The 57,671-nt window shown below is 35.2% G+C and carries 58 protein-coding genes, 1 tRNA gene and 4 pseudogenes (1 of these 63 running past the window's edge); 33 read left to right on the top strand and 30 right to left on the bottom strand.

Annotated features, from left to right (window positions below):
* The 4 genes from LC454_RS13710 to LC454_RS13695 form a co-directional block, all read right to left on the bottom strand.
* Positions 1–963, bottom strand: partial view of a carboxypeptidase-like regulatory domain-containing protein gene (locus LC454_RS13710; RefSeq protein WP_223583059.1) — the 5' portion only. It extends 1,812 nt beyond the left edge of the window; the window shows 963 of its 2,775 coding nt (coding positions 1–963); it begins with the start codon at positions 961–963; its stop codon lies off the left edge, out of view.
* Between the two features lie 23 nt (positions 964–986).
* A complete protein-coding gene (locus tag LC454_RS13705) occupies positions 987–2,171 on the bottom strand; it encodes a 6-bladed beta-propeller (RefSeq protein WP_223583058.1) in 1,185 nt (394 codons plus the stop codon).
* A 490-nt stretch (positions 2,172–2,661) separates the two neighbouring features.
* The gene (locus LC454_RS13700; RefSeq protein WP_223583057.1) at positions 2,662–3,783 is read right to left on the bottom strand and encodes a 6-bladed beta-propeller; all 1,122 of its coding nucleotides are present in this window, start codon (positions 3,781–3,783) and stop codon (positions 2,662–2,664) included.
* A gap of 67 nt (positions 3,784–3,850) precedes the next feature.
* Positions 3,851–4,339: a hypothetical protein gene (locus LC454_RS13695; protein ID WP_223583056.1), complete on the bottom strand. Its 489-nt coding sequence runs from the start codon at positions 4,337–4,339 to the stop codon at positions 3,851–3,853.
* Positions 4,340–4,770: 431 nt separating this feature from the next.
* On the opposite strand from LC454_RS13695, the gene LC454_RS13690 reads away from it, so the two are divergent.
* Positions 4,771–5,169, top strand: a complete 399-nt coding sequence (locus tag LC454_RS13690) for a GtrA family protein (RefSeq protein WP_223583055.1) — start codon at positions 4,771–4,773, stop codon at positions 5,167–5,169.
* A gap of 876 nt (positions 5,170–6,045) precedes the next feature.
* Here LC454_RS13690 and LC454_RS13685 read toward each other — a convergent pair.
* The 8 genes from LC454_RS13685 to LC454_RS13650 form a co-directional block, all read right to left on the bottom strand.
* Entirely contained in the window at positions 6,046–7,965 is a 1,920-nt protein-coding gene (locus LC454_RS13685) for a hypothetical protein (RefSeq protein ID WP_223583054.1), read from the bottom strand.
* Positions 7,966–8,082: 117 nt separating this feature from the next.
* Positions 8,083–9,294 (bottom strand): glycosyltransferase, encoded by a 1,212-nt coding sequence (locus LC454_RS13680; RefSeq protein WP_223583053.1) that lies wholly within the window; start codon positions 9,292–9,294, stop codon positions 8,083–8,085.
* Between the two features lie 268 nt (positions 9,295–9,562).
* Positions 9,563–10,420: a hypothetical protein gene (locus LC454_RS13675; RefSeq protein ID WP_223583052.1), complete on the bottom strand. Its 858-nt coding sequence runs from the start codon at positions 10,418–10,420 to the stop codon at positions 9,563–9,565.
* An 11-nt stretch (positions 10,421–10,431) separates the two neighbouring features.
* Positions 10,432–11,838, bottom strand: coding sequence for a hypothetical protein (locus LC454_RS13670; protein ID WP_223583051.1), 1,407 nt, complete (start codon positions 11,836–11,838; stop codon positions 10,432–10,434).
* Between the two features lie 89 nt (positions 11,839–11,927).
* On the bottom strand, positions 11,928–13,433 hold the full coding sequence (locus LC454_RS13665; protein ID WP_223583050.1) for a TlpA family protein disulfide reductase: 1,506 nt from the start codon (positions 13,431–13,433) through the stop codon (positions 11,928–11,930).
* 129 nt (positions 13,434–13,562) lie between these two features.
* A complete protein-coding gene (locus LC454_RS13660; RefSeq protein WP_223583049.1) occupies positions 13,563–13,835 on the bottom strand; it encodes a hypothetical protein in 273 nt (90 codons plus the stop codon).
* A gap of 117 nt (positions 13,836–13,952) precedes the next feature.
* Positions 13,953–15,593, bottom strand: coding sequence for a vitamin K epoxide reductase family protein (locus LC454_RS13655; RefSeq protein WP_223583048.1), 1,641 nt, complete (start codon positions 15,591–15,593; stop codon positions 13,953–13,955).
* A 953-nt stretch (positions 15,594–16,546) separates the two neighbouring features.
* Complete coding sequence (locus tag LC454_RS13650; RefSeq protein ID WP_223583047.1) at positions 16,547–16,720, bottom strand: hypothetical protein; 174 nt, start codon at positions 16,718–16,720, stop codon at positions 16,547–16,549.
* Between the two features lie 203 nt (positions 16,721–16,923).
* On the opposite strand from LC454_RS13650, the gene LC454_RS13645 reads away from it, so the two are divergent.
* Positions 16,924–17,367, top strand: a complete 444-nt coding sequence (locus tag LC454_RS13645; protein WP_223583046.1) for a hypothetical protein — start codon at positions 16,924–16,926, stop codon at positions 17,365–17,367.
* Positions 17,368–17,404: 37 nt separating this feature from the next.
* Here the strand turns inward: LC454_RS13645 and LC454_RS13640 are convergent, their stop codons facing one another.
* The 4 genes from LC454_RS13640 to LC454_RS13625 form a co-directional block, all read right to left on the bottom strand.
* Entirely contained in the window at positions 17,405–17,791 is a 387-nt protein-coding gene (locus tag LC454_RS13640) for a hypothetical protein (RefSeq protein WP_223583045.1), read from the bottom strand.
* 503 nt (positions 17,792–18,294) lie between these two features.
* Positions 18,295–18,924 (bottom strand): hypothetical protein, encoded by a 630-nt coding sequence (locus tag LC454_RS13635; protein WP_223583044.1) that lies wholly within the window; start codon positions 18,922–18,924, stop codon positions 18,295–18,297.
* Between the two features lie 543 nt (positions 18,925–19,467).
* On the bottom strand, positions 19,468–19,914 hold the full coding sequence (locus LC454_RS13630) for a tetratricopeptide repeat protein (protein ID WP_223583043.1): 447 nt from the start codon (positions 19,912–19,914) through the stop codon (positions 19,468–19,470).
* Between the two features lie 263 nt (positions 19,915–20,177).
* Complete coding sequence (locus LC454_RS13625) at positions 20,178–20,921, bottom strand: penicillin-binding transpeptidase domain-containing protein (protein ID WP_410528660.1); 744 nt, start codon at positions 20,919–20,921, stop codon at positions 20,178–20,180.
* Positions 20,922–21,143: 222 nt separating this feature from the next.
* On the opposite strand from LC454_RS13625, the gene LC454_RS13620 reads away from it, so the two are divergent.
* The 3 genes from LC454_RS13620 (at position 21,144) to LC454_RS13610 (ending at position 23,505) form a co-directional block, all read left to right on the top strand.
* The gene (locus tag LC454_RS13620) at positions 21,144–21,437 is read left to right on the top strand and encodes a (deoxy)nucleoside triphosphate pyrophosphohydrolase (RefSeq protein ID WP_223583041.1); all 294 of its coding nucleotides are present in this window, start codon (positions 21,144–21,146) and stop codon (positions 21,435–21,437) included.
* A gap of 248 nt (positions 21,438–21,685) precedes the next feature.
* Positions 21,686–22,996, top strand: coding sequence for a hypothetical protein (locus LC454_RS13615; protein ID WP_223583040.1), 1,311 nt, complete (start codon positions 21,686–21,688; stop codon positions 22,994–22,996).
* An 11-nt stretch (positions 22,997–23,007) separates the two neighbouring features.
* Positions 23,008–23,505 (top strand): hypothetical protein, encoded by a 498-nt coding sequence (locus LC454_RS13610; protein WP_223583039.1) that lies wholly within the window; start codon positions 23,008–23,010, stop codon positions 23,503–23,505.
* A gap of 172 nt (positions 23,506–23,677) precedes the next feature.
* Here LC454_RS13610 and LC454_RS13605 read toward each other — a convergent pair whose 3' ends face one another.
* The 4 genes and pseudogenes from LC454_RS13605 to LC454_RS26645 all read right to left on the bottom strand — a co-directional run.
* A complete protein-coding gene (locus tag LC454_RS13605; RefSeq protein ID WP_223583038.1) occupies positions 23,678–24,124 on the bottom strand; it encodes a hypothetical protein in 447 nt (148 codons plus the stop codon).
* Positions 24,125–24,126: 2 nt separating this feature from the next.
* Positions 24,127–24,792 (bottom strand): annotated as a pseudogene (xth, locus tag LC454_RS13600) (exodeoxyribonuclease III); the annotation flags it as partial.
* Between the two features lie 144 nt (positions 24,793–24,936).
* On the bottom strand, positions 24,937–25,167 hold the full coding sequence (locus tag LC454_RS13595; protein ID WP_223583037.1) for a hypothetical protein: 231 nt from the start codon (positions 25,165–25,167) through the stop codon (positions 24,937–24,939).
* 27 nt (positions 25,168–25,194) lie between these two features.
* Positions 25,195–25,329, bottom strand: a pseudogene (locus tag LC454_RS26645) (DUF3606 domain-containing protein); the annotation flags it as partial.
* 499 nt (positions 25,330–25,828) lie between these two features.
* Between LC454_RS26645 and LC454_RS13585 the strand changes: the two are divergent.
* The 3 genes from LC454_RS13585 (at position 25,829) to LC454_RS13575 (ending at position 30,147) form a co-directional block, all read left to right on the top strand.
* Positions 25,829–26,059, top strand: a complete 231-nt coding sequence (locus LC454_RS13585) for a DUF6904 family protein (protein WP_410528659.1) — start codon at positions 25,829–25,831, stop codon at positions 26,057–26,059.
* Between the two features lie 560 nt (positions 26,060–26,619).
* The gene (locus LC454_RS13580) at positions 26,620–29,439 is read left to right on the top strand and encodes a hypothetical protein (RefSeq protein ID WP_223583035.1); all 2,820 of its coding nucleotides are present in this window, start codon (positions 26,620–26,622) and stop codon (positions 29,437–29,439) included.
* A 27-nt stretch (positions 29,440–29,466) separates the two neighbouring features.
* A complete protein-coding gene (locus tag LC454_RS13575; protein WP_223583034.1) occupies positions 29,467–30,147 on the top strand; it encodes a hypothetical protein in 681 nt (226 codons plus the stop codon).
* 153 nt (positions 30,148–30,300) lie between these two features.
* On the opposite strand, the gene LC454_RS13570 is transcribed toward LC454_RS13575, so the two are convergent.
* Complete coding sequence (locus LC454_RS13570) at positions 30,301–30,852, bottom strand: tetratricopeptide repeat protein (protein WP_223583033.1); 552 nt, start codon at positions 30,850–30,852, stop codon at positions 30,301–30,303.
* A gap of 301 nt (positions 30,853–31,153) precedes the next feature.
* Between LC454_RS13570 and LC454_RS13565 the strand changes: the two genes are divergently transcribed.
* Positions 31,154–32,419 (top strand): hypothetical protein, encoded by a 1,266-nt coding sequence (locus LC454_RS13565; protein ID WP_223583032.1) that lies wholly within the window; start codon positions 31,154–31,156, stop codon positions 32,417–32,419.
* A 115-nt stretch (positions 32,420–32,534) separates the two neighbouring features.
* A complete protein-coding gene (locus LC454_RS13560; RefSeq protein ID WP_223583031.1) occupies positions 32,535–33,338 on the top strand; it encodes a hypothetical protein in 804 nt (267 codons plus the stop codon).
* Between the two features lie 253 nt (positions 33,339–33,591).
* Here the strand turns inward: LC454_RS13560 and LC454_RS13555 are convergent, their stop codons facing one another.
* The 3 genes from LC454_RS13555 to istA form a co-directional block, all read right to left on the bottom strand.
* Entirely contained in the window at positions 33,592–34,080 is a 489-nt protein-coding gene (locus LC454_RS13555; RefSeq protein ID WP_223583030.1) for a hypothetical protein, read from the bottom strand.
* 165 nt (positions 34,081–34,245) lie between these two features.
* Entirely contained in the window at positions 34,246–34,974 is a 729-nt protein-coding gene (istB, locus tag LC454_RS13550; RefSeq protein WP_223583029.1) for an IS21-like element helper ATPase IstB, read from the bottom strand.
* A 13-nt stretch (positions 34,975–34,987) separates the two neighbouring features.
* Positions 34,988–36,511, bottom strand: a complete 1,524-nt coding sequence (gene istA, locus LC454_RS13545) for an IS21 family transposase (RefSeq protein WP_223583389.1) — start codon at positions 36,509–36,511, stop codon at positions 34,988–34,990.
* A 534-nt stretch (positions 36,512–37,045) separates the two neighbouring features.
* Between istA and LC454_RS13540 the strand changes: the two genes are divergently transcribed.
* From LC454_RS13540 to LC454_RS13490, 11 genes are all read left to right on the top strand, one after another.
* The gene (locus tag LC454_RS13540) at positions 37,046–38,434 is read left to right on the top strand and encodes a hypothetical protein (RefSeq protein WP_223583028.1); all 1,389 of its coding nucleotides are present in this window, start codon (positions 37,046–37,048) and stop codon (positions 38,432–38,434) included.
* A gap of 5 nt (positions 38,435–38,439) precedes the next feature.
* Complete coding sequence (locus LC454_RS13535) at positions 38,440–38,988, top strand: hypothetical protein (protein WP_223583027.1); 549 nt, start codon at positions 38,440–38,442, stop codon at positions 38,986–38,988.
* A gap of 9 nt (positions 38,989–38,997) precedes the next feature.
* Positions 38,998–39,603, top strand: coding sequence for a hypothetical protein (locus LC454_RS13530; protein WP_223583026.1), 606 nt, complete (start codon positions 38,998–39,000; stop codon positions 39,601–39,603).
* 80 nt (positions 39,604–39,683) lie between these two features.
* Positions 39,684–40,232 carry a hypothetical protein gene (locus LC454_RS13525; protein ID WP_223583025.1) on the top strand — a complete coding sequence of 183 codons (549 nt, stop codon included), beginning with the start codon at positions 39,684–39,686 and terminating at the stop codon, positions 40,230–40,232.
* Between the two features lie 80 nt (positions 40,233–40,312).
* Complete coding sequence (locus LC454_RS13520; protein WP_223583024.1) at positions 40,313–40,657, top strand: hypothetical protein; 345 nt, start codon at positions 40,313–40,315, stop codon at positions 40,655–40,657.
* A 427-nt stretch (positions 40,658–41,084) separates the two neighbouring features.
* Entirely contained in the window at positions 41,085–41,489 is a 405-nt protein-coding gene (locus LC454_RS13515) for a hypothetical protein (protein ID WP_223583023.1), read from the top strand.
* A gap of 80 nt (positions 41,490–41,569) precedes the next feature.
* Entirely contained in the window at positions 41,570–42,118 is a 549-nt protein-coding gene (locus LC454_RS13510) for a hypothetical protein (protein ID WP_223583022.1), read from the top strand.
* Between the two features lie 221 nt (positions 42,119–42,339).
* Positions 42,340–42,747, top strand: coding sequence for a hypothetical protein (locus LC454_RS13505; RefSeq protein ID WP_223583021.1), 408 nt, complete (start codon positions 42,340–42,342; stop codon positions 42,745–42,747).
* 34 nt (positions 42,748–42,781) lie between these two features.
* Positions 42,782–43,048, top strand: coding sequence for a hypothetical protein (locus LC454_RS13500; RefSeq protein ID WP_223583020.1), 267 nt, complete (start codon positions 42,782–42,784; stop codon positions 43,046–43,048).
* 32 nt (positions 43,049–43,080) lie between these two features.
* The gene (locus LC454_RS13495; protein ID WP_223583019.1) at positions 43,081–44,037 is read left to right on the top strand and encodes a hypothetical protein; all 957 of its coding nucleotides are present in this window, start codon (positions 43,081–43,083) and stop codon (positions 44,035–44,037) included.
* Complete coding sequence (locus LC454_RS13490; protein ID WP_223583018.1) at positions 44,018–44,962, top strand: hypothetical protein; 945 nt, start codon at positions 44,018–44,020, stop codon at positions 44,960–44,962. Before LC454_RS13495 ends, LC454_RS13490 begins: the two co-directional genes overlap by 20 nt.
* A 109-nt stretch (positions 44,963–45,071) precedes the next feature.
* Here the strand turns inward: LC454_RS13490 and LC454_RS13485 are convergent, their stop codons facing one another.
* Complete coding sequence (locus LC454_RS13485; protein ID WP_223583017.1) at positions 45,072–45,713, bottom strand: hypothetical protein; 642 nt, start codon at positions 45,711–45,713, stop codon at positions 45,072–45,074.
* A 104-nt stretch (positions 45,714–45,817) separates the two neighbouring features.
* Between LC454_RS13485 and LC454_RS13480 the strand changes: the two genes are divergently transcribed.
* A tRNA-Ser gene (locus LC454_RS13480) sits at positions 45,818–45,904 on the top strand.
* Between the two features lie 689 nt (positions 45,905–46,593).
* Here LC454_RS13480 and LC454_RS13475 read toward each other — a convergent pair.
* Positions 46,594–47,886, bottom strand: coding sequence for a M12 family metallopeptidase (locus LC454_RS13475; protein WP_223583016.1), 1,293 nt, complete (start codon positions 47,884–47,886; stop codon positions 46,594–46,596).
* Positions 47,887–48,092: 206 nt separating this feature from the next.
* Between LC454_RS13475 and LC454_RS13470 the strand changes: the two genes are divergently transcribed.
* From LC454_RS13470 to LC454_RS13460, 3 genes are all read left to right on the top strand, one after another.
* Positions 48,093–48,344: a hypothetical protein gene (locus LC454_RS13470; RefSeq protein ID WP_223583015.1), complete on the top strand. Its 252-nt coding sequence runs from the start codon at positions 48,093–48,095 to the stop codon at positions 48,342–48,344.
* Entirely contained in the window at positions 48,341–48,832 is a 492-nt protein-coding gene (locus tag LC454_RS13465) for a hypothetical protein (RefSeq protein ID WP_223583014.1), read from the top strand. Before LC454_RS13470 ends, LC454_RS13465 begins: the two co-directional genes overlap by 4 nt.
* A 170-nt stretch (positions 48,833–49,002) precedes the next feature.
* Entirely contained in the window at positions 49,003–49,407 is a 405-nt protein-coding gene (locus LC454_RS13460) for a hypothetical protein (protein ID WP_223583013.1), read from the top strand.
* Here LC454_RS13460 and LC454_RS13455 read toward each other — a convergent pair.
* Positions 49,404–50,180 carry a hypothetical protein gene (locus LC454_RS13455; RefSeq protein ID WP_223583012.1) on the bottom strand — a complete coding sequence of 259 codons (777 nt, stop codon included), beginning with the start codon at positions 50,178–50,180 and terminating at the stop codon, positions 49,404–49,406. The genes LC454_RS13460 and LC454_RS13455 overlap by 4 nt on opposite strands.
* 285 nt (positions 50,181–50,465) lie before the next feature.
* Between LC454_RS13455 and LC454_RS13450 the strand changes: the two genes are divergently transcribed.
* A complete protein-coding gene (locus tag LC454_RS13450) occupies positions 50,466–50,849 on the top strand; it encodes a hypothetical protein (protein WP_223583011.1) in 384 nt (127 codons plus the stop codon).
* Positions 50,850–51,006: 157 nt separating this feature from the next.
* Here the strand turns inward: LC454_RS13450 and LC454_RS13445 are convergent, their stop codons facing one another.
* Positions 51,007–51,861, bottom strand: coding sequence for a hypothetical protein (locus tag LC454_RS13445; protein ID WP_223583010.1), 855 nt, complete (start codon positions 51,859–51,861; stop codon positions 51,007–51,009).
* Positions 51,862–52,127: 266 nt separating this feature from the next.
* On the opposite strand from LC454_RS13445, the gene LC454_RS13440 reads away from it, so the two are divergent.
* The 3 genes and pseudogenes from LC454_RS13440 to tnpB all read left to right on the top strand — a co-directional run.
* A complete protein-coding gene (locus LC454_RS13440) occupies positions 52,128–52,469 on the top strand; it encodes a hypothetical protein (protein WP_223583009.1) in 342 nt (113 codons plus the stop codon).
* A gap of 412 nt (positions 52,470–52,881) precedes the next feature.
* The gene (gene tnpA, locus LC454_RS26640; RefSeq protein ID WP_410528657.1) at positions 52,882–52,980 is read left to right on the top strand and encodes an IS66 family insertion sequence element accessory protein TnpA; all 99 of its coding nucleotides are present in this window, start codon (positions 52,882–52,884) and stop codon (positions 52,978–52,980) included.
* Positions 52,946–53,209: pseudogene (gene tnpB / locus LC454_RS26545) on the top strand (IS66 family insertion sequence element accessory protein TnpB); the annotation flags it as partial. The gene tnpA and the pseudogene tnpB, both read left to right, overlap by 35 nt.
* A gap of 50 nt (positions 53,210–53,259) precedes the next feature.
* Here the strand turns inward: tnpB and LC454_RS13430 are convergent.
* A pseudogene (locus LC454_RS13430) lies at positions 53,260–53,442 on the bottom strand (transposase); the annotation flags it as partial.
* A 429-nt stretch (positions 53,443–53,871) separates the two neighbouring features.
* Between LC454_RS13430 and LC454_RS13425 the strand changes: the two are divergent.
* The 4 genes from LC454_RS13425 to LC454_RS13410 all read left to right on the top strand — a co-directional run bounded on the left by LC454_RS13425 (position 53,872) and on the right by LC454_RS13410 (position 57,083).
* Complete coding sequence (locus LC454_RS13425) at positions 53,872–54,699, top strand: class I SAM-dependent methyltransferase (RefSeq protein ID WP_223583008.1); 828 nt, start codon at positions 53,872–53,874, stop codon at positions 54,697–54,699.
* A gap of 2 nt (positions 54,700–54,701) precedes the next feature.
* The gene (locus tag LC454_RS13420) at positions 54,702–54,914 is read left to right on the top strand and encodes a hypothetical protein (RefSeq protein ID WP_223583007.1); all 213 of its coding nucleotides are present in this window, start codon (positions 54,702–54,704) and stop codon (positions 54,912–54,914) included.
* Between the two features lie 469 nt (positions 54,915–55,383).
* Positions 55,384–56,178, top strand: coding sequence for a helix-turn-helix domain-containing protein (locus tag LC454_RS13415; protein ID WP_223583006.1), 795 nt, complete (start codon positions 55,384–55,386; stop codon positions 56,176–56,178).
* A gap of 65 nt (positions 56,179–56,243) precedes the next feature.
* On the top strand, positions 56,244–57,083 hold the full coding sequence (locus LC454_RS13410; protein WP_223583005.1) for a hypothetical protein: 840 nt from the start codon (positions 56,244–56,246) through the stop codon (positions 57,081–57,083).
* 116 nt (positions 57,084–57,199) lie between these two features.
* Here the strand turns inward: LC454_RS13410 and LC454_RS13405 are convergent, their stop codons facing one another.
* Positions 57,200–57,523, bottom strand: a complete 324-nt coding sequence (locus LC454_RS13405; RefSeq protein WP_223583004.1) for a hypothetical protein — start codon at positions 57,521–57,523, stop codon at positions 57,200–57,202.
* Positions 57,524–57,671: the final 148 nt, after the last annotated feature.

Genomic DNA, 57,671 nt, shown 5'->3' with positions numbered 1-57,671 from the left:
ATATTTAAAGTCATGCTGAAGAAAAACTCCGCCCATCGCAGATCGATTGACCCCATCTTGATTGAAGTCTGATTGCAGCAAGCGCTCTATCAAGTTCCCTTTAAATGTCGAGTTTTTAAGCAAGGCATCCATAGATGCGGGCTGAAAATTCACGTTGTTTCTATTACCTCCAATAGACAATTGGGTCTTTAGATTATAATAATTGACATTACCCAACTGTTCATTCTTTTTATCTGTGCCTGCGCCCAACATGGCTTTTCCAAATACTCCCGCCGACTTACCCTTTTTTAACACTAGATTCATATGATAGGAAGAATCCTGCGTATGATTTTTGGATTCTTCCGTCTGATAGACTTGGACCTTCTCAACAATGTTCTTAGCAAGATTTTGTGTGGCAATTTTTGCGTCGCCAGTAAAGAATTTCTTGCCATTCACAAACACATTCTTAACCTTCTTACCATTCACTGTAATCTCTCCGTCCCCCCACACGATTACTCCGGGTAATTTGCGTAGCAGATCTTCAACAACCGCTTCGGGTTCCAGCTTAAATGCATCAACATTAAATTCTAAGGTGTCTTTGTTCATATAGACTGGTGGCTTTACATCAACAGAATCAATTAAAAGTTCTCTGATTTTTAGTTTAATATCCTGCAGATCTACATCTTCCGGCCCTTTTATATTTTCTATTCTATATTTTGAATAGCTTATATGAGTAATAATTAATCTTACTTTTTTTTCTATCGCGATCTTCTTTAAATCAAACATGCCATTCGGACCTGTTAAAGAATATGCTATTAATGCAGAATCAGAGGCCCCATAAGCAGCTACTGTCGCTGATTTAACGGGTTGTCCATCTTCATTCTTGACACACCCTCTGATTGTATAAGAAGACTGTTCCTGTGCTATACAGGGATATGCTACTACACTTAGTAAAAAAAACAAGACATATAAAATGTATCTCATATTAGGGTTATGTGCAATCAGATTTATTTCTTTGGTTTAAGAGCAACTATAACATAGTTAGCATTCTTGTTTCGACTAGTTAAAACCTTTAAGAGATCTTCAGGATATTCCGTCGTGAGCCCACGACTCTTATTATTTTTATATTGCTCTTTTAATACATCTGCGGGCATTATTGTATAGATATACTCCTCATCAGCGACCAAAAAGTTTTTGTTGACAAATTCAGAAGGCATCAAAATATTAAGAACATTAAGATAATATGACTTTTCATCCGCTTTTACTTGATCTACTCGGAATAGCCTTTCCTCATCTAAACGATACAAGTAAGAATCTGAAATGACCCCAGATGGTTGAAGTTTAAAAAAAAGATTGCTACCGATTGAATAAGGAAAGGTTATGGATTGAATATGGTTAGGATGATCCTTAAAATAGCTGGATTTAGAACCAGCGGGATAACGCTTGTTATTATTCAATTCTTCCTCATTGAGCGACAACTCATACGGCAAGACAATCTGAAATAAACTGTCAACTCCCGAGCTTCTCGCATTGTAAATGGTATAATGATAGGGTCTCGTAAACAAAGCTTCTGTACCATTACCAATCGTATAGAAAAAAGAGTGCATCACTTGATAAGTATCTTCCATCGAGAACTCATCGTTTTTCATATTGTATGGAAATAACTTAGCTTCTGGCATTCCCTCCTTAAAAAAAGATATTTCATGCGAAATGGAATCAGGCAAGACCTTGTTCACACGTTTATCATAATATACAGTAGTATTTTTTCCCAATATATATCTGCTACCTATTCTCTTGTCGTCAATTAATCCCAAAGACTTACCTTCATAATCGAAGCTATAGATTGTATAGCCCTTATTATAGTAAATGCGTTCATTCTCAAAGTCAATATTGATACTTCCAGATGAATAAATATCACGGTCAATTTTAGTTTTAAATTTACCGTTTCTATAAAAGATCATAATGTTATTGGTCTTTGTCTCGGTAAAAATGAACAAATCTTTTGTTACAAATAATTGTTTGATAGAGCCAAAAATTGACTGCGATTTGGTTTCTAAAGGTATAAATTTAACCTCCTCAAAAAGTTCAGAAAAAGTTGGAGCCTCGGCACCATTTGGATCTATCCTCAGTTTAGTCTGACCAGTCACGGCACCAATGGCAAAAGTCAACAGTGTTATTAATAAAACCCTCATAATAAATTAGTTCAACAAAATTCTCAGATTATCAAAATATAAATTCGTCAGGCTTTGATCGTCGTAGCTCTTTACAAACTTATTAAACATTAATCCTTTGTATTTAAGGAAATAAAATGGCGTGGCGGAATTAAAAAAATTCCCTTCCTCTTTTTTATCGGAAATAAAGTTCACATGAACGTTTTCGCCGTATTTTTCCTCATGAGGAGGCTGGTCTGTATACACTTCAATCTTACTTTTAGGAAATGAATTGGTTAAAAAATTTAGATTTTCAACATTACATTGATTACATCCCATGCTGGGCATATAGATACAAATAGAAATTTCGGTTTTGGAGTCTGAAAAAAATTGAAGGCTATTTGCAAACGAAAAATTCAAATACTCCGATTGCTTTGTATTGTTCATATTTTTGTTTGAATATTTAGAAAAAGCAAAAACAGCTATTAAAAGAAATATAAAAACAAGTGATATTACGAAAAAAAGTAGTTTCTTATGCATTTTTCCCTCCTCTCGACAAAAATAGCACCACACTCTGATATTCGTTTTTTATAGTCTTAATCTTCGCTCTCAATATGAGCTGGTCTTCGTTAATTCCTAATACCTTAATGAAGTCAAACTTCTCTCTGTTTTGTGGGATATTTAACCGGAGTTTTTCTTCAGGAATCATTAGTATATTTGTTTTATCTGATTCTTTGCCCAACTTATAGTCAGAAGACTCAATTGTATACATATTTTTGCTAAGATGAACATCAGTTTTGAACCCCTGAAAGGGCATTGGCTCACCAAAAACTTTATTATCAAAAACATTTCTATTTTCAATATTCATTAGAGACTTATAGGGCAAACTGTTCTTACCAAATTTGAATTGGTTTACTGCTACCACTGAACTATTTTCTATTTTATAAACGATATCGTCATAACCATACATAAAATAGAAAACGCTGTCAGAATCGAAATGAAAGTTCGAAAAGCTTTCATTTCTGTCAAAAAAACTTGGCCGGACAATAAATCGTTCCTTAATTACAGACAGGTTTTCATCAAGTAGCAAAAGGTTACAATGATTATTTGACTTGGAGAATAAGCCGCTTTCCATATTGGTTGAAAATGGCGCATAAGTCCAGTAACCTTCAGGAGTTTTTACAAAAGAAAGAAAATCGAAATTTGAATATTTTGTTTTTAACAGAACGCCCTTGTTGTCATATGACAACATCTTACGTTCGGTGAGGTCAAATACTTCTAATACCTCCTTGTGAGAATCAAAAAACGTTTCCTTAATTTTAGAATAGTCTTTAGGAAACGTCAATTCAAGTTTTCCATTTCGACTGAATTTTGCGATCGTTTCATTGGTCTTATCAACAACAATAAAACTACTGTCTCTCAAAAAATATACTTGATCAAGATTCCCAACACCCATTTGATCTTTATCCAAGTAAATAAGATCTCGAATCTGAAATTCTTCAAAAAGATCACCATTTGCTCTTAAGCTAACATCAATTTCTTGAAGATTTGTGTCGTTTACGACATGCTCAACCCCTCTGTTGCAACTCACAGCAACCAGCAAAAGTAAAATATAAGTTATTCGTCTATTGCTAAAAATAAAAAATGCCTTCATAAAAAATTTATATAAGAAAATAATACTATCTAAATGTGCACCAATAGCATACTATTAAGCTAAAAAATTAATAATCACATGGTGGATAATCGCACCTTGTTGTACCACCTTGATTACAACATTTAATCGTTGTGGTAGTATTTATAGTAAGTTTTCTGGTTAATTTTTGCCCTGTTCCGCTAGGGCTTCCCACTGTCACAGATTGCCCCCACAAGGCAATTTGTAATCCAAACTTCCAGGTTTTCCCACCATCTGTGGATTCATCTATATATTCCGTACCTGAAGATTTCGTCTGATTGGTTTCATACCAATATTGTCCAGACCCCCATGGATTACTGCTGCCCCAAGATGAAGGAGGGCCAGAACTACTTGAACTTGGCGGAATACTTGAACTTGACGAACTGCTCGAACTCGACGAACTTGATGAACTGCTCGAACTTGATGAACTACTTGAACTCTTAGACGAGCTACTTGAAGAACTCGATTTTGTCGTGTCCTGCAATGCCGCCATAATGTTTAGATCACTGACTGAAAAACTGCGGCTTTCAGTTTTCATTGCACTAGCAATTACACTAGAGATGATCAGGATCAAAAAACATAATAAAAATATAGACCTTATTTTCATAATGACATTTTTTTTATAATCAGTAAATAAATATAAAATATACTATTGGTGCCTAGGCTAAAAAATAATTGGTTATGCTAAAATCGGCTTAAAAAAAAACGAGAGTATCTTTAAATAAAATCAACACTCCAAATTTAAAATAATTTTTAATACAAAAAATAATTTTTTTATAATTTTTGGTATTTTTAACAAACAACACGAAATTTACAAAAAACATAAAGTATAATATATTTCAATAAAAATCAGGAAAAATCTATTTTAATGAAATATATCAGGTATTATTAAATTACGGGTTAATATAAAAAACTAAATAAAATTTTAAATACATTTATTTAATACAAAAAAATCAATAAAAAAAACACATGAACATAAAGAGATTTAATAGCGTATTACGCTTTTGTACAGTCGGAAGCATTGGCTTTATAATAGATTTTTCAACAACCTTCATTCTGAAACAATATTTAGAAATACCACCATTTCTCGCCAATACAGTTGGCTTTTGTCTAGCAGTATCCAACGGCTACTTTATGAACAAGTATTGGACATATCAAGAAACTGGAAAAGCAAATATTCATCAGTTTAATAAGTTCCTATTATCAAACATAATTGGTCTGACTATAAATACTTTAATAATAAAAATACTACTAGAAACAAGCTCTTACAGTTTTTTTACAGCCAAAATTATCGCAACAATTATGGTGGTTGCATGGAACTTTTCCGCAGCCACATTCTTCATTTTTAAACCAGCAAAATCCCAATAACACAATTGAAATAGAAGGCTAAAACTGACAATATACTCCCCTCAAAAAAAACAGAAAGAAGAAAAGCAATAAAATGCAATACAACTAATTTATATCATTCCAAAAAAGAGTAAATAATTAAATATTAATAATAACAACATTATAATAAAATTTGAGACAAAATAGAATTAAAATGAACAAAATATACCATATAAATTCATTATAATTCACTAAAATAAATAACAAAATAAAATTAACATATATTTTCATTATTTTTTTTCATAAAAAATGAAACAAAGTTTTTATCAAAAAAAAAGAATTGTAAATATTTTTAACAAAAACTACATATGAGACAAATAAGCACAATTATGATATATTTATACTACCTGGTTAGAAAAAATTATAGTATACTTCCGTTACCCAAGAAAACTAAAAGACTATAGTCACAGTACAGCAAGTGTCGCATTTTCTCAAAAACAGAAGCAGTTATTGTGCATAATATAATTTTGTAGGGAGCAAGTGGCGCTTTATGAAAGATACGTTAACAATGTCGTATTTTTAATACAAATCCAGCTCGTAAAAGCGTTCTTGGAAAATTGGAATCTTCGGATAATTAAATCCTCTCGTTTGTTATGTGTGGCGTAAATTGATGTTTCAGTATAAGACTTCTCCTTGCGGCTATCCTATGATGAAACTTTAGCGCGTCACCTTTAGTCGTTGATGACCCCGTATGGCACCGTGGCTATCTGAGGAAAACAAGGTGTATGTAAGCGGTATACGGGAGATACCGAAAAGTACTTATTGGATTGTCTGCTTTTCAGAATTATAGAACGTCCCTATTAAGCAAAAGATGGAATATCCTTGCGAATATTCCATTTCTCTAACGGCTCAATATCGTTAATTTGACTGTTGACCACTTGCTCGATCGGACTCTAATTTGGCATTAAGTTGGGTTTTATTGGCATTGACCAACGGAATTAAATCCGAATTAATCCAAGAGACCAGACCTGCGACATCTGTAGCTGTTGTATTCGAAAGATTCGCATTTGAGACATTTGCGACAGCGGAGGAGTTATTGAAAAAATAGTTATTGACATCTTCTCTCCAAATACCCCTTAGATACCTAAATTTTAAGAAAACGAGCTTAGCATTAGGCAGGCTGGCTAATGCCCGCTTTGTATTATCAGACAGATCGTATTCGGCAGAGAAAGTAACATTCATCTGCCCAGTAGGTCTAAAATTTAGCAAGATCACCTCTAGCTCCGCACCGTTTTTACTATTTGTAGGTGCGGTAATATTTAATACCCCTACAGTATCTACTCTAATAAAAAAGGGATTTCGCTCATTGGAAATATTATTGGGAGTAAATGAGCTGCTATTCACAATCTCATAGTCAAAATAGTTGCGATTGCTTAAGTTCGGTCTCAAGCTATCCTCAACCAATACATTTCCGGCAACAAATCTACTAGAAAAGGATGCATCAAATAGCGGCACCTTACTTTTAGGACTTTTAATTGTACATGCTGGAAGTCCACCGTAGCCGACGACAGTATTAAATGCAAAGCCAGTAGAACCTGTGAAATTCGTCGAATCAAAGACAATAGCATCTCTAGCCACTAGTTGATTGCCGGATAGGGAATTTTGATTGACCTGTTGTGCTTCATCGTTGAACGAATAGAGGGAAAATGGTTTGCTCGTACCTATCCTTACGTTGTAATTGACAATACCTTTGTTGTGCTGGGTTCTTGCATTGAGGACATCATCAATCCATACATCGGCTGTACCTGTAAAATCATTAGACTCGAGAATCACATTGACTGGAGGAACGCGTTGTGTTGCCACCAGTCCTGGATCACTTCCGATACCGACACCATTTTTAAAAAACCGATTGAGCCGTATTGAAATATTTTCTGCTTTGTCAAAGTCAGTCCGTACTCCATCTAAATCATATCTTACAGCCAAAGCCCGGGTAAGCGGATCCGTTGAATTGCCTAAAGTATTATTGAATATATCAAGATTGCTACTGTTGATAAAATAAACATCTCGTGTCTGCTGTGATGTCTCCAGAATAGCATTTCCGTTTCGTTGGATGAAGCTATTTTTTAACTTAGTATTATTAGAAAGTCCAGAAATCCCCACAGTGTGATTATCAACGACAGTACTCGCATCTATTTCTACACCATTACAATAATACAGTCGTATTCCCACAGAGAATTTCTCTACGCTTACATTTGTTATCACCAAATGGGAAGATTCGGAAAATAACAATCCAGCATAATTATAGTTGCTAGGTTTTGTGGGGTCGAATCCACCATGCAATCGAACATTATCTACTACCACATCATTAACTGCTGTACCCACAAAAAGAGCAATAGTCTGATTGCCGGTCTTAGTTATCAATGAAGCATCACCTTGTATTTTTAACGCTGATTTTAGATTGATTGATCCAAGTACTCTATAAGTATTATTGTCAATTGAAATGCATTTGATTTGAACGGTGTCAATACATTTCTGGATAAAAATCGTATTGTCCAAATTTTGCGGTGCTGCTCCAAAATATCTGATATCGACACTGCCTACGAAATTGTGCATGAGCTTAATTCCACCTACTTCAATGAGGCTTCCACCGTTATCCGAGCCCGGGTCAGGGGTCGCTGGAGCGAGATAATAAATAATCGGTGCCGGTGTATCCCCTTTTTCATAATAGCCTAATAGTTGGACACCTTCGTAAGTTCCATTTTGTAAAGCTGTGATTTCAACAGCTGATAAGCCTCGCATAGCTGCCATCGTGTCTTTAACTAAAAATTGATTTGCCATATTTTTTTGTTTTTATATGTATAGCAAAAGTATGGCTACTAAGAAGGCTATTCCAGGAAAACAAGGTTTATGTAAGCGGTATGTGGGAGATACCGAAAATTGTCTAGCTTATTTATTCTAAAACTGAGATAAAAAACTAGGCTTGCTTCGCACTTCGATCTCCCCCTTATGCTGCTCTTGGCTATGAATAAATTGGTCATTATTTGAATGGACGCGATATCTATATAATAGTGTATCAATAAATCGGACGTTATGAAATCCGGCTATCTCCATCATAGGAAATAACAATGTCATGTCTGCAGGCATGCGAAGAATTTCGCCACAACTATCTCTCAAACATTCCATGTTTACATCGATTTCAATAAGCTTCTTAAACAGCTTATATTTAAATGTGCGCAAATGCGCTACTTTCCAGGGGGCTTGTCTTAAATTAAGAAACTCATCTTCGGTATACCCTATTCCTAACTTCGCCGGACTATCTATATAGGACATAGCTCCATAGGTAAATAATAAAGACTTATCCTGATAAGCTCCATCTAAAATATTCAACACATATTTGTTCATTAACATATCATCACCATCTACTATGCAAATAACAGTCTCATCATCAAATGAATTATATTTAGTAAGAGCGTCGATGGTATTTTGCAAAGCATATTTTCGTTTTTTATTAACAATTTTAGTGATAAAGGGTAAACTAGGGATGAGATCCATCGTGTCATCATCCGAACAATCGTCAATGAGAGTAATACCAAAATTTTTATTCTCTTGTATTAATATTGAACTTAAATATTCCTGGATATAATTTCTAATATTTCGAAATGGCGATATGAGGTGAAATTTATTAATGACCTTTTTGCGTTTTTTTTCATAATTTAAAAGAAAATTATGGGGAATGATCTTTTTCAGGAACTCGGTCCATGGTATCCGTGGCATATCTGTCAAAACCTCAAGATAGGACAAGATCAATTTGTAACAAGGGCTCATAAGTATAAATGAATGTACTTCGGTAATGTCCGTAATGACAACAAAATAATCATTCACTATCATCGATTCCCCATATTCCGCACTAGTGTAAAGAGAGAACACAGCTTGGTCCGCCAGCTCATAAATAACTTTTGCCAGTTTGTCTTCATCGAAATCTTTCCGCCAATTTTCTCCGCTTATACAATGGATCACATCTTCATCATGTTGTATTGCCCATTCAATTGCAGCTCTTAGATTCCGAAAATTATCGCTGGTCATCACATAACCAGCTGGGTTAATCTGATTTTCATTTAACGGAACATGTCCCTCCTTTAGATCACTGATAATAAATGTATTTAGCATTGCGTCAAACTAAAACTTTAAATTTTTTGTTAGTATTTTATAGCGTTCGTACTCTTCTTCAGCTAGCGCAAATTGTTTTGCTGAAGATCAAATGACTGTTTGTTTTTTTTCATACTGATTATAAAATTCTGGGCAGAGGCTCAGAACAACGGATAGTTCAGAATACAGTTCCTTTGCAGAATACCAATTTTTGCTAAATTCTTTACGGCTATATTGAACCAATCTTATTGCTGAGTCAGAAATATAATATGTCCAATTTTTCACTTTGTTAGTGTTGTTTGATTAAAGTTTGGCAATTCAGAGCCCGTAGATTCGTCAGCAAGAAAACTAGCCTTTTTTTATCTTTTATAGCTAACAAATTGGCAGAGAAGGCATCTCTCTTTTCTAACGGAACTATTTTTATCAGCATTTCGACTACTGAGGACCAATCATTTCTATTTTTAACGTCGGCCAGTAAATTAGTAATTTGTTTGGACCAATATGGGTTGTTATATTGTCGGCTAGTGAGTAATAGATTATACAGAGTATCGATGTCCGCTGCACTTTCTACTGTTTTTGTGCTTTGATAATGTGTTATAAGACACTCCATTTTAGAATAGAGTATCTCCTCGATATCAGATTCCTGGTAGCCGTTCATGACTAAATAGCTAAGCTTTAGTAAGATCGATGACAATTCTTGACGTAGAATTTTCCGGGTATCACTTGTAACAATTTTTAGCATTTTATCTACAAGTAACTTTAAGATCTCCCGTTGTATAAAACTGCGAAAAATATTATACTTAATTGGCTTATTTTGTATTCGCTCTTGATAATAGCATATTAACTCAAGCAGTTCTGAAATACTGGTGGCATTACTGACGACTGCTTTTATAGCAATCTTGTAAATATTGTCATCAAAATCATGCAACAGATCATCTGGATCTTCGTCAATAAACCCATGCTTAATTAAATAGGATATCAACCACCCTGCACCTAATAGTCCATTCGCAAAAGAATAATCTTCTTTTTCCAATGCAACTTCTATAAATCCTTCAAAGCATATTTCAGCGTCCTCGTATCTCTCACCATTAAGATAAAGATCAACAATATCGTAAATGTCAAGTGTCTTTATTTCGACTCCATTCATAAAATTAAATTTTAGGCACTAATAAATACTTGATCAATTTCTTTTCTGCTGAAATTGGCCTCAGCATTTCCATATTCTTCTATTACCGCTATTTTGCTGGGCTCAATTATCATGATCGGCTTTATATTGTCTTGCAGAGATAATTTCCCTTCATTCTCTTTAAGCAATTCTACATCAAGCATTTTTGAAAACACATCGGTAAGAAGACGATCAATTCGATAGCTGTCATTTGGTCTTAACAACTGATTGGTTTCATTGGAGAGAAACATTAGTTTTAATTGATCTTTGCTGAATAAATACTCCACGGGGAAGATAATATATTTCTGGTACTCCCATTCACCTTTTGAAAGAACTTTTTGGGAGATGATATCCGTATATTGATCTAGTTTGACAGGGAGGTTTTCACAATATAGAAACACGGGGATGTTAAAAAACTTCTGTATATAGCTACGGTTATTGTTAAACTGTTCTAAGGTATTTTCATTAAGAGTTTCCGCCTTAAGAAGTAACAAACTGTGATCAACTTTTAGTCTATTTTCATCTAATTCTTCTCTTCGTCGATGTATACAACGGACGATCTCGAAACTACAATTCGTATCGGGAATACTCGTTAATGAACTGTCATACCAAGGTTTATAAAACTGATAGGTGTTTTTTTTAAAATATTTTTTTGGTTCTTTAATATTTCCTGAATAATGCTGTATCGCCATCCGTTTCCAATCATCAATAGCGTCAAATGGCCATGAAAAATCCAGCTCTGGGTGAATTTGAACAGTTTTGTCGAAATACCATAAATTCCATAACACTGCCCACATATCGGCACACCACGCTTGTATGCCCTTACTTTTACTGCGAAATCCTTTTTTATGAGGATACTCGTCTGCCCATTTGATTTGATTAAACATGTTCATCTTTTCAAAGAGCTGTTCAGAATCCCGTTCGACTTTCTCCCAAAAATCTTTTGTGATCCCTTTCAAAATATACTGAGCTCCTCCCGTATTGTGATTTTCCTTTTCCAAAATAGCTTTGTCAAGCCCAACTATTGAAAGCATTTCATTAAGTAGATCCTCAGACCCTACCGAACGAATGTAATTTACATCGAGATAATTACGTGTATCAGATACATAACAGATTTCTGAGCATCCGCAATTCTCTATTTCAGGCATTCGGGAGAATAAAATATCTGAATCGTGGTAAAATAATATCTCTTGTTGCAACTCCGGATATTTTTCAAAATGTTTAGCTAATATATGGGGCCTGATAGACGAAGGATAACTCGCGTTATCTCTTGTATCTTTATAAAAATAAAATTGGGCAAAAGTGGCATTTTCAATTACGAAATTCTGGATTTCTTGATGAAGCTCTGCTTTGGGTTGATAACCAAAAAGCACATGGATATTATCTTTTTTTATACCCAACTTCACAAAGTTTCTAAGCTGAATTTCCAGTTGCCAAATAAAATAAGTATCGATAGGCTGCGCAGAGATGTAGATCATAAGCTCATTTATTAAGGAATAATCAAATTTGAGTTTGCTAGCGTATCTAATTGGTTAACTTCATCGATTTCAGCTAGCAGTTTTTTCATTTCAGAGGGGCGGCTGAGATTTTTATGAACGATATTTCCTGCTGGATCAATTAGTACGTAGCGGGGAATAGCATTTAAGCCGATCTCCTGTTTAAATTGCTTGTACAAAGATTGGGATATCATCAAGTGACAGCCTTTCAGATCATTGTTTACAATATATTTTTCCCATTTGATACGGTTTTCGCGATCATCAATAGACACATATACATATTGCATATTTCGTTTCTGAAGTTCTTGATATAAAATTGAACTATGCTTAAATTCCTGAATACAGGGATTACACCAGGTCGCCCAAAAATCAACCAACAGATATCTACCATTTGCGATCTGCTCAAAAAAGGGTTTGATCTCCTCCCTCGCTCTACTCACGCCCATACTTTTATGATTGGGCATATTGTAAAAACATAATGTCCGCGCGGTATCCGTAAGATCATGTCCCTCTTGATAAGTAACTGGGTTTTCTTCGTAATGCTTTAACAGAGGTTTTAAAAATGCGCTACGAGAACTTTCAGGAAAAGTTCCTACAAATAACTTAGCTCCTTTAATAAAATTAAATTCGGGAGACTGATGCTCATATTGCCACATAATACCATTGAACGCTCTATTTTCAAAGAAATTATTTGGTAATATACTCGATTTGGCATATGGCCCAAGTAAACTAAACTTACCAAAATCGTTAATCCCACTATCTCGCGCCAGCTTATTTATATAGTCAGTTAAAATATAGTTGTCAACTACGGTCATTTGAAGAGAATCTAAATGTGTTTTTCTCACAGATACACTATCTGCAAAAGATTGTCTTTTAGCAAAAACGGATTTTTCATTCTCTGGGTTATGTCTATTATATACAAATATAAGCCCTACAAAAAGAGCACGATCCGCAAGATTGCGTTCGGCTATTTTATAAAATGTACTATCAATTTTATCTCGGGCTAACAATAGATCCAATGGTTTGATAAACTTATGATACATATTGAACGTACTATCCAAACAAAGCTTAGTATCCATCGTATCTTTGTTTAAGACTATGAAATCAGTTATTTCTTTCAGTGCTTTTTTTTCCCAGTATAACTGTTGAAAAATTGTATTTTCTGTTGCTAATTGGCCGTTAAAACCGGTCTCTATCTCACCGAGACTTCCCACATTGATTATCAACTCTGTAGTAAACATTGGTTTCACAAAAAGATAAATTTCTTTAGAATCGATCTCAAGTAGCACCATAGTTGGCATTCTGAGGTTAATTTTTGTTTTAAAATGTCCTTTTGAATCTACTTTGACCCTCTCTTTTATATATCTATTGAATTCATATCCATTATGAGGTGGGAAAATAAATAGCTCATTGCTGAGTAGTTTCTGGCTTTTCTTGTCCAGCCCCTTGCCATAATGGACTGTCCCCGAAACAATAGCTTCGGATGACTTCTGAGCCATACTAAGAAAAGGTATAAAAAGAATGAACAGAAATAGGAAATAATAAATACGATTCATGTTTACCACATTATTGGATTTAACATTATTATTACGGCACGGCACGAGCCGTGCCGTAAGTTTTTATTTCAGTTATTCAACTTCAGGCTCGGGTCCCTGTTTCACACATGAACAGCTTCCTGTACCACCGTCAAAATAGGATTGTGCGTTAGCCGCTCCTGTTGCTCTTGTTTCACTCGGAGCAGAGATAGTATAGTGAAGACCGCTACCAACACCTGGACATGAACAATTGTACAATGCCGTTGTAGTAAATCCACCTGTTCCACCTAACACTTCTTTCAATTGCTCTTTAGACAATTGCTCAACTTCATTAACTTGAAGATTTTTCAACGAGATTTTTTTCATAATTTTGAGTTTTAAATAATGATATAATGTTCACTCACTCCTGAACATCTTAAGAGGGCCTTTCACAGGGAACCTTCTGCTTGCCCGAGATCGTTTGCAACCGGCTCGGGCTTTTTTCTAGAAAAAATATTTTAAATCAGAGAAATCGTAGCTCTCCGGTAATTCTTTTCCATTTATAAAAAATGTAGGTGTAGCTCTTATTTTCATTTTTTCACACCATTCATGCATAGCTATAGCCTTGTTCGTTTGTGTTTTAAGTTCACCATTCATTGGATATTTAAGCGAAAAATCGTCGTAGTTTTTTTCATCCGAAAGATACCAGTCATCTAAAGCTTGATGCAAAATTTGGGTACCGTCGCGCTCTTCAATGGCCAATAAATGTCGAACTGGAGCGCTCCTTTGATCATCATCTGCCCCAGTAGCAGTAAAAATGATACGGACTCTAAGGTTCATATTTTTCTTTATTAATTCCTCCAATTCCAAATGGGCCCTAGAACAAGGTCTACAATAGGGATTACAAACTTTAATTATCTCGTCAGTTGCCATTGGATTTCCAATGATCAAACCTAACCCATCTGCTGATATGCTCAATTTTTCACTTTGGTTTAATAGGGAATTAAAAACAACACTGTTATAACGCAAACGTTTCCAGCGCATTTCAAACTGATGAGAATCATTTGAAAGTTGGAACATAGGTATCAAGAAATAAACACCCATAAAGATTGCTGCTGACAAAAAACACAGCACAAATACAAGATAATAATCATACGTACTAATGGCGCTCATCGAACTTTTGAAGAAAAATATACCGCAAAACAAATTAATAATGAGCAGGAATTGAACAGCTAAACATAACGGACACCACTGTTTTATAATTCGCCATTGATAATAAATCGAAAAAAGAATATAAGGGCTTATTAAACTGGATATAGTAGACCAAAAATACAAATTAGAAGGTTGCTTAGCGAAAAATATCATGCTAAGAAAAAATGTTGTAAAATATGTGAATCCCCACGATGACCAGCTTATTCCAAAGAATTTTGCCTGATTGGATGATAATACAGCTTTACAATTTGATTTTTTGCCCAAGATACCACAAACCTCATTTACAAAAGGATTATGGTTATCAACCTCTCGCACAAGCAAGAGAAAAGAAATTATCAATCCAATAAAACTAGTGAGGATGAAAACTACTTCTATCAAGGTAGGCCACGAAAACCCATCTTTAAATTGGTAGATTACAGACCATAACACGGTGCTTGTCAATAAAAGGATCGGTATAGATTTTGTAAAAATGCCTCTCCTTTCATTTTGCAGATTAATTTTGTAGTTTTCTTCATCCTTTGCTGCGTCAAAATCAATTAAGAGAGCGACCCCTGTGTCTATTTCATTAAATTCATCAATAGACAGTTCTACAGCTTTATTTATCTCAGGATCAACAAAATTTATTTTATCTCCATCTATCGCATCCACAACAATAAAGTTCGGGTTTGACCAACCTTCCCTTTGAATTGTACAAATAAATGGCGTTTCAAAATCGGCATAGGAAAAACTACCTTTTCTTACTGCAAGCGTTTTCACTCCGTATTCTTCGAGGGTTTCCTTTACTGTTAATAATGAAGGATAATCTATGTGTTTTTTCACCTTCGCAGTTAAATAAGAATCTGTAAAGTTTACTTTTGCCTGGATCAGCAAATGTTTACAAACAAGAAATAGGTTATCTTGATGGATAAATTTGGCAAGGCCTAAAAAAAACATAACACATAAAATAAGTCTATTAACACTAATTCATTGGGATACCAAAAAATTATTAACTGAATTTCTTAGAATCTTTTTTTATATAAATATTGGTTAGCACATTAGAAAACAAATACCACAAACAATCGTATAGTATTATTAACTCTTTAGCAAAAAGGCGACGGTGAACAGTAACCGATCACATACATAACATTAATACAATTATATTAAATAATCGTTATAAAACAAAAGCTGTACAATAAAAATTACCAATAACAGGGAAAAATAATCATAAGTAACTATTTATCAAATAATAAAAAAATAAAAAGGTTATGAAAAACGCTCCCATTATCTCCGTATGGAATTAAATTCCCCTCTCAAACAGTACTTAAAATTTATGAATAACTAAAATTTATTGACGTCCCCTTAAACGATGCAGTAGATTAAGACGAGACGCAATTGCTTTAGCCGCACTTATTATTGTGATGAAAACCATACATCCGTTCCTCATCATCTCCAGGGCTAAGACTCCAGTAAGGTAGTTATGCCTAGCGAAACTGATCAAATCAAAAAAGCTAATTGAGCGCCTAAATCAATCAGTTGATTTAGAGTCAGTCCCAGCGCAGAAGATTTCAAAAAAATATATGATTAATAGATCTTTCTAATATTATTGATGAACTGGGTCGTTTCGGTACCGCCTTCAAATGCATCAATCTCAAATGCATTGGTTGCAGATCCGGTAAACTTTAATATGGTGCCTTTTCCTGTTCAATAAGTTTAGCGCCTTCGAAAACAAAGTTTAACGGCAGACTATAAGCGATCGTACCGATTGGTAAAAACCCTTCTATACCTTTGCTTGCCTTTAGATAGTCAAAAAACACAGCTAATCGAGCTGCATTATCTGTAAGTGAGGCACTAACACCAAAATAAAGGGCATTGGCTTGTTCGATAAATTGATGTTCCAGGTTAATGCCTCACGTTTCGATAATACTCCCACCGTTGTCTTCCAATAAAGCTGTACTCAGTGAGTAAATAATGGGTACTGGGGTATCCCCTTTCTCGTAATAGCCTAGTAGCTGTACTCCTTCATAAGTTCCGTTTTGTAAAGCTATAATTTCAGCAACAGATAAGCCTCGCATAGCTGCCATAGTTTCTTTAACTAAAAATTGATTTGCCATATTCTTTTGTTTTTATGTGTATAGCAAAAGTATGGTTGCTAAGAAGGGTATCCGAGGAAAACAAGATGTATGTAAGCGGTATGTGGGAGATACCGAAAAGTCGAGAGTTGAAATACGAAATCACATAGATATAATATATTCTTTTTAAATTGTAGAGGAAATTGCGAAAAACAATGAAATCAGTTTTCACCTTAAAATACATATTACATAATGGAGGCTGGGCCGCTCTTGAAATTGGCAATATAGAAAAGACTGTCACACTCAATATTTCTTTTTTTCACGATTCGTTGAAGGAATTGGCACAATCTGCCATTGAATTAAGAACTAGAGGTGAAAAATCAGTTGTTTTTATGGATGAACCTGGCGAGCATAAACTTATATTGAAAAAAAATGGCTCTGGCATTTCCTATGAACTCCGATGGTACAAAGATTGGGCTAGTTGGAATCTCATAAGTGAAGATAATTTTGAGACCGTGCTTTCGGGAACTACTACCCTGCCGAAATACATTAATTTGGTACGGGAGAATCTGATAAGAAGATGGAATGAGGAAGGATTAGAAGGCTATAAGAAAAAATGGTCTAAACATAATTTCCCCTCAGTGAATATGAACTGCTGAAGGATAACCAGTTTTAATGATGTTATATTTAGAAGCCTTAGATCTTCTGCGCCAGAGGCCCATCTTTAGTCACTAGGCTGGACCAACCAGGACAGGATCCCTCTTTTAGCTTTGCAATCAATCTGGACGCTAGAAATATATTGGCCACTATTTCTTCACTAAAATCCCAGGTGACTTCAACAGGCGACCATGCGTCGAATGGTTCAAGATTCTCCTTGACAAATTCCTCAGGATTTAAAAATGGGAGATTTTCCTTACTATGCCATTCAGCTTCGTTCGGAGTTGGAGCAATATTATACAACCATATATCTCCAACTATTCTTTTCCCTCTCAATAAGTATGCATAACAGACCTTACCGTCATCTTCGATTAATACCGAGAGTTCCGGATGATCATTTGATACATATTTTGTTAAACTTCCCATTGGTTGTAGATTACGGAGTCTCTATGTATATCAAAAATATCAATTTCCCTTTCCTCAAAAAAGTCCTTTAATGATTTTTCACCATTATTATTTAGAGTTAATGTATAAGATTAGTTCGTCTAGAACAACATTTTGATGAGTGGAAAATGTCTTCGAATCCCACCTTTTTACCAATTCACCTTTTTTACATAAGTTTGCTCACTTGGACCAATTTGTTCCATATAATAATCTTTGAGTGATATTCGTACCCTTCCAATAGGCCGTTTGGATCCCAATTCTATTTCTTCAACACTATTAAAAGAAGTGTGAGCCTTAATGAGGAGAATATGGCGCATATATTCGCTACTATTACACATTTATCAACGCTCCAAAACTGAAGAGTATCGGTGTATTTTATATTCTCAAAGTATCGGTTCGTATTTTAAGTCTATGTTGTAAAACATACAGAGATACAGAATTAACCGAAAATCTGCATCTCTGTTTATTAGAAAATGAAATCTATTTTATAACAAAAAATCTATAACACAATCTCTATCAATCTTTTGTATGTAAAATGGATCATGTGTGAGTTTAAAAAAAACACCATCTTGGTCAAACCCTAAAAAATCACCATCTTCAAGCTCTTTCAAATGATAATAATCTTTTCCATTAATATTAGATATATAGATATCACCAAGATTGACTAATTTTAGTTCTTTTGCTGTTAAGATATTTTTTACAATTGAGTTTCCCTCATTACCCCATAACTTTTTCTTTACTTGAGAAATATTGATTTTTTGATCATCAAATTGAAACGAGCCCTCCTGTAGGTCAGTGGAGTATCCCAAAAATATATCATCAGCGAAATATAGGATTACCTCTATATTACGATTTTTACCTAAGTCTCCTATTACCAATCCTTCAACTTTAAAATTTTCTACTAACTCATTTTCGAATTCTTTATAAAATGCAACAGAGTACATGCAATTAATCAAATTGGGAATGTCAGATCGATTAATACCTACTTCATCTATAAAATCCAATTGAGCAATATAATGTTGATAACCATTTTCCAATAGTTTAAATACCTGTTCCAAGGTTATTTTTTCCCAGCTTTTTAATTTTCTATGTGTTTTTTTAAAGATATTGAACATAATTATTTATTAACTTTATAAAACCAATTATACTTTTTAAATAGACCAACATCATCTTTCATTCCCTGTCTCAAGAATTTAAATCTATATTTATCAATTATAGAATGCTGAATAGTATTGAGTTTCCATATATTGATTCTGTTATGAAATAGCCAATATTTCCGATAATTCCATGAGATATACCGGAAAAATTTAATCAAGGAATATTAGCAGTTAAAGGTATCTGTGAACAATCATAAATGCGGAACTAAGTCTACGTTAGCATAATATCGTATTACATATTCAACTAAGAAGATCTTAATAGCCCCAACCTATTCATAAAATAAAACACATAACAGGTGACAATTGGTATTCATTAAATGGCTAATTGTCAGTAATTAAATGTAAATAAATACCTTTATTTTTTTATTCAAAATATCAAATTTTACACATTTGTGTAGAAAACGTTTTTACCGTTAAAAAAATAATATTTTGGAATTGGAATATCTATTGTAACTATCGTTGGTCCATACAATGGCTTTAGAAAGTTTAAGTTAAAACTAGTTACGTTTCTATTCCATACATATTTGCTATATCAAGATATACCTTAGCCAGTTCCAAGTTTTTATTAACCCCAATACCATAATAATAGCATCGTCCAACCTCGTAAATAGATTGCTTCTCACCAAGTAAAACAGCTTTAGAATAAAATAAGAAAGCCTTTTTCGTGTTCTTTTTTACTCCAAAACCGTTTTCATAACAAACTGCTAAATCGAAACAGGCCATTTCATTATTCTGAAGAGAGGAGTTCATCAATAGTTCGACGGCTCTCGTATAATCTTTTTTGACAGTTTTCCCATATAGATACCATGTAGCCAATGCATACTGCGCTTTACTATTATTCTTATCTATTGCTTTTTTTAATAATTCAAGCGCACTTGAATCGCCCAATTCGGTATTTTTGCTTGCTTCTGCGAGAGCTTGAAAATATAATCTATCTCCTTTTGCCATATTAAATAATTATTTTTTTGGAGGCCAAGGGCCTTTCCAATTTGGAGGTCTTTTTCTTGGAGGTAAAGATTCTCCTTTTTCTCCTCCCCTATCTACTGCTTTCCTAGACTGTCCTTTTTGATACTTGCCGAGGGTACTGGGACGCGCTCCTTTGGTGTGTTCAGCAGAAAAGAGATTTTCGTATTTCCCTGAAAATACATTGTTGAAGCTGGTACAGTCTATAAGATACTAACCGATTCCCTCCCTTTCCATCACAATGTAATTTATTGCATTATTTTAAGATCTCGAAATACCTTTTTGGTAATTTCCTTCCTACAGCTGGAAAAATCTGATCTATTGAATTTACGGTCCTGTATAAGTCGTGTCGCGAAGAAATACACATTTTGACCAGATTCAAGGTATCCTACCCACCACCCTGTGTTCGTATTATGCTCCCTTGTCCATCCAGTTTTTGACCGTATTATAAAGTCTTTTTCTTTCTCTGTTATCATTACCTTCTTGACAATATCCATGCTTCGATCGGAAAAAGGCAAATTCCCATCATATAATCGTTTCAAAAATTCGACCTGATTGATAGGAGAAATACCCATTGCTCCAAAATTCCAAAAATCTTCTCCTTTTTCAGTGAGATCGGCATTTCCATAGCCGGATTCTCCTAAAAACTTTTGGTAGGTAGATCTGTCTATTTTCTTTGCAAGCTCAATAAAAGCCCAGCCTGCAGATACCTGAAAAGCTTCTTTTACTGAAATATCTCTGTAGATATCTGGGCGATAGCCATATTTAATGGTATCTGTTGATCCCGGCCATTTCACCACAGCATTTTCATCTTTGACCGTATTTGTCTCTAACGCGATGAGCATATTGATAACCTTAAACGTAGATGCAGGTACACTTTCAATCTTGGAATCCGATGTATCGGATACAAACCAGATGTCATTTCTATTATCATAAATAGCTATAGTCCCTCTTACCCCACATTCCTCAAAATATCCCTGAATATTGGGCATTACGATTTTCGTACCTGTAGAAAATATCCCTTTTGTCTGTCCATTTACTCCAGAAACATAAAAGGCAGCTACAAACATCAACAGTGTAATTCTTAATATCATTTTTATAAAATAGTTATCGGAACCGAAAAATTCTTACTGTATTTTATCATTCAGTCTTCTTTTCAAGCCCACACAGGATAAGTTAATAATATTTTTCTAAATCATTACCTTTGAACCATTATGCTGCAAGTAACCTGTGCGATTATTCAACACGCCAATAAAATACTGATCTGCCAACGGTCGGCTTCAATGAAACTTCCATTGAAATGGGAGTTCCCAGGTGGCAAGATCGAAACCGGAGAATCTAAAGAAGAATGCCTACACAGAGAAATCAAAGAGGAACTCCATATTGATATTAATATACATAGCGCACTAACGATGGTAGAGCACCACTACGCCGACTTCTCGCTGCAGCTCTACCCTTTTGTATGCAGCCTAGAATCAGGAGAAGTAAAAGCGCTGGAACATGTGTAAGCAATATCGATCATCTCCGTTGTGTGCCAAAAGTTGTAACTGACATGAGGAAATGTTTGATATGTGCTCCGTCTTGACCGCCAAAAGTGAGGAAAAACCAAATATAAACGAAACCTCCGCCCATACAGCAACTAGTTTTTCTTTAGAAAAATATTTTCATATTTTTTAGGACATCTTTTCATTTCAACCGTCATTATATTATATAACAAATATTTTGTAACTTTATTAAAAACTGATTAAGTAACTTTATGAGAAGATTCCTTTTATTAATCACCACTATTATGGTGATAATTGGTTGTAAGGACCAAAGCGACTCATTTATTGAAAACAATAAGGTAGACGATATTAGTTTATTACGAGCTGATTTTGAAAAGCAGACGGGTTACGACCAAACAAAGGTGTACCTGCTAACCCCAGCATTCAGAACTAGAATTAATTGGGATAAAACAGTTGAAAAACATAAAGATACTGTTTTAATTGCTGTATCTGTATTAGATACTGTACATTTTCCTTTCGACGGCCTTCAGGTAGATTTGAAAAATCATGTTATTTTAAAAGCCGTACGGAATAAAGACTCAAAATGGAACTATTCGACAGTTACATTTGTTCCCACAGATCTCTCGAAAGGTTATTCTGGTCTAATTATTTCCCGATCGTTAAAAAAGGGTATTGAGAAAATTGACTATTATAATGAAGGGTCTATTTTAAATAATGATAACATTATACGCAGAAAATTTGCAGTTTCAGCTTCTAAAAATGCTAATAAAGCCAGTGCGGGTCTGCGAGCTGGATGTATCTACGGGTACGTAAATGGATACGTTAATTTTATCAGTTGCGATAATTATACAGGGACCGGTGGCAGTTCTAGCCAAGATACATATGGTGATCCTGATGATTTTGAACAAATGCCAATTTTTGATGGGGAGGGATCGCCACCGTTTTCGGAAGAATACTATTCCATTACAAATAATGTGAAAAATCCTTGTTTAAAAGGTATGGTTGATGAGGTCATCAATAGGGATATTGTATTTAAAGCTAATGAAACGTTGAAATCTATTTTTGGTGCGAATGAGAAAATTAATATTATATTTAACGAAAGCACAGAATTAGAAAGCGGTGTAAATGGCAATGCAAAACCGACACAAATATTTTATGATACAGAGGAAAAGATTTCAAGCATAGATGTAAGTGTTAATTTAAACCTAAACACTCTCCCTAGCTCCTCACAAGAGTATATAGCAACGGTAGTAGTGCATGAATCTATACATGCTTATCTAGATTATAAAGGATTTTTATATAATACCAGCCAACATGACATTATGCTGAAAAATTATGTTGGTGTGATTGCAAATTATCTAGTGAACAATTTTAACACCCCTGTACAAGACGCTTACTCGGTTGCATTTGGGGGGTTATATGAAGCATTCCTAAATAGTGTAAATAACCAAACATGGAGCTCGATAGAATCACAACTAGGAAATAAATTACCATCTTTGAATGATAGATCTAGAATCCTAGCTGACTACGAGCTTGGTTACAAAGGAAAAAAATGTCAATAAAAACTATAAATATGAAAAAACTTTTTTTAATTACGGGACTGTTTTTATTTATCTCTTTAACTGTTTGTGGACAAAAGAATGATGATTTTCCATCATTTGAAAAGCTGTATTCTAGTCTAGCTGTACATTTCAAATATCCTGAAGAGCTTAAAGACCATTGTATTCCAACGATTACGTTAATGAAGCTTCAATTTGACAATGAAGGCGAAGTACTGGATATTGTGTTCTCTGATAGTGCGCACCCTTTATTTGTTGACTATATGCAAAAAATAAGGAATGATCTTGATTTCAAGAGTATTTATATAGATCTCAAAAATAAAGGATATACTTCCAAAACAGTATTAATACCATTTCAAATTGATTCGGAGAAGATAGGAGAATGTATATCGACAATTTCATCCTCTGATCTTAAAAAAGTTTATCTTTTTTCGGGAAAACCATCTTCTGGTGAGTATTTTCTTTATCCATATATTTATTTCAAGATTGTGGTAGGAAGAACTAATATTTAGATATAATCGCCTTCAACTATGAAGGATATGACTATATTTTGTAAGCAACCTTAGGGTGTATGGGAAATATGAAAATGAGGACATGGGCAATAGATAACCAAATATTTACTAGTTTATTAATATTCGGACATTTTAGCAAGAAGCTCTGGTTAATCGGGTAGAAACCCTGATTTCACTTCTTTGTACGCGCTACAGCTTTCTTTTTTTGCGGTTTTGGAGGAGTTTTAATTTTTTTCTGAACCGCTTCCTGCCGTTTTCTCCATGTCAGGATCTGCGGATCTTCATAAACCGGGAGACCTTTGTCGTTGAGAAGCCCCATTGATTTAGCCAGGCTGAGACTGAGCCGGGCAGATTTACGGTTAGCCTTCTTCCAGATCTGTTGATCTTCCTTTATATCTTTTTCATATGCGTCGATGGCCTGCTTAATAACGGCCAATTCTTTTTTATAATCTTTTAGCTTTCGATAAAGGATCATTAAGCGATTGTATGCCCCGGCCTGTAATGGGTCTTTGCGTATAACTTGGCTGTAGCTTTTTATGGCATCTTCGGTTTTACCTTCAAGTTCCTGCAATCGCGCCTCCTTTAGCAGCTCATTTTTGGATTTCCTACTAGCAGCCATATTTATTTTTTATCTTTCAATACAATCCAGACCGGCGCATGATCGCTGGCTTTTTCCCAGCCCCGCACCTGTCGGTCGATCCCGCCTTCCAATAGCAACGGAGCAACGACTGGGCTTAAAAGGATATGATCCAGCCGGAGGCCGGCATTTCGACCATATGCATTACTAAAGTAACCCCAAAAGGTATAAACCTGCTGGTCTTTAAAAAGCGTCCGTATCGAATCGAGCCACCCTTGGCCGATAAGCTGTTTAAACGCTTTTCGGACTTCAATTCTAAAAAGGGCATCTTCTATATATTTTTCCGGCTTGTAGACATCCTGTTCCGTAGGGATAATATTGAAATCACCAATAAGAATAACAGGCACTTCCATTTTTATAAGCGCTTTTGACCGTTTTATTAATCGCTTTATCCAGGCCATTTTATATTCAAATTTAGGGCCGAGATAAGGATTGCCGTTGGGTAGATAAAGACAGCATATTAAAAGTTGATTGACGATAACCTCCAGGTACCGGCTATGGCTATCCTCTTTATCACCAGGTAATTCCCTTGTCACTTCGGCAATTTCAAATTTGGAAAGGACAGCTACACCGTTCCAGCTTTTCTGCCCATGCCACACCGCGTTATAACCAGCGTCGTTAATGGCTTTTAAGGGAAATCGTTCCTGCGGGGCTTTTAGTTCCTATAAACAAACGATATCCGGCGACTCCTCCTTTAACCAGCGAAGCAATACGTTTAGTCGCCCATTAATACCATTGACGTTGTAGGTTGCTATTTTCATTTATAGTTATTTCAATTGTCATCCTTGTTACGGTCAACCTCCAATAAAAAAAAGCAATTCGCTGATAGCGCGTTTATGCCACTGCTCCGGCAGATCACCTTTGATATAAGCCAGGTCTTCATCTAAAATCAGCTGGCAGCCGTCCATAGTAATACGAGCATATTGGCCGCTCTCCCCCTCCCTGCCAACTTCGAAATCAAAATATTTTTCAACTCCTTCCCTATTGGTCACCGGGATTCCTGTAAATGTGGTTCTATCTGTCATATCATTTCTTATTATTTTTAGATATTTAGAAATCTCTTCCCTACTATTACCGACCTTCTCAATTGCTGCTTCGACTTCCTGCCGCGATACCCCAAGTTCTTTTGCGATATAATCTACTTCATACGATTCGCCAACGGCGACCTGATTGCGGTCTCTTGCGTCCTTTTGATTTTTATTGTCTTACATACAAAGCGGTTTTTTGAATAGAACAAGCGCCAACACATACAGTTTGATTGTTTTGAGATATTAACGAAACAGTTAATATTCGACAACTAAAGGCATGTGGTTTATGTTTACCTGAAAAGTCGTGTGATGAAAAAGATGCTTGCCCATATAAGCCCGATGCTTTGTACCCCCTTATAAGCGGATTTTCCTATGAGATACACAAAGCCAAAGATGGAAGCTGGTTGAAAGCATCCAGAAATCACCTGACACATGATCCTGCCTCCTATCTTGGTGTTCAGATATCCTGGGTACATTTCCACTTTTCATTGACAGCACTGAAGTTTAATATGCGGTACTCGAAAACAAATAAGTTTGTTATTTCTCAAATCCTCCTTATCGAGTTCTAGCTGGAAAAATTCATGTATGCCTATGATCCTACCGGAGCTGCAAATCCTATTCCTTATATTGAAGATGCACTTTTCCTAGTAACAAATATATCTACCAATACATGAGAAGTATAAACCATGATTTCTTTTCGTTGGGTGGTGGGAAGAAAGCATTCAGAAAACTATCTGTTTTGCTTAAACGTGGGGTTTATAGTACTAAGGAATATCAAGAATATGAAGCTTTTCTAATTGCGGAGGCCAAACGATTAAACTGCGAAATTTCTACTATGGAATTAAGCGACAATGATTTTGATTACAACGGCTTGATTGGTAATCAATAGACAATTTATCTTCTTTTTACTCTAACAAACAAAAACTACAACAATGCCAAATGGAACTGAAAAAAAAGCAGGATTAAGCTGTCCTCGCTGCAATGAGAGTATTTTGTTCTCGATAGCCAATCTATTGTATTGAAACTTTATCGTTTGCCCCTATTGTCAATTGAGAATGGAAATGAATGTACCCTCAAATATCAAAGAGCAAACTCAGAAATTAGATTATAGCCATGCATCTCACCCTGGACGGCTTGTTTTTCATTGCGAGTTATTTTCTCTATACCAATATCAAGCAACAGGCTATACTTCAGAAATAAATCTCCCTAGAGTGACAGAGCATTTTTATTCGATCTTAAGCAGCTCTCTGAAAAAGAAATTGTAATAAACGCAATACTTTTTTTCCTCCTTACTGGATTTCGAAATTCATCTGATACGCAACTATAATATATTATAATAATTATTATTATATAAAAACTTGTATATTGTATATAGTAAACTGAATTATGAGTGTTGCAATAATTACTTGTGACAAGCCGTTTTAGCCAACGTTATATATTATAAACCTTATGCCAAGTATAAAACTGCAGGAGTTTTTAGATGAGCTCAAAATTGCTGACCTGCTCCAGAAGATAGAAGAGTCAACAAGCTTCCTTCAAAAACATGAGGGTTTTGCAATGATTGCAGAAAAATGTTGTGATTTTATAGAAAACAATCCTGGCCAACTACCTGACACAATTTTTGTTGAGCTCATGACTTTTATACAAGCCAACCATAGTAAGGAGTTTTCTGATACCTTTTGTTTTCATTTACTCACTTACATTTTTACTGAAAATTCTTTACCGGTTTTCACAAAATTATCTGCCTATATTTTTAAGGAAGACCTGATTCAAGCTAAAAGGAAACTGTATAATATATTTCCGGACTTAAAAATCCCGGAACATGTCTATACGGTCTTTCGCAAGGTCATTTTTGGGCTGATATGTCAACAAGATCCTCTAAAAGCTCTGGATTTTCTGATGGCATACTTTAAACCAGATGGAACTTATGGCGATGTTATTTTAAATAGTACCGAATTAGCCCAACTTTTAGAGGACGCATCTTCTAAAATCGGGAAGCCGAATATCTATAAATTGGTATCTGACCGAATGCCAAGTTCTGAAATTTTCGCCCCATTTGAAGACCCTTCTTTTATAACTAATCAGCTTAAGTTTTTTATAATGAAATTTGAAGAGGGCAATGGTCAAAATTCAATCAATACGGTCCGATCACCAAGGCAAGCCCCTTTTGTGAAGTCATTATTCAGTGACCTCACAGCTGTTCAGCAAGGTAAACAATATGTGTTCAATGAAGCTTTCCGACAATATTTTAATTTCTTTCAATTAAATACTGGTAACCGGGAATTATTGAATTTAGCTTATAACCGATCAAATAAAGAGATTGTTAAGGTCATTTCAGAAAAAATCGGAGTTACGAATTTCGAATTGAATGGGGCTTTTTTTAATATTCAACCTTATGAGGAATTTGTAGATGAATTTACTTACCGGCAATCTCCTGTTAAACTTCGTCAAAACCTGATTGAAGAGTTAATGAGGTCATTTGACCGTGCTATAGCTACTCACATAGCAAATACCTGTATAGATTATCTGGTTATGGTTTATTATAAGGTCTATACTTTATTGGATAGACAGTTGCTCCTTCCCCTAAGTGAAGATCAGAAGCATAACTGCATCGAACTATTGGATAATTACAGAAAGTCGCACCCTGAAATTGAGAGTCAGTTACTAGTTATCGATTCGGCTCCTTCACATGACCAATTAATAACGGAACTGGCCAAAAAAATAAATAATATCGAAGAAATAATTCTTCTTCAAAGGTTTTATCACCTATCGGCTTTCAAGGTCAGTGAGCAGGTGAAGATAAAATACAAATCAGGAGAAGAGGAAATAACAAATTTTATAGCAAGTATTCCATACCGGTACCATAATCTTCTGATTATTGACCATAGTATTTTCGACGCTACAGGTTTTTGTTTTTTACAAAGGGAACTTGATTTTCACCTTGACCTATTGAGCAATAATATTACAGATCTATTGTTGAGGAATCACCTGGATACCTTTGGATTATTTTCCTCATTGGTGTTTGAAGGCAGCGTGGATACACTTTTCGAGAAAGCTCTTTTCGTTCATAATCCATCATCGGCACTGAACCTTCAACTTTACAATGAAAATACAAGTCCATTAAATCCTTTCATCCATCACTTGATTACCCGTACAAATGTGAGCGGAGAAACAAAGTTAGATCTGGTATCCAAGTTTGAAGATCATTTATTCAGTGATTGTATCTTTCTGGAAGACACAGAAGGTAAAATTGAACTTCTGAATCAAGTTTATCAACAATGCTCGTCTATTGTATATAACTCTATTATCGAGAGCCGATTTAATGGAAATGCTGCCGAACAGACCAGTCGGCTTAAGATAACCCCGACGCCTGGGGATCTGGAATTCTGGTATAGTGATGAACAGCGTAAAGCAATTAGTGATCGAAATGATAGGCGCTCGGGCTTGATCAGGTACCATACCCAATTACAAAATGAAGCGAATTCGAGAGTGGAGGATTTATTACATTTTCTACCCAATACGATTGGAATTACCGCCTCGATCATGCCTAATGTTAGTCTTTGCGACTTTAAGAGTAAGAAAATTTTTAGCGTAGTACAACTTTTTTCCAGCATGTCCCCTCATCCCTGGTATGTAAAAAATGTCTCCGAAGTAGATGAACCGTTGCTGGAAACTATTTATCTCTTGATTAAAAGTCATAACAATTTTCTCAAGAAATACAGTGTTGACCTTAGTGATTTAACTAAAGCCGGACTACAGTTTATCGCAAACCTGGCGAAATATTTAGAAGATGATACAATAATTGAGAGTAAGTTCCTGCGCCATTGTCAGACACTCACTGATGTCACTTTTTGGGGCAGTTGGAATAACTATCAGGCTCCTGCCACTCCGGTTTTTGAAAGGAAAATCCGAAATGAGTTGTTTAAACATAAGCTATTAATGAACAAATATTTTTTGTCCTCTGAAAAAGAGTTTCTTAAAACGCTCATTGGTCCCAAATTTCAACTCGCCCCCAATTCTTATAATATTTTGCTTAAATATGCTACCAAATTGGGGGATATGGTTGTGGATGCGCAAAAAGATGCAGTAAGTAGATTTAATGCTCAATTTGAGCCTATGCTTGCCAAATGGAATAAAGATTTCTTTGTCTCCTTTACTATAGGCATGGGCGAACAATCTTACTATATTTTCACTTTTAGCTATGAAGAATACAGTATATGGATTCCAATGGTGGAAATAAAAAATTACAGATTCCCTACTTATAATTAAACACGTCGAACTTCAAAATACACAATTATGCAAGAGCTAACATTTGATCTCTTTTATAGCCCAATTTATTCCCTTGCGGCACCGATATATTTTACCTTAAGCAATCAATCTAATGTAGACAATTCTCTTGGTGTTGTCGGAGGTGTAAATGTTCAATTTGATGCTGTACTCGCTGACCTGAATTTAAATCAGGTTGGAATTATAAACATTGACAATTATAATTTAGGTGGCACGATGAACACTACCTTAGATCTGGTTCCGTATGAGCAATTAGCTGCTACTATCGGTTCGGATTTTGATCTCATAACCGCCAATCACAACGCAATAAATGAAAATCTACAAGGAGTTATCGGAGATCCTACCGTGCTATCCTGCAGAGCCATCGCAAAGATTGGCGTTACAGAATTTCAGATATGGGCAAACAGCTGCTGTGCTACTACTCCGGAACCCAGGGCAAAAGCGGCTTTTTGTGCTTTAGCACAGAGACTAAATGACCAATATGTTAAAAATTCAATTGAAGCTTTTACCTATGCTGGTTGTAAGTATACCGTCCATGTCGTAAAGGAAGGTTCAAAAGAAGTTGTCGAACTCTATGTTGAATGGATTAGAGACGTGAATAATAGAATTGATGATATCATGCTTTGGCTCAGTTTTGTGAATACTGCAGAAGGCATGATCTGGTTGACCAATGAAATTAGTCGTCAATAATTTTCAAAGAGGTTTTCATGATATTGTTTTGCTGGTCAGGTTGTCCTTACAAAATAAAAACAGTAATCTCCCATAATTATCATTATGGGAGGACCATGCCAATAAACTAAATCGTAACGACCTGAACTGATATAGTTTTTTAGAATAAAAAAACTACTTGGAAAGTAATTTTTTGAACCTAACTTCATTTTCCAAAACCTTATATTGCGGCTTCAAATTACCATCTTTATAAAACTCATGTACAACATCTTTATTTCTTTCATATAGTATCTCTAATATATATAAGGCGTCGTCAAGCTTGTCTTGATTCAAATATAGGTCTACTAAAAGCAAATTATCGGCTCCTTTTTCAAATCCTTCTTTTAAATACTGAATTGCTAATGAAACATTTTCTTGTTTATTGTTAATTTTTGAAAATTCTACATAACAGATTCCTAAAAATTCATACGCTCTTATGTGTTCAGGGAAAATTTCCAACATATTTTTCAGCTTTTCTATAGCGATATTATAATTAAAAGCTTTTTCGTGAACTGAATGACTAAAATGGTTGCCTCTCTCCAGATAAGCTAACCCAAGATTATAATGAATAATTGAATATTTCGGATTTAACTTTATCGCTTTTTCTGCATTCTCAATAAAAACAAAGCGCTTCCCTCTAACAGGCAGAGGAAAGAAACATAAACAGTTATTTTTAATAACTATCATGCCTTACTTGATACCTTCAGATGGGGTAAGATCATCTCCGTTGTGTGCCAAAAGTTGTAACTGACATGAGGAAATGTTTGATACGTGCTCCGTCTTGACCGCCAAAAGTGAGGAAAAACCAAATATAAACGAAACCTCCGCCCATACAGCAACTAGTTTTTCTTTAGAAAAATATTTTCATATTTTTCAGGACAATCTTTAAATTCAACCGTCATTACATTATATATAAATATTTTGTAACTTTATTAAAAACTGATTAAGTAACTTTATGAGAAGATTCCTTTTGTTAATCACCACTATTATGGTGATAATTAGCTGTAAGGACCAAAACGACTCATTTATTGAAAACAATAAGGTAGACGATATTAGTTTATTACGAGCTGATTTTGAAAAGCAGACGGGTTACGACCAAACAAAGGTGTACCTGCTAACCCCAGCATTCAGAACTAGAATTAATTGGGATAAAACAGTTGAAAAACATAAAGATACTGTTTTAATTGCTGTATCTGTATTAGATGCTGTACATTTTCCTTTCGACGGCCTTCAGGTAGATTTGAAAAATCATGTTATTTTAAAAGCCGTACGGAATAAAGACTCAAAATGGAACTATTCGACGGTTACATTTGTTCCCACAGATCTCTCGAAAGGTTATTCTGGTCTAATTATTTCCCGATCGTTAAAAAAGGGTATTGAGAAAATTGACTATTATAATGAAGGGTCTATTTTAAATAATGATAACATTATACGTAGAAAATTTGCAGTTTCAGCTTCTAAAAATGCTAATAAAGCCAGTGCGGGTCTGCGAGCTGGATGTATCATCGGGTATGTAAATGGGATGGTTAATTTTGTAAGTTGTGATAACTATACAGGGACCGGTGGCAGTTCTAGCCAAGATACATATGGCGATCCTGATGATTTCGAACAAATGCCAATTTTTGACGAAGGTTCTGTAATTTGGATCACCCCGAGCAAAGATGATCAGGATATCATTGATTCTTTGCGGAGATACCCTTGCGCACAGATGGTATTGGCAAAATTACCTAATTTAGAGAATAAGATATCTGAATGGTTGAGTAATACGTTTGTTAATAGCGAGACATATAACATCACCTTCAGGGCGAGCACGACACTTGCGGATACTACAGATGGTGAACATTATACTGGAAATATCTCAGGAAAAAACCAGTACATTACATTAAATGGGAATATGCTTAACACAGCTTCTCAGGAATATATTGCCGCAACAATGTTTCATGAAGCTTTGCACGGTTTTTTACATATGGAAAAGTTACGTCTAGAAGAAAAGGGGACGCCCGAACAGTTTGGTGTCCTATACCCGGGAATAGTGCCGACCATGATCGCAGGTCAGCAAAAGTTTGTACTGAATCATAATGCATACGGTACATTACTTGGGGATTTACAAAAAGCTATTCAAAGTTTTAGTCCCAATATTAGCGCTTTTGACGCAATGGCACTTGCAAAAGGTGGAGTTATTAATTTAAATACAGTCGAAAAATCAGTCAATTATGCAAATAAAAAGGGAAATGCGGGAACAACTTGTAATTAATAGACTTTTGGGAATTATTATAATTTTGTGCGTTAATCTTGTTAATAGCCACGCACAGACAAAGTATTTTGTTCTGGAGGATAAATCAGAAAATTATGTAAGTCATCATTTTACAATGTCCGCTAAACAGCTGTATGGAGTTGATGCAACAGTCGAGTGTTTTAATATACTTTATGACGGTTATCCATCAGACAAAAGAGCATTAAAAAAAGACTACGATCAGAACCTGATTTTATTTTCGGTGCTTCCAAATGTAGAAGGCGGACTAACTTGGAAAGAAGTTGCAATGGATTCCATTCAAAAGTCCATAATACCCTTTGGCAGTTTAAATAGATTATTTGAGGCACATACCTATTCTCTATTTTTCGAAAAATACGATGGTAAAACAAAATTTCTGAATGACTATAAAATTATTGTGAAGAGGAATGGAAAATTCTATGTTCCAACATTCTGTTTATTGCAATTTTATGCAATAAGAAATCGTTCCGAAATATTTACTAGTCCATTTGGAACTATAAACACATATCTAAATGATCTTCCGATTCTCGAGATGGAAAAGATATATAAAGATCGATATCCATATAGTGATTTTCCGCTATTCGGTATAGGCGAATCCCCCTATAGGCTTCAATCTTTTGATCGTCTAAGAGACCGTAGGGAATATTTGTCTAAGAAGATACACTTAAAAAATAATGATACCGCCTTTCAGTTCTGGACATTCACAAACTGGTATGAACATCCCCAAAATTATGAAACAGAAAGAGGTATTGATCGCTTTGTTTATTTGCCTGGCAAAGGAATTATTGGCGGGTCTTTTGATTTCTACTTTTACTTCCATAGAAAAAAGTTGCCAATAAAATATGTGGATTTTATGAATAATATCAAAGAAGAAAAAGTGATGATCTCAGACATTTATTAGTAAAAGCAAAATCCCACTGACGAAACCCTCCAAGTTTCCGGTGAGTGGGATTTTTAGATAGATATAGGGCAAATTATAAAGGTAAATGTAGGGTGCTCGAAATCTTCTCTTACCAAAAGCGGAGCATCTTATCTTTGTCGACTTTGAGCGTAATCCTTTTAAAATCGTCCTCATTAAAGACTTTATGCTTTTCTGTTTTCGCAACATATCTGCTCTTTATTTTATTTATTGCCCATTTCCGAGAAATCGTTGATCAAATCCTAACACGGAATCGCCTAATTAAACTTAATAATACCATTTTTAGAAACTGGTACCGTAAGAGACGAGTCCAATATAGGAGAAGAATTCGTTGAATATTACTGGTAAAGAAATTATAGTAGCCGGAAGGGTGATAAATATCTACCGAGTTTGCCAATGCATATTTAAAGACGTTGTTAATATAACTAAAGCAATTCTGGGTCTTCAAACCGTTGGCACCAAAGTAACGTACATTAACTTCGCCAATGAATTTGTGGATGAGTTTAATGCTACTTGCAACAATGACGCTCCCACCATCTTCTGGCCTTGGATCATCGAGCGGATCAACATAGTGATAAATAATCGGTGCTGGGGTATCTCCTTTCTGATAATAACCTAATAACTGAACTCCCTCATAAGTTCCGTTTTGTAAAGCTGTGATTTCTGTAGCAGATAAGCCCTGCATAGCCACCATCGTTTCTTTAACTAAAAATTGATTTGCCATATTCTTTTGTTTTTATGTGTATAGCAAAAGTATGGCTGCTGAGATGGGTATCTGAGGAAAATAAGGTGTATGTACGCGGTATGTGTATATCGGTTATTCTGGGCCAAGCCTATCGCTTGAATATGGGCCACCCGTATCGGTGATTACGGGCCAGTAATTATAAGATTATTTTTTCACTTTTCTCATAGACTCTCCAGACAAAGACAATCTGTGTGCACCATGCACGAGTCTGTCCAGTATCGCATCCGCTATAGTTCCTTCTCCAATAACTTCGTACCATGCACTAACAGGCAATTGAGAGGCGATTATTGTAGACTTCTTATTGTGTCTATCCTCAATGATCTCCATGAGTAGATCTCTCTGTGGCTTGTCCAAGCTCTGCAGGCCAAAGTCATCCAATATCAAAAGATCCTGTTTTTCGATTCGTGCGATTTCTTTGAAAAGCGAGTTGTCCGCTCTGGCCGAATGGAGTCTGGCGAATAGTTTAGCAGTATTATAATAAGCCACCCGATGCCCCATAGCACAAGCCTGATGGCCCAAAGCAGAGGCTACATAGCTCTTACCCACACCAGTTGGCCCCACTATGAGAATATTCTCCTTCTGCTGGATGAACTGGCAACAGGAGAGCCTTGTCAGCAGATCCCGGTCCAGTTCCCGAGAGGCCTGATAATCAATATCAGAAAGATTTGACTGATAACGGAAAGCTGCCGCCTGAGTGAGCCGGGTGACTTTTTTGTTGGAACGGTCCTGCCATTCGGCGTCGACCAGGATGGTAAGCAGCTCATCGGGAGTCAACTGTAGATGTCCCTGTGATTCGATACTGCTGCGATAGGCCAGTAACATGCCATGCAGTCGCAGGTCTTTCATTTTTTCAATGGTTTGTTGTACGTTCATATATCTGTTTATGTTAAGAATAATAAATTGCTCCCCGCAGGTTTTCATGAACTGGCAGTGCAGGAGGTTCGTCCGCTAAGTCCTGCTTATCGAGTCCCTGTTTAAGGATGGATTCCAGTATTTTGTAACCATACTGATCAAATGCCATGGCACGGTGACAAGCTTTCTTTAGTCGTTCGATTCCGTATGTCTTTCCCAGACGTTGTATACCCCAGCAGGATCGAAATGCCTGTTCAGGATGGGGACGCCTGGCGAATACTTCTTCCAGATAACGGTGGATCATCGTATCCTGAGACTTCCCCCAGTAAAGAAAGTTCTCTACACTGCATTCCTGCATGAAGCGATGGTTATCGGGCATGTGGCCCTTATGGGTGGTATAACCTCCACTTTTACGGCTTCTGATATGTGAGGCTATCCGTTTGCTCTGATGATAGACCTCCACGGAGATCTCGTTGTAGCGTACATCAACCTTTTTACCGATATACTGATATGGTACGCTGTAGTAATGGCGATCATCACTGAGAAAGATATGATAGTTCTTCTGTACAGTAGCAGACTTGTGTACCAATAATGTAAAAGGCTGTGCCGGCAATGGGGATAGAAGAATCTTTTCGTGCTCTAGGAACAACTGTTCACGGCTAGTTTGCTTTAGTTGGTACTTTCGCTGGTTATATGTCTCCAGCAAAGGACGGATCGCCACATTGAGGGAATGCAGGTCGAAGAACACCCGGTCTTTCAGATGAAAACAGATACGTTGATAAACCAGCCTGACGGCATGTTCAACCAATGCCTTGTCTTTGGGTTTATAGGCTCGTGTGGCTATTACGGCTGTTCCGTAATGCAATGCAAACAACTTAAAGTCACGGTTCAGCTCCGGTTCATAACGATGGGAACGGGTGACCGCAGACTTTAGATTGTCGGTGATGATCAGCTTTGGGACACCACCTATGAACTCTAGGGCACGCCTCATACTGCCCAGAAAAGATGCTTTTCCCTGACTTTCGCTAGCCTCAACATAGGTGTACCCAGTGCCGGCAAGAACGCAAACAAAAAGTTCTACCGGATGCAATTCGCCCGACGCTCTGTCTGTCAGGTTGAGACGGTCGCCAGCATAATCAACAAGGAGCTTTTCGCCCATCTTATGATCAATATGCATAGTGGCGTGCTGCACTGCAAAAGCTTTCTGAACATGTTCCTTGAATTGTGTGTAACCGTAACCCTGCGGATAACGCTCACGGTACTGTTCCCAGATGTTGAGGTAAGTAAATCCAGAACTTTGCATAGAGCGCTTGAATGCTGGAAACATATCGGACAGTTCCTGGTACACATCCGGTTTAATGAATACTTTCGGCTGGGGCAATACGGACGCAAGCGACGTTTCATCTAGATCTTCCAGTTCGGAAAAATCTTTTCCCCTTGCCTTCAGATGAAGTACATATTCATTGACTGTCTTTCGGTTGATGCCCAGCAACCTGGCGACGGAGCGATTACTCTCCCCACGGGCTTTTAATTGAATTATACGTTGAATATCTAACATATCTATGCGGTGACCAGCCATATCTTACAGAGTTAGTGCTCTGCAAAATAATACTTTGTTTAAACTGGCCCGCAATCACCGATACAATTGGACCTATATCGCCGATACGAATGGCCCGTTATGCACCGATATATACACGGTATGGGAGTGATACCGAAAAGTACTTATTAACTTTGGATAATAAATTAAAAGATCAAGATCATATTATGTGCAATAGAAAAACTATTTATTAACCAAAAGGGGCATATCAAAATAGCTATTTTTATATGGCCCCCAATCAATTTTATTTTACACTTGTCCAGCAGATATATTTTGTTTAGATCTACTGGTAATGAATACTAACCTGGATTATCCTATTTAATATTCTCCATCTTTTATATCTTATCACATTATTTTGACATATGAAAATTTAATGAATTTAAAAAGATAAGCTATAATATATATATCAAAAGTTACCAAAATTTCATTTCACATAGAATAATTTAGTAATTATCCATATATTTGAAACTTAAAAGACAAAGTGACCAATTAAATATGAGAAGTAATAATTTATTTTCCATCACTTTCATTTCCCTCGTAAGCATCTTTCTTATAACAAGTTGTAACAAAGACGTATACGATAAGATACACACACCAATACCGCAACAAGTAAGAAGCAGTTATGAAAGCCAGGCAAAAGAAAAATATGTGGAGAAGAATTTTCTTACACAAATAAAATACGAACCGGATTGGGATAGGGTTTATCAAGAATCCGATTCATCACTGTTCATTGGAATCAATGTATTGGATTCATTAGAATATATCCGGACCGAACAGAATCAAAATTATGCTTTAGCTAAAAGAATGTTTCTTACAGCGCGGTATTATTCAGGTTCCTGGCATTTCCAGACCAATCTTCTTATCCCCGTCAAAGGCAGCAGACAGGAAGCTTTTAGTGGTACTGTGATTACAGCGGATGCCTTTTCCCCACGCATAGGATATTCTGAATATTACCGTGGAGAGTATATAAACAAAAAGATGAATTCAATTCGTTCGGGAGCAAAGGTAGCGGGCACATGGATTACAACAAATTGCAGATCTGTGACAGCGTCGATGGGAGGATATAGTTCCACAACAACAGTCTGTGATTATATTTATATTGAATCCGGTAATGGCGGTGGTAGTGGTCAACCAAATGGCCCTCTCCCTGAGCCAGATCCACGCATCCCAACAGATGCCGGCGACGGCCCTCCTAATCTTTACAAATTGACAAAAAAACCATCTACCGACCCCTGTGCTGGCAGAGCATCCGTCAATGAGCGGGCAAATTTGGACTCAGCAAAACTCTTTCTCAATAAAATTATCACATTAACGGACTCTGTTGAATATGCTTATGAAACGTTTATGTCCAGTATAGTCCACAAGGAATTGCAAAACACGCCAATTCGAACTGATGGCATTAGAGATGAGGTACAATGGAATATGAAATGGGGAGATAACGGATTAACAGTGGGTTTTGTACATTCACATCCTTTTGAAAGTGCCCCCACCCCACATGATCTTTTTAATGGTCTTAGTGGTTACAACCAGATACAACCTGTGTCCCAACGGGCAGTATTTACAGAATATTTTTCTTCCACTATCGTAACAGAAAACTATATTTATGTTGTTACTATCAAAGATGCCAATAAATGGCTCGCAATGGGCACAAATTTTGAAGAGAAAATAAAAGTTGATATGAAAGAATATCGCCGTATTGTAAATGATTATAAAGATAATAATTCTACAAAATTACAAAGCGAAGCACAAGAATTCGCTCTTTTGACACTATACAAAGACGTGGTTAATATCTATCGCTCGAATAAAAACGGTGTTTGGGATTTTAAACCATTACAATTAGATAGCAGTACCAATAAACCCAGTTCCCAAAATTGTAATCCATAGACATTATGAAATTTAATATTTTAGCTTTTCTTTTATTATTTGCATTTAGCTATACAAAAGCACAAACTTATATCCAAGGCGAGAATGTTGTTCCACTGACAAGCATCACAAATAGCGGTCTGTTATCCGCGACAAACAGACTGTCAATGACACAAGCTTTCGATATTTATAGCCAACGACGTTCATCCCCTCTTTTTAAAAAGCCTTCTGACTTAGTTGGCGAATTTTGGCTGATCGATAATTTACTTATTAAAATTGTGTCTCGCCAATTATCTGCAACAAGAAAGGAAAACTTTCAAGAATTACGCTATGTGACAGGCCCTCCGGGAGTCAGCATAGGCAAACATAAACATGAGTATTTTGATACAATAAAAGCAGTCAATAATTACGAAGTGTTTATAAACTATTATTATTCAGATAACGATAAATTTTTCATTATTCAGGACAAACAGGGGCGTTATAAATTAAGTGGAACAATTATTTCTACCAATGCAGATACAAAGAAAGCCGAGGCATTTATGGATACTTTACTAAATAGCATCACGTTTAAATAAGAGTACACTTTGAACATTGACTTGATACTTTGTAATGGAATACTTGTTCGTGAAAAAGATAATTATACAATGCATAAATCTATTCTTATATTTTTTCTATGTGCATTTAACTGTACAAAAGCGCAAACCTATATTCAAGGCAAGGAAGTAATTCTTTCATCAAATATCGTAAACAGCTCGCTTATTCCTTTATCAAAAAGGATCACTATGGATGAAGCTTATAATATATACAAAACTCGAGGGAGTGCAGAAGTTTATAATAAATCTTCGCAACTCGTTGGTGAATTTTGGCTAATTGATAATATACTAATTAATATAGTATCACGTAATTTATCTTCAACTAGAAAGGAAAACTTTCAAAAATTACGTTATACTCTAGGACCAAGGGGAGCAAGCACTGGCAAACTTAAACATGAGTATTTTGATACGATAAAAACTGTCAATAATTACGAAGTGTTTATACACTATTATTATAACAGTAAGAACAAATCCTTCATTATTCAAGACAAGCAAGGACGATATAAATTAATGGGAAGTATTATTTCTACTGAGACAGATATAAAAAAAGCTGAAGCATTTATGGATACTTTACTAAATAGCATCACGTTTAAATAAGAGTACACTTTGAACAATGACTTGATACTTTGTAATGGAATACTTGTTTGTGAAAAAGATAATTATATAATGCGTTAAATATGAGATATAAAACTATTCTTATATTTTTTCTATGTGCATTTAACTGTACGAAAGCACAAACTTATATCCAGGGCGAGAAAGTTGTTCCACTGGCAAACATCGTAAATAGCGAGTTTTTATCAGCTACAAAAAGACTGTCAATGACACAAGCTTTCGATATTTATAGCCAACGACGTTCATCCCCTCTTTTTAAAAAGCCTTCTGACTTAGTTGGCGAATTTTGGCTAGTCGATAATTTACTTATCAATATTGTCTCTCGGGAATTATCTGCGACAAGAAAGGAAAATTTTCAAGAATTACGTTATTCTTCAGGTCCTCAGGGTGCCAGTACCGGTAAATACAAGAATCAGTATTTCGATACAGTGAAAACGGTCAATAATTATAACGTATTTATTAGTTATTTTTTTACTGGCAACATTAAATCTTTCATTGTTCAAGATAAACATAGCCGTTATAAATTAAGTGGAACAATTATTTCTACCAATTCAGATATTAAAAAAGCTGAGGTATTTATGGATACTTTACTAAATAGCATCACGTTTAAATAAGAGTACATTTTGAACATTGACTTGATACTTTGTAATGGAATACTTGTTCGTGAAAAAGATAATTATACAATGCTTTGAATATGGGATATAAATCTATTCTTATATTTTTTCTATGTGCATTTAGCTATACAAAAGCACAAACTTATATCCAGGGCGAGAAAATTGTTCCACTGACAAGCATCGTAAATAGCAAGTTTTTATCAGCTACAAAAAGACTGTCAATGACACATGCTTTCGATATTTATAGCCAACGACGTTCATACCCTCTTTTTAAAAAGCCTTCAAACTTAGTCGGCGAATTTTGGCTGATCGATAATTTACTTATTAAAATTGTGTCTCGCCAATTATCTGCAACAAGAAAGGAAAACTTTCAAGAATTACGCTATGTGACAGGCCCCCCAGGAGTCAAGCACAGGCAAACATAAACATGAGTATTTTGATACAATAAAAACAATCAATAATTACGAGGTGTTTATAAGTTATTATTATTTTAGTAAGACTAAATCTTTCTTGATTCAGGACAAACAGGGGCGTTATAAATTAAGTGGAACAATTATTTCTACCAATGCAGATACAAAGAAAGCTGAGACATTTATGGATACTTTACTAAATAGCATCACGTTTAAATAAGAGTACACTTTGAACAAGGACTTGATACTTTGTAATGGAATACTTGTTCGTGAAAAAGATAATTATACAATGCTTTGAATATGGGATACAAATCTATTCTTTTCTGCTTTTCTATTTGCATTTACTGATTTAAATGCACAAATTTATATTCAAGGAAAAGAAGTTATCTCCTTATCAAGTATTGCAAACAGTACTCTACTAACTGTTCCAAACAGGTTGACAATGGAAAATGCATTTTCCAAATATAAAATACTTGCTCCCGATATCGTTAATCAGCAATCAAGATTAGTCGGTGAATTTTGGCTATTTGATAATCTATTTATTAATATAGTGTCACGTAATCTAATGTCGACTAGAAAGGAAAATTTCAAAGAATTACGCTATGCTTCTGGACCACAAGGGGCAAGTACAGGCAAACATAAACATGAGTATTTTGATACCATTAAAACAGTCAATAATTACGAAGCGTTTATAAGCTATTATTATTCCAGTAATAATAAATTTTTCATAATTCAGGACAAACAGGGACGCTATAAATTAAGTGGAACAATTATTTCTACCAATGCTGATAAAAAAAAGGCTGAGGCATTTATAGATACTTTACTAAATAGCATCACGTTTAAATAAGGATACACTTTGAACATTGATTTGATAATTTGTAATGGAATACTTGTTCGTGAAAAAGATAATTATACGATGCTTTAAATATGGGATATAAATTTATTCTTATATTTTTTCTATGTGCATTTAACTATACAAAAGCACAAACTTACATCCAAGGCCAGAATGTTGTTCCACTGACAAGCATCGTAAATAGCGAGTTTTTATCAGCGACAGAAAGACTATCAATGACACAAGCTTTCGAAATTTATAGTCAACGACATTCCTCACCTTTTTTAAAAAAACCTTCTGACTTAGTCGGCGAATTTTGGCTGATCGATAATTTACTTATTAAAATTGTGTCTCGGGAATTGTCCGCAACAAGAAAGGAAAATTTTCAAGAATTACGGTATGTGACAGCCCCCCCAGGAGTCAGCACAGGCAAACATAAACATGAATATTTTGATACAATAAAAACAATCAATAATTACGAGGTGTTTATAAGTTACTATTATTTTAGTAAGACTAAATCTTTCTTGATTCAGGACAAACAGGGGCGTTATAAATTAAGTGGAACAATTATTTCTACCAATTCAGATATTAAAAAAGCTGAGGCATTTATGGGTACTTTACTAAATAGCATCACGTTTAAATAAGAGTACACTTTGAACAAGGACTTGATACTTTGTAATGGAATACTTGTTCGTGAAAAAGACAATTATACGATGCTTTGAATATGGGATATAAATCTATTCTTATATTTTTTCTATGTGCATTTAACTATACAAACGCGCAAACCTATATTCAAGGCAAGGAACTAATTCCTTCATCAAATATCGTAAACAGCTCGCTTATTCCTTTATCAAAAAGGATCAATATGGATGAAGCTTATAATATATACAAAACTCGAGGGAGTGCAGAAGTTTATAATAAATCTTCACAACTCGTTGGTGAATTTTGGCTAATTGATAATATACTAATTAATATAGTATCACGTAATTTATCTTCAACTAGAAAGGAAAACTTTCAAAAATTACGTTATACTCTAGGACCAAGGGGAGCAAGCACTGGCAAACTTAAACATGAGTATTTTGATACAATAAAAACTGTCAATAATTACGAAGTGTTTATACACTATTATTATAACAGTAAGAACAAATCCTTCATTATTCAAGACAAGCAAGGACGATATAAATTAATGGGAAGCATTATTTCTACTGAGACGGATATAAAAAAAGCCGAAGCATTTATGAATACTTTACTAGATAGTATCACGTTTAAATGAGAGTACACTTTGAACATTGACTTGATACTTTGTAATGGAATACTTGTTCGTGAAAAAAAAGCTAAAGGACAACAATCTTGCTTATCAATTCTGGACATATACGAATTGGCATGCACATGCGCATGAATATGAGTTCGATAGAGGTATCGATCGATTTGTTTACCTACCAGGAAAAGGAATAATTGGTGGGTCTTTTGACTTCTACTTTTACTTCCATAGAAAAAAGTTACCAATAAAATATGTGGATTTTATGAATAATATCAAAGAAGAAAAAGTGATGATCGCTGACATCTTTAAATAAAGAAGTTCTGTTTCGACTGGCTAAATTATTCAGTGGTTACGTTTAACCCCTCAGACCTCTCGAAGGGTTGTTCTGGTCTAATTATTTCCCGATCGTTAATAAAGGGTATTGAGAAAATTGACTATTATAATAAAGGGTCTATTTTAAATAATGATAACATTATACGCAGAAAATTTGCAGTCTCAGCTTCTAAAAATGCTAATAAAGCCAGTGTGGGCCTGCGAGCTGGATGTATCATCGGGTATGTAAATGGAATGGTTAATTTTGTAAGTTGTGATAACTATACAGGGACTGGCGGTTCGAATAATAATGACACATATGGTGATCCTGATGATTTCGAACAAATGCCAATTTTTGACGAAGGTTCTGTAATTTGGATCACCCCGAGCGAAGATGATCAGGATATCATTGATTCTTTGCAGGGATACCCTTGCGCACAGATGGTATTGGCAAAATTGCCTAACTTAGAGAATAAGATATCTGAATGGTTGAGTAGAGAGTTCAGTCAAGATATTAATAATACGATCACATTTAGACCAAGTAAACTTTTAGGAGACGGTGTAGACGGAAAATGGTTTAACAATACTGGGTCGGGAAGCATCCAAACAATATTTCTAAATGCTGATATGCTTTCTAGTGCTTCACAAGAGTATATTGCGTCTACGATATTTCATGAAGCATTACATGGCTTTTTGCACATGGAAAAATTGAGACTTGAAGCAGAAGGTAAAGCTTCTCAATTCGGTATTCTATATCCCGGGTTTACTGAAGTTAATACCGGGGGACAAATAAGATTTGTTAAAGGACATAGTGCTTATGGTACTCTTTTAACGAGTCTCGCTGCCGCCATTAGATCATTTAATCCAAGTTTGAGCGAATATGATGCTATGGCACTAGCCAAAGTTGGTGTGGTTGATAATATGAATACAATCGAAGACAATATTGCTTATAACCATAGAGAAGGAAACCATGGGACAACATGTAATTAAAAAATTCAAATTATGGATCTTAGTGCCATTACTAATTATTTCGCACAGTTTATCTGCTAAAGTCAAATATATTTTCTTACCTGATCAGCCACAGGGATATATCCTGGATAGTTACAAACTATCTACAAATAATTTGTATGGTGTTAAGAAGAGTGTTGAGCTATTTTCACTGACTTTCATTGATGGCATAGATATTGAACGAAATAAATTGAACCAGCACAAAGATCTTAATCTAATTCTAATTGCCGTTCTTCCGGATTTAGAAGGGAGCAGAGATTGGATTGAGATTAGTCCGGATAGCGTCAAAAATGATACGATACCCTACCAGTATCTTCGGAGATTATTTAGATCCAATACATATTCAGATTTTGACAAAACATACGGGGCAAAAACTAAATATTTTGATGAATACCAGATTATCAGGAAAATTGGCACAAAATATTATGTTTCTAAACATTGTTTAATACAATTTTTTGCGATAAGAAATAGGCCTGCTATTTTTCAAAACATCTTTGGAACAATAAATATTGAACAAGATCCGATAACAATTACTGAAATGGAGCCTATTTTTAAGAAAAGATACCCTCATTCCATTTTTCCTGTATATACGATCGGTGATACACCCTATAGTTATAGTTCTTTCGATTTTCTAAGAGAAAGGAAAGAATATCTGTCAAAGGTGATAAAGCTAAAGAACAACGATCTTGCTTATCAGTTTTGGACTTATACGAATTGGCATGCTCATGCTCATGAATATGAGATCGACAGAGGTATCGATCGCTTTGTTTATTTGCCTGGCAAAGGAATTATTGGCGGGTCTTTTGATTTCTACTTTTACTTCCATAGAAAAAAGCTGCCAATAAAGTATGCGGATTTTATGAATAATATCAAAGAAGAAAAAGTGATGATAGCTGATATTTATTAGTAAAAGCAAAATCCCACTCACGAAACCCTCCCAGTTTCCAGTGAGTGGGATTTTTAGATAGATATAGGGCAAGTTATAAAGGTAAATGTAGGGTGCTCGAAGTCTTCTCTTACCAAAAGCGGAGTATCTTATTTTTGTCGACTTTGAGCGTAATCCTTTTAAAATCGTCCTCATTAAAGACTTTATGCTTTTCTGTTTTCACAACGTATCTGCTCTCTATTTTAGATACTGGATTGGTATCGATATATCCTTCGGAAATGCAATATTCAAAAAAACCATAATAGATTCCTTTACAATTATTAAAGGTCTTAGGCATCCATTTTTTTCCAAGAAGAATCATTAGTTTATTTATATGGCTGAACTGGATAGTATTCACCTTAATCGTACCATAATGTTCATTCAGAAAATAGAGTTTACTTGAGTAACTTTGAATACTTTTTACTCGGCCCCCTTTATCTTTTTGGAATTGAATGAATGACTTAATCGCATTAGATAATAGTGGAATTTCTATTTCGACGGCTTCAATGTTATTAAACTTCCCTCCTATCAAAAGCTGTTCATAATGGATGCGAAGTTTAGAAAATTCTTTGATTTTGTTTTGGTAGTCTTTGATACGGTTTAGACCATCTGATTTACGGTATCGACTTCCCTCAAAATGGAATTCGATAAACCATCTTTCTTGCGCTTGCAATGTTTTTGTACTCCTAACCTTGCCTTGTAAGATTACTGGAGTTGTGTAATGTTTGGTCACAGTTTTGGCACAGTTTTGCAAAACGTGACTGAATGCGATATTCTTGGAAAGCAGTTAATCCTCCTTCATTAAGTCAAACAGACACCTGTAATTCCCTTATTATAAGGGAGGTGTCAGAGTGATCGAAGAGTAGTCCTGGAAAGACTGTATACGGGATGACTGTATCGAAGGTTCGAATCCCTCCCTTTCTATCCCGTCAATACGCCGCCCAGCTAAAGTTATAACATCTGTAGTCTCCGGTAACAATTTGGAAGAACTAATGAAAATTTATTAACGAAATATCGAGCATAAAACACAAAAAACACCTTCGTAAACTAAGGTGCTAGCCAGATGTCTTATATTTTAACCCACTTATTAAAGTTATAAATAACCTTTATGAAAACAAATAGTTGAATAAGAATCAATAATTACTCTCCCTTTTGTTTAACTGTTTTAAAGTTCATCAGCCAACGTGAAGCCGATTATCATTGTATTGCGTCAATATAACTTATGTATCCACACAACGTCACCCAAGGTGCTGCGATTCAAAGTTGGTATAACTGGACTCTACAGACCTCTTTTCAAAAAACTAGCTTTTAAAAGTAGATAATTCATAATGAATTATCAAAGTATCCCCTTTTTCATCAACATTCGATTTGAAGATATGTTCAGCTATATATTTATCGGGTTCGGGGTTATGATAGCAATAGTAGGTCTAAATATCAAAGTAAATAAGTATTTCATCTCGAAGGGGTATCGTTAATTGTATGGTGCTCCCGTAGCATATTAACGGTGTTGACGAATGAGATAAGCATGGTCATGACAGCCTATCAATCAAAATTAATATTAAAGCCCTAAATAACTGATGTCATGCAGGGCTTTAATATGAAATTTAATACAATTAATTTTCTTGAACTGTGGGATATACAGTTACTTTGGATAGACCACACCCAGTTTGGGCAGTTGCTGAAATATGAAAAAATGGCAAAGCCCCATTTTGGACATTAAGTACTTTAGCTCTTACGGTATTTGCTGTCGTTGATAATACAGTTGCCCCACCAACAAAAAAACTGACATTCCCTAATGACGGGTCTACAGTATATGTATAAGTCTGGCCAGGGTTAACAATAGGTCTACCTGAAATGTTAAAACTTGCGCCCACATCTATAACTTTTTCAATTGAGTAACCTTTTAAATTTTTGGTCTTAAGTTTTACAAAACCAGCATTAGTACCAGTTCTGGTAACTTTCCACTGATTATTACCCAATGCCGTTAAAGTTGCAATTCCATCAGCATTTTCCAATGTTACTGTTCCTGGATTTACTATGGTATATGTCCCATCCGAACAAATACTAGACGCTCCATTAATTTTAAACCCATAAAATTGATTTAAACCATCAATATCACCGAGACTTAAATCATCTCTTTGAGCGGACCAAGTACCTCCACCGACTTTAGTCATCACATTTGAAGCAGGGTACATCATTATTGAATTAAAATCTAAAATACCATAAGCTGTTGAATAAGGCTGTATCTGATATTGATATGCTTGACTGGGAGATAATCCGCTTACATTCACATTTACATATGTATTCCGGTCTTGTCTGGTATGTTCATGAAAATAGCCCAAGCCATGCATTGTTTCATGAATTATTGTTCCAATACCTTGACTTGGATAAAGCCCAATAATCTTAGAAGTGCCGGCTTCCATCCCCACCTGTGTGCTATAAGAAGTACCGTAACTTGAGTCGTCGATAAATGTTACATAATCTGGTTCATTCGTTCTTTCAATAAACTTTATACTTGATCTTCCTTCGATCATACTAAATGCCTGAAGTATTTCAGCACTTCTAGAAGATGAAATTTTATAATAAAATATATTATTTGTCCATTTGTGAACGAAATCATTAGAAATACCATTTCTGACAGAAGCAACTTTACCGCCAGTAGTAGAACTGATATTCTTGATAATATTTAATTGACGTTGACTAATCATTATGTCATCAGCAATATAATAAGTATCTCCGACTTGTTTTACAATAAATGGTTTCCCATTGACAGAATACGTGTGAAAAATCGCAGATGAAGACTCTTCTTTGATAGAAATGTCATTACTATTAATTGGTTTATCCTCTTTTTTGCAAGAACTCAGACCTAGCCCAAGAAAAGCAGTAAAAAATAAAAGTTTTTTCATAATTAATAAATTGATCTTTTCTAATGAAGTTAATCATTATATTTTATTATATAAAATTAATATTTCCGATATAAATTATAAAAAAATGGAATATGCTAATTTAATTTAAAGCATCTTTTTACATAACGCTCACGTTGTTTGCGATCGGTGAACTAAAAGTCTTTTAGCTGTGGTAATTGTGCAAAAAAATCAAACAGCATCAAATAATGCTAGCAGATTACGTTTCAGTACTTGCACGATATCTAGCCAACAATTATGGTATATCGGCGCAAGATGCCTTTTCACTATCCTTTGAAGGCATGGAGGATATATTTGCGAATAAATTAGACAGTACAACTAAGCAGAATATTATTAATGAACTCAGAAATTTGCTACCTTCACATAATGATAGAACCCGAATTAGAGCGGACTATCAAATGGGGTACAAGGGTAATATATGTGAAACTATCATCAAATGAAAAAATTATTTCTTCTTTTAGTCCTAATTGGTATATATTCAATCGGCTGCGCTCAGCGCCCTCAAAACGAGAACGGAAAAAAGACACAATTTCGATCCAGTTTTGACACGAATTTCACTTATCTGAATTCGCTTGTCGCTACTAAAGCTTCAATTTTTGCTGTTATCCTTATCAGTTTTAATGGATATGGAAAAATACAGGATATTAAATTTTCAGATGGTGCCCCACCCAAATTCATTTCCGAAATAATTAGAATTAAGGACAAAGTTGATTTCAAATCAATGTATGATGAACTAGGGGGAAGTGCTTCAGATATGCAGGTACTGATTCCGGTCCAGATAGATGCTATGCAGATGGCAGGTGGAGGTGTTCCAATTGAGCAAAAGGATTTAGACAATATGTATTTATTTAAAGGTCAGCCAATAACTGGAGAATATGTGTTTTATCCAGCTATCAATTATAAATATCACTATAATAATTACGAATAGCCATGAAAAAGATTTATAGTTTATTATTATGTATATGCCTAATATTAACTCATGTTTTCGCACAAGGTTCGATAAATTCAGATAAATACTCAAAATTTGAGCGATCTTTTTTAAGCGTCATCAAGTACTCCGATCAACTTTTGGATAGATGTATTCCAACACTCACAACAATGAAACTCAAATTCAATGAACAAGGTGAATTGGATTCCCTCAGTTTTTCGGATAGCGCCTTTCCACAATTTGCTGACGAAGTTATTGCAAAAAAAGATCAAATAGATTTCCGTTCTTTATTTGAAGAACTTCATAGTGTTGGTAAACAAGACCTCTGGATATTGGTACCTATTCAATTTGACACCAAGATAGGTGGCAGATGTGAATCGGCTATTAGGCCGTATGATTTAGAACATTCAACAATCTTTTTAGGAAAGCCTTTAATCGGAAAGTACTATCTATATAAGAAAATATATGGAAAAGTGGGAATTGGGATTATGTATACATCAATAGGGAGACAAATGGAAGCGGCAAATACGACCTGCAAGATTGAAGTTGCTAACTTGATCTGCCGACTAAGTTAGCAACAATAATATAGCCTTTTTAATATGCCCATCCAATTCTCCTTAAATTCAAAACCATATAGATTGGGACGTATTACCGTAATATTGTCCATCTCAAAAGATGTACCTAAAGGAAAATATACGCCGATGTCTTGACTGGCGATAGTATCGTCATCTCCATTTGTACATAATATTTTAATATTCTTGAAACGAAGCCTGTCCTGTGAATCGCTATAGGTCAAAGGATTTATGCCCATTACTGCCTTAACATTAAAGTCAAATCTTCCATCAAACGTTGTTGCAGTAGGGTGCACTACTTTGCCCACTGCTGTTGATAGATACATCCAGACAGGCATATCCTCTTGACATATAAAGGATTTCTGAATATACAAGGGTTTATAGAGACGATAGGTTGTAGCAGACTTAGTAGGAGCAAAATATTTGCCATCTGTGCTATTTATGTAGTTTTGCCAGTTTTCAAATATGGATATCACCTCACTCTCAGGCAATATATCCGATCTTTGGGCTCCAAAACACTTACAATCGACACCGCTCGGAAATGCCGCTTCTAGCTTAATCTGTCCTATAGCGATGACGCTTCCACCATCATCTGGTCCAGGATCAGGAGTCGTCGGAGCCAAGTAATAAATAATCGGCGCTGGAGTATCCCCTTTTTCGTAATAACCTAATAACTGAACTCCCTCATAAGTTCCATTTTGTAAAGCTGTAATTTCAGCGGCAGGTAAGCCTCGCATAGCTGCCATCGTTTCTTTAACTAAAAATTGATTTGCCATATTCTTTTGTTTTATGTGTATAGCAAAAGTATGGTGGTAGTGGCTATCTGAGTAAAAGAAAGGTTATGTAAGCGGTATCGGGGAGATACCGAAAAGTATGGCGAGCCGCATTTAATCAAACACAATCGAACAAAAAATGGAATTGTATCCTAAATAGTTGATACAGATGCTTCGTAATGGAACTTACCATCAGAATAGTTTGGATAAGTGGAATTTTTGGACAAAATAAATATATTTGTTATAAATCAGTAATATCCTTTCTAAGAAACAAAGAATAGCTGTACAATGATATTTAAAGATTTTTCAGAAAATGAACTTTATCTGTTCATGAATGGCAAACTTATTTACAAGCGTTGGTTAGATACTGGTGTTTCGAAGGTTTTTGATCTGATGGCATATGACAAATACACCCTTGCGAGTATAAAAGAGCCGAGAAACGAAAATGGATTGTTGATAGTCAAGGCAAGAATAAAGTTAACGCCTACTGAAAACGGAGGTAGAAAATCGGGTATCATCTCAGGTTATCGACCCAATCACGTGTTTAAATATACGCCAGAAGGTAAATTATGTCAGACCTATATAGGTGATATAAATTTTGAGGGTGAGGATTTAAAGCCTGGTGAAGAAAGAATTGCTACTGTTCGCTTTCTCCTTGTAAAAGAGCTATAGCAATATTTGACAAAAGGCCGTAAATGGTGGCTACATGAAGGTCCTAATATTATTGGTGACGCAGAAGTGTTATAAAAAAGCCTCTCCTTAAAACTAAGAAGAGGCTTTTTCACTGGTTAAGTATCCGATGATATCGTTCAACTAGATTTACTTTAATTTACTCCCATGAAAATGTGCCAGTACCCGCAATAACATCATACTCTCCAGTAATTTTCCTATTTTCAGTAATGACAGTACCATAGACAGGTATAATATATTTTAAAACTCCATTAACTCTATAAGTACCAACTCTTGGATTGACTCCCCAAACTGCCACTCCATAGCGATGCTCCCAATCTGATACAACCGTGAGGCCTCCCATTCTAGACAAAACAGATACCGGCTTATAAGTCGTCTGATCAAATGTAATATGTATTTCTAAATTTGTTCCAAATGGAGAAATCAATGCCGAGATAACAAACGTATTTCCTATCCATTCAGTACTAGGGCCGCTGGCTGTAACTGCTTTCTTATTTTGTGCCCTCTTCGAAACTAAGTCATTACTGTTTTTTAAAGAAGAAATTGTATTAAGGTCATTGGAATGCAAACTATCTAAAAGCATTTCTAGTTCCCTATAGCTTTGAATTCCTTGAGTACGGTCAACGGTGTTAACATCGAGTTTTGACTCAGTGAGATTGTATTTCGCAAATATTCTGCTTTTTGCAAGCAATTCCTCAGAAGACAATTGAGGTTGGTCTATCAATTTTTCTTGTTTATTACAACTTCCTAACAAGACGGCTTGTAGTGTCAAAAATAGTAATAAACATAAGGTTCGGACTCCTTTTATCTTTTTAAGTAGGATAAATACGTAAATACTACCAACGAATGGTAAGAATATGATAGCCAACACGTACAAGAGGAAATTGAGTGGTCGTAGTTTACGCCTATTCGAAACCAATAAAAACAGAGAAATTAATTTCAGTAAAAACTCCAACAAAAATAGAAGTTGCCATAAAGTTAGTCCTAATAACATTATTTTAGTTTAAAAATATAATTGATAATTGTTTTATATTAAGGTAAACGGCTATAGCACCAAATTGTCCCTAAAATTATTAAATTATTTTTCTGCGTTCGAAAAATATGCTATCCTTCAAACACAATGAAAAATTCAATAAGAAAAACAAAAGAAAAAAGACGTATCTTTCTTCAGTCGCAATACAACCTAGCACTCTCCTATTCCATTCACAAATGGGAACCCTGGATTGAATTGCCGGGAAATTTTTAGAATAATAAGACGCCATGAGATCCTTTGTTTTAATTGTAATCGCCATCATTGCTAATTTTATGCATAGCTATGCTCAGAAAGATCCGGAGCTTAAAAATGCACTCGCAAAAATGACTGCGGCATCAACCGCACACGACGCTCAGGCTACCGTAACCCTCACTTCACCGCGACTGGTTAAACAAATGGGTGGCGGAGAAGCTGCATTGAACCTTATCAAAGGAGCTTTAAAACAGTTGCAAAAACAAGGGATCAAAATAGACACAGTTATCAATTATGTTGATTTAGATATCCTGCTACATAATTACCGACATGGGAGATATAAACTCCCTGTACATGAATATCATTGCATAGCGTAAACTGCATTCCGCGAGAGGTATTGATCTTATCAATCTTTAAATTGCTAACTGTAATCCGATTGGAATAGGTAGCCAAAACCCCGGTATTCTGACTATTGCCAATATAAATATCGGACAAAGTGATATCATCATGTGAACAGAAAGCTTCACCTTGTACCCTTACACCCTCACCGTTGACGGTCGACTGAATTTTACTGATACTGATATTGCTCAACACTAGATTCTTAAATTTTAACAGCTCTTGCGACTGTCCCTGCCCTTGCTGTTGGAATTGGTTATCTAAATAGGTATATAATAATCCCTCGGAAGATACGCTGTATATATGTATCCGTCCTACCAAGTACATATTGACTTAGATTACCACGGTTGTTAGCTTTGTTGCTATGAATAACATTCAAGAAAAACGTAGCGTATGCTGTCTATGATAGCAGACTGGCAGCAGAGCCGAAAAAGCAAGAAAGCTTACTGTATGGAAAATGGGATCAATGAAGCGACCTTTTATTACAGCTGATCCGTCTTTACTGATGTTTGCACTGGGATCCTCGCGCCGTTTTTATCTTTATGATGGCTTTTGCGACATGCGAAAATCATTCGACGGGCTCTGCGGACTGATCGGTTCAGGGATGCAGTGTCAGGCTACCAGCGGTGAGGTTTTCGTATTTTTGAACCGTAGCCGTACGCATATGAAGCTGCTGCACTGGCAAAAAGGAGGCTTTGTACTTTATTATAAACGTCTGGAGAGCGGCACCTTCATGCCGCCGAACGTAAAAAATGGAGAATTGTCCTGGGCATTCTCCTCTTCCAGCTGCCGCAGTTTGCGCAATTCAGGAACACCTAAACCACCGTATTTTTACTTCCAATTGAAAAATGTCGCCTGTGAAAAGCCCATTTGTCGGCATATTTCTTCCACTCGGGTCTCGGACTGACGTGGTGCGAAAGCTATCTGTGCCTCGGTAAACTTTGATCTTTTCATCGTTTTTCCTCCTATTTAAAATTAGCAATTCATGCCCGAATTCTCTACTTTTAAAATGTCCTGTTTTGCGGGGGGAGGTCACCAAACGAATGAAGAAAAAAGAAAAGGAGAAGATTATAAATAGCATTTTTACTGTTCGTCAAGACCAAAAGAGCAGAAAATTTCTATGTAATTAAAAGGAATAAGTTGTAAAAAATTTCTATTTTTGTAGTCTGTTATACTATATCTAACATATTATCTGCGTCTTAACAAAAAAAGACGAACTCGAAAAAGAGTAATTAATGCATGAAATCTTTTGATTTTACTGCACAGATAATTGTATCCACTTATTTTATTAAATCATAAACAAACAATTGATTAGTGAGTCGATTGTCTCATCATTTTACGATGTATTCAGCATCCAAAAATGATGATAATACAAGGAATATAATGAATAGTAAACAGTTAATAAGTAGAGAAATAGAGATATTCTACAATAAAGCATCCGAAGAAACCCGACTTGATAAGGGAATGGGTGTATTTGAGTTTGAAAGAATCAAATCACTTATAGAAAAACATATTTTATCTTCACCTTTAACAATAATTGATATCGGTGGCGGTACAGGAAAGTATTCGGAATGGCTTGCAAAGAAAGGACATAAGGTTCATTTGGTAGAGCCAGTTTCAAAACATATAAAAATAGCCCGAAACAGAGCTAATAAATTGAAAAACAAATTTTCTGTACACATAGGAGAATCTCGAAAATTGGAATTCTCAAATAACTATGCAGACCTTATTATACTACACGGCCCTCTTTATCACCTTCAAAAGAAAGAAGACAGGGATTTAACCATTTTTGAAGCCAAACGAGTTTTGAAAAACAACGGAATTATATTAGGTTTCGCCATTAATTATACTGCATCAACTTTGGCAGGTCTTTTAAATGGCTTAATTCACAAAAAGTCTTTTTTTGAAATGTGTAAACAAGAACTGACAGTTGGCAAACATAATCCGCCCGATGATTTCCCCTGGCTTTTAGCCGAAGCATTTTATCATAAACCTGAACAGCTAAAGGATGAATTTATAAATCAACAATTAACTTATCTTAATACCTATGCGGTTGAAGGTATGGCGTGGCTGGACAAAGACTTTTTTGCTAATATGATGAACTGCAGAAGGCGGAAAGGATTGATAGAACTTATCCAAATAACTGAAAATGACAGTTATCTTCTACCATTCAGTCCCCATATGATGATCGCTGTACAAAAAAAGATATAATTATGGAAAATAAAGAGAAATATTACAAAGCACTAATAGACAATACTGGTCACCTAAACGAAATTGACCTCGGAGAAAAAATAGGATTGAACGAAAATGAAACCAACGAAATAATTTCACAGCTTCTGTCTGAATATAAAATTGAATATACAGAAAACAAAGCCTGTAATTACAGTCCGACGAAAAGAACGAAGAAAAAAAATATTAGTAGGTAACCGAAAGACAATATACGTGCAAGATTCTTGGGGTCGATAAAGAAAGATACTGTCTCATAAAGTGTGTAATTTATAGAAATGCGGAGTTTGAAAGGACTTCGCATTTTTTATTTACTAACTTTATAAGAGTATGATTGACAAGGAGTCACTATTAAACGACAAGGAGTTCTTAAAGAGTTTTAAGGACGGTTTACAGCGAAAGCCTTGATAGTTAAAAAATGGGTAACTCAATATATAAATGTGTTACTTATAAATGTGTTACTTACATCTCTTTCTATGTAACTTAGGGCTTCCACCGCATTGATTTCAGCCTGTTATTGATCCAATAGGAGACGATAAATAAAAAAATATTTCAGACATTTCCATTTATAGGGTGATTTGATGTATCTTAATTCTACATATTCCGAATAAAATGGAAGTATCACTTTAATGACTTTTACTAAAATTTACTGATTAATCTTAGGTTGGTATGATAGAATTTAGATCTCCACAAAATGAAAAATTACTTAATTACATTGAGGGCTACTATTATTTATCAGCAAAAGATGAAAAATTACCACACTATCTAACGTTTCCAAATAACTATACTATCGTTACGTTTATTAAAAATGGTTCTGTTCAAATAAAGGATGAAATTATTCATATTACAAAATCAGAGGGAAACTCACTATTGAGTGTAATCACTCAATACAAACGCCCCTTGGAAATTAGGTATTTAGACCCTGTAGAAGAGATTACTCTCTATTTAAAACCTGGCGCTTTGGCTTGCCTTTTCCCAGAAGTAATCAAAAACTCCCAAACTAAAACAATTTTTGATTGCGACAATCATCTCTTAAAAAAGGAGTTCAATAAAATTTCTGATAATCAAGGAGGCAAGGATATAAATATTGAAATTGAGAAATTCCTAGCCAATAGAATTTGTTCTGAAATTGACCGTCTATTAGTGGATCTGATTAAGAGATTAAACAGTAATCAAACAATTAGTGAAATTTCATTTGAGCTAAATCTTTCCCGACAATATATCAGCAATTATTTTAAAGATGGTATAGGGAAATCGCCGACTGAATTTAGGACAATATCGAGATTTCGTAATGCAATCAAAAGTCATGTTGCGGATGAGACTCTCACAAAATTAACCTATGAAAATTCCTTTTTCGACCAGGCTCATTTCAACAAGTATTTTAAATTATTGACGTCCTATAAACCCAAAGATTTTTTTAAGCAGACTCAAGGCAATAATAAAGTCGTTTGGCTGATTATTTAAGTTTACATTTTTACAATTCCTAATAGTAGATCGAGGTTAAATTTGAATGTAAATTAGCATATCAAATGAAAACAAAATTAGTATCAATAATTATTATCTCAATTCTTATTGCTTCCTGCAAGACAAGGGTTGCTCCAAAATTCATGATCGACAAGGATGGAATTTTAGTAGAAAAATTTGACTCAACGAATGTTGACGAGAATAAATACAATCTCGATAACGAAATTTATGTCACTGGAACAAAGTTAATCTATAGCTATAAGCACATCGGGATTGACAAACAGGAATATTTCATCGGAAAAATAGGCAAATCAGGAAAAACAACGAATGAATGGGAATTCATCCCAATAGAAAGAAAGAATGATTCTACCATTCTTAATGTTACAATAATACCACTGAATGGCAATGCTTTCAAAGCGAGTATACCAGACTACAATCAAACTAATTTCCTCTATAACTTCTTAAATACCGGAGGACAATCAATTGGAAAAGAAATAACTGGGGTAATTGAAAATAAAAAGAACATTTGGATACATCCTCCTCGATTTGCACTTTTTTCCATTCTAGAGCTAAATCCATTTCCATATATTTCATTTCCCACTAAAAATGGTAAAAAATGGAATTGGCATTTGAGCATAGGAGATCATTGGTCAAATGTCAGGTGGAAAAAATGGGTAGGACGTATAGAAAATGATTACATTTATGAAATACTTGAGCGTAAAAAATTAAAAACAAAGTTTGGAGAGATTAAATGCGTTGTTTCAAGGGCAACTGCCAACAGCCAACTGGGGAAGACATTTTTGACTTCGTATTTTAATGAAAAATATGGATTCTTAAAATTGGAATACATCAATATAGACGGTTCTCAAACAATATTTGAATTAGAGAAGGTCATAAAAAATTAAATTATGCCTCGCCTGTATAGACCACCTCCAGTAAATCGTTGAATGGATTGGATTAAAGAATAATATTTCCAATTCATTACACGAGCGGGATTAAAGGAGTTAAATTCTGTTAGGAACTATGTTTCAATTGTAGAGAACAAAAGATGCTGTATTGATGGAGGGTTTTCACCATCTGCTTCAAAGATATCAATCTTAGCTTGCAGCAAAGCCTCATCCTTAATAATACGATACAGAGGGAAAACAATTTTCACTTTATTTCCCAGCTTTTCAGATACATAGAAATCGGCATCGCTCACAGAATTAAACGATTTATCCAAGTTGGACAGATCCATAATCCTGATTGCATAATAGGGTAAAATAACACTAACAAATAAAGAGTATAAGGTGTTATCATTTTGCTGCTGGCTAAAGGAAAAGTGATACGACGGACTTCCTTCCATAAAGGAGTAATCCCAAATTTTGGGAGTGTAACACCAACTGTGTCATAGGATTAAAACTTAAAAACCTCTTTCGAGTTTGAGTCTATCCCCAAATCTAATATAAAGTTGGGATATGGTCAAGCCCCAGTTATGCATTGGCATCGTCCAT

It is taken from the genome of Sphingobacterium sp. GVS05A, assembly GCF_019969845.1.
Taxonomy (GTDB): Bacteria; Bacteroidota; Bacteroidia; order Sphingobacteriales; family Sphingobacteriaceae; genus Sphingobacterium.
This window is presented reverse-complemented; position numbering and strand designations above follow the sequence as displayed.

What these genes read in the sequence shown, in the direction of transcription:
- LC454_RS13645 (WP_223583046.1), top strand. Translation starts at nt 16,924, where the DNA reads ATGAAATCAGTTTTCACCTTAAAATACATATTACATAATGGAGGCTGG.
- LC454_RS13555 (WP_223583030.1), bottom strand. Translation starts at nt 34,080, where the DNA reads ATGGCAAATCAATTTTTAGTTAAAGAAACGATGGTGGCTATGCAGGGC.
- LC454_RS13575 (WP_223583034.1), top strand. Translation starts at nt 29,467, where the DNA reads ATGCAAGAGCTAACATTTGATCTCTTTTATAGCCCAATTTATTCCCTT.
- LC454_RS13470 (WP_223583015.1), top strand. Translation starts at nt 48,093, where the DNA reads ATGCTAGCAGATTACGTTTCAGTACTTGCACGATATCTAGCCAACAAT.
- LC454_RS13455 (WP_223583012.1), bottom strand. Translation starts at nt 50,180, where the DNA reads ATGGCAAATCAATTTTTAGTTAAAGAAACGATGGCAGCTATGCGAGGC.
- LC454_RS13475 (WP_223583016.1), bottom strand. Translation starts at nt 47,886, where the DNA reads ATGAAAAAACTTTTATTTTTTACTGCTTTTCTTGGGCTAGGTCTGAGT.
- LC454_RS13420 (WP_223583007.1), top strand. Translation starts at nt 54,702, where the DNA reads ATGGAAAATAAAGAGAAATATTACAAAGCACTAATAGACAATACTGGT.
- tnpA (WP_410528657.1), top strand. Translation starts at nt 52,882, where the DNA reads ATGCTGTCTATGATAGCAGACTGGCAGCAGAGCCGAAAAAGCAAGAAA.
- LC454_RS13490 (WP_223583018.1), top strand. Translation starts at nt 44,018, where the DNA reads ATGGGACAACATGTAATTAAAAAATTCAAATTATGGATCTTAGTGCCA.
- LC454_RS13680 (WP_223583053.1), bottom strand. Translation starts at nt 9,294, where the DNA reads ATGCTAAATACATTTATTATCAGTGATCTAAAGGAGGGACATGTTCCG.
- LC454_RS13520 (WP_223583024.1), top strand. Translation starts at nt 40,313, where the DNA reads ATGGGATATAAATCTATTCTTATATTTTTTCTATGTGCATTTAGCTAT.
- LC454_RS13650 (WP_223583047.1), bottom strand. Translation starts at nt 16,720, where the DNA reads ATGGCAGCTATGCGAGGCTTATCTGTTGCTGAAATTATAGCTTTACAA.
- LC454_RS13665 (WP_223583050.1), bottom strand. Translation starts at nt 13,433, where the DNA reads ATGGCTCAGAAGTCATCCGAAGCTATTGTTTCGGGGACAGTCCATTAT.
- LC454_RS13535 (WP_223583027.1), top strand. Translation starts at nt 38,440, where the DNA reads ATGAAATTTAATATTTTAGCTTTTCTTTTATTATTTGCATTTAGCTAT.
- LC454_RS13620 (WP_223583041.1), top strand. Translation starts at nt 21,144, where the DNA reads ATGCTGCAAGTAACCTGTGCGATTATTCAACACGCCAATAAAATACTG.
- LC454_RS13635 (WP_223583044.1), bottom strand. Translation starts at nt 18,924, where the DNA reads ATGTTCAATATCTTTAAAAAAACACATAGAAAATTAAAAAGCTGGGAA.
- LC454_RS13565 (WP_223583032.1), top strand. Translation starts at nt 31,154, where the DNA reads ATGGTGATAATTAGCTGTAAGGACCAAAACGACTCATTTATTGAAAAC.
- LC454_RS13410 (WP_223583005.1), top strand. Translation starts at nt 56,244, where the DNA reads ATGAAAACAAAATTAGTATCAATAATTATTATCTCAATTCTTATTGCT.
- istB (WP_223583029.1), bottom strand. Translation starts at nt 34,974, where the DNA reads ATGAACGTACAACAAACCATTGAAAAAATGAAAGACCTGCGACTGCAT.
- LC454_RS13425 (WP_223583008.1), top strand. Translation starts at nt 53,872, where the DNA reads ATGAATAGTAAACAGTTAATAAGTAGAGAAATAGAGATATTCTACAAT.
- LC454_RS13615 (WP_223583040.1), top strand. Translation starts at nt 21,686, where the DNA reads ATGAGAAGATTCCTTTTATTAATCACCACTATTATGGTGATAATTGGT.
- LC454_RS13595 (WP_223583037.1), bottom strand. Translation starts at nt 25,167, where the DNA reads ATGACAGATAGAACCACATTTACAGGAATCCCGGTGACCAATAGGGAA.
- LC454_RS13415 (WP_223583006.1), top strand. Translation starts at nt 55,384, where the DNA reads ATGATAGAATTTAGATCTCCACAAAATGAAAAATTACTTAATTACATT.
- LC454_RS13510 (WP_223583022.1), top strand. Translation starts at nt 41,570, where the DNA reads ATGGGATATAAATTTATTCTTATATTTTTTCTATGTGCATTTAACTAT.
- LC454_RS13580 (WP_223583035.1), top strand. Translation starts at nt 26,620, where the DNA reads ATGCCAAGTATAAAACTGCAGGAGTTTTTAGATGAGCTCAAAATTGCT.
- LC454_RS13405 (WP_223583004.1), bottom strand. Translation starts at nt 57,523, where the DNA reads ATGGAAGGAAGTCCGTCGTATCACTTTTCCTTTAGCCAGCAGCAAAAT.
- LC454_RS13655 (WP_223583048.1), bottom strand. Translation starts at nt 15,593, where the DNA reads ATGTTTTTTTTAGGCCTTGCCAAATTTATCCATCAAGATAACCTATTT.
- LC454_RS13700 (WP_223583057.1), bottom strand. Translation starts at nt 3,783, where the DNA reads ATGAAGGCATTTTTTATTTTTAGCAATAGACGAATAACTTATATTTTA.
- LC454_RS13440 (WP_223583009.1), top strand. Translation starts at nt 52,128, where the DNA reads ATGAGATCCTTTGTTTTAATTGTAATCGCCATCATTGCTAATTTTATG.
- LC454_RS13685 (WP_223583054.1), bottom strand. Translation starts at nt 7,965, where the DNA reads ATGGCAAATCAATTTTTAGTTAAAGACACGATGGCAGCTATGCGAGGC.
- LC454_RS13505 (WP_223583021.1), top strand. Translation starts at nt 42,340, where the DNA reads ATGGATGAAGCTTATAATATATACAAAACTCGAGGGAGTGCAGAAGTT.
- LC454_RS13525 (WP_223583025.1), top strand. Translation starts at nt 39,684, where the DNA reads ATGAGATATAAAACTATTCTTATATTTTTTCTATGTGCATTTAACTGT.
- LC454_RS13690 (WP_223583055.1), top strand. Translation starts at nt 4,771, where the DNA reads ATGAACATAAAGAGATTTAATAGCGTATTACGCTTTTGTACAGTCGGA.
- LC454_RS13695 (WP_223583056.1), bottom strand. Translation starts at nt 4,339, where the DNA reads ATGAAAACTGAAAGCCGCAGTTTTTCAGTCAGTGATCTAAACATTATG.
- LC454_RS13705 (WP_223583058.1), bottom strand. Translation starts at nt 2,171, where the DNA reads ATGAGGGTTTTATTAATAACACTGTTGACTTTTGCCATTGGTGCCGTG.
- LC454_RS13500 (WP_223583020.1), top strand. Translation starts at nt 42,782, where the DNA reads ATGGAATACTTGTTCGTGAAAAAAAAGCTAAAGGACAACAATCTTGCT.
- LC454_RS13460 (WP_223583013.1), top strand. Translation starts at nt 49,003, where the DNA reads ATGAAACTCAAATTCAATGAACAAGGTGAATTGGATTCCCTCAGTTTT.
- LC454_RS13515 (WP_223583023.1), top strand. Translation starts at nt 41,085, where the DNA reads ATGGAAAATGCATTTTCCAAATATAAAATACTTGCTCCCGATATCGTT.
- LC454_RS13570 (WP_223583033.1), bottom strand. Translation starts at nt 30,852, where the DNA reads ATGATAGTTATTAAAAATAACTGTTTATGTTTCTTTCCTCTGCCTGTT.
- LC454_RS13540 (WP_223583028.1), top strand. Translation starts at nt 37,046, where the DNA reads ATGAGAAGTAATAATTTATTTTCCATCACTTTCATTTCCCTCGTAAGC.
- istA (WP_223583389.1), bottom strand. Translation starts at nt 36,511, where the DNA reads ATGTTAGATATTCAACGTATAATTCAATTAAAAGCCCGTGGGGAGAGT.
- LC454_RS13630 (WP_223583043.1), bottom strand. Translation starts at nt 19,914, where the DNA reads ATGGCAAAAGGAGATAGATTATATTTTCAAGCTCTCGCAGAAGCAAGC.
- LC454_RS13660 (WP_223583049.1), bottom strand. Translation starts at nt 13,835, where the DNA reads ATGAAAAAAATCTCGTTGAAAAATCTTCAAGTTAATGAAGTTGAGCAA.
- LC454_RS13465 (WP_223583014.1), top strand. Translation starts at nt 48,341, where the DNA reads ATGAAAAAATTATTTCTTCTTTTAGTCCTAATTGGTATATATTCAATC.
- LC454_RS13445 (WP_223583010.1), bottom strand. Translation starts at nt 51,861, where the DNA reads ATGTTATTAGGACTAACTTTATGGCAACTTCTATTTTTGTTGGAGTTT.
- LC454_RS13560 (WP_223583031.1), top strand. Translation starts at nt 32,535, where the DNA reads ATGTCCGCTAAACAGCTGTATGGAGTTGATGCAACAGTCGAGTGTTTT.
- LC454_RS13675 (WP_223583052.1), bottom strand. Translation starts at nt 10,420, where the DNA reads ATGAATGGAGTCGAAATAAAGACACTTGACATTTACGATATTGTTGAT.
- LC454_RS13610 (WP_223583039.1), top strand. Translation starts at nt 23,008, where the DNA reads ATGAAAAAACTTTTTTTAATTACGGGACTGTTTTTATTTATCTCTTTA.
- LC454_RS13605 (WP_223583038.1), bottom strand. Translation starts at nt 24,124, where the DNA reads ATGGCTGCTAGTAGGAAATCCAAAAATGAGCTGCTAAAGGAGGCGCGA.
- LC454_RS13640 (WP_223583045.1), bottom strand. Translation starts at nt 17,791, where the DNA reads ATGGGAAGTTTAACAAAATATGTATCAAATGATCATCCGGAACTCTCG.
- LC454_RS13625 (WP_410528660.1), bottom strand. Translation starts at nt 20,921, where the DNA reads ATGCCCAATATTCAGGGATATTTTGAGGAATGTGGGGTAAGAGGGACT.
- LC454_RS13450 (WP_223583011.1), top strand. Translation starts at nt 50,466, where the DNA reads ATGATATTTAAAGATTTTTCAGAAAATGAACTTTATCTGTTCATGAAT.